Annotated in this window: 70 protein-coding genes, 2 rRNA genes and 1 other annotated feature (2 of these 73 running past the window's edge); all 72 genes read right to left on the bottom strand. The window is 42.0% G+C overall.

The window, feature by feature from the left end; genetic code table 11:
• Positions 1–428, bottom strand: the 5' portion of a protein-coding gene (gene cwlD / locus EHS13_RS01310) for an N-acetylmuramoyl-L-alanine amidase CwlD (RefSeq protein ID WP_155698616.1). Its footprint begins 328 nt before the window's first position; the window shows 428 of its 756 coding nt (coding positions 1–428); it begins with the start codon at positions 426–428; the stop codon falls past the left edge of the window.
• 72 nt (positions 429–500) lie between these two features.
• Complete coding sequence (gene sat / locus EHS13_RS01305) at positions 501–1682, bottom strand: sulfate adenylyltransferase (RefSeq protein WP_155698614.1); 1182 nt, start codon at positions 1680–1682, stop codon at positions 501–503.
• A gap of 33 nt (positions 1683–1715) precedes the next feature.
• Positions 1716–2408 (bottom strand): phosphoadenylyl-sulfate reductase, encoded by a 693-nt coding sequence (locus tag EHS13_RS01300; RefSeq protein ID WP_155698612.1) that lies wholly within the window; start codon positions 2406–2408, stop codon positions 1716–1718.
• A gap of 168 nt (positions 2409–2576) precedes the next feature.
• Entirely contained in the window at positions 2577–2969 is a 393-nt protein-coding gene (gene rpsI / locus EHS13_RS01295) for a 30S ribosomal protein S9 (protein WP_155698610.1), read from the bottom strand.
• A gap of 20 nt (positions 2970–2989) precedes the next feature.
• Positions 2990–3427 (bottom strand): 50S ribosomal protein L13, encoded by a 438-nt coding sequence (gene rplM / locus EHS13_RS01290; protein WP_155698608.1) that lies wholly within the window; start codon positions 3425–3427, stop codon positions 2990–2992.
• A 115-nt stretch (positions 3428–3542) separates the two neighbouring features.
• Positions 3543–4313 carry a tRNA pseudouridine(38-40) synthase TruA gene (gene truA / locus EHS13_RS01285; protein ID WP_227013743.1) on the bottom strand — a complete coding sequence of 257 codons (771 nt, stop codon included), beginning with the start codon at positions 4311–4313 and terminating at the stop codon, positions 3543–3545.
• Positions 4314–4415: 102 nt separating this feature from the next.
• Positions 4416–4784 carry a 50S ribosomal protein L17 gene (gene rplQ / locus EHS13_RS01280; protein WP_155698606.1) on the bottom strand — a complete coding sequence of 123 codons (369 nt, stop codon included), beginning with the start codon at positions 4782–4784 and terminating at the stop codon, positions 4416–4418.
• 26 nt (positions 4785–4810) lie between these two features.
• Positions 4811–5755, bottom strand: coding sequence for a DNA-directed RNA polymerase subunit alpha (locus tag EHS13_RS01275; protein WP_155698604.1), 945 nt, complete (start codon positions 5753–5755; stop codon positions 4811–4813).
• A gap of 128 nt (positions 5756–5883) precedes the next feature.
• Positions 5884–6279 (bottom strand): 30S ribosomal protein S11, encoded by a 396-nt coding sequence (gene rpsK, locus EHS13_RS01270; protein ID WP_155698602.1) that lies wholly within the window; start codon positions 6277–6279, stop codon positions 5884–5886.
• 18 nt (positions 6280–6297) lie between these two features.
• A complete protein-coding gene (rpsM, locus tag EHS13_RS01265; RefSeq protein ID WP_155698600.1) occupies positions 6298–6666 on the bottom strand; it encodes a 30S ribosomal protein S13 in 369 nt (122 codons plus the stop codon).
• A gap of 15 nt (positions 6667–6681) precedes the next feature.
• Positions 6682–6795 carry a 50S ribosomal protein L36 gene (gene rpmJ / locus EHS13_RS01260; protein WP_155698598.1) on the bottom strand — a complete coding sequence of 38 codons (114 nt, stop codon included), beginning with the start codon at positions 6793–6795 and terminating at the stop codon, positions 6682–6684.
• Positions 6796–6855: 60 nt separating this feature from the next.
• Positions 6856–7074, bottom strand: a complete 219-nt coding sequence (gene infA, locus EHS13_RS01255; protein ID WP_144936581.1) for a translation initiation factor IF-1 — start codon at positions 7072–7074, stop codon at positions 6856–6858.
• A gap of 2 nt (positions 7075–7076) precedes the next feature.
• The gene (locus EHS13_RS01250) at positions 7077–7388 is read right to left on the bottom strand and encodes a KOW domain-containing RNA-binding protein (RefSeq protein WP_155698596.1); all 312 of its coding nucleotides are present in this window, start codon (positions 7386–7388) and stop codon (positions 7077–7079) included.
• A gap of 10 nt (positions 7389–7398) precedes the next feature.
• Complete coding sequence (gene map / locus EHS13_RS01245; protein WP_155698595.1) at positions 7399–8151, bottom strand: type I methionyl aminopeptidase; 753 nt, start codon at positions 8149–8151, stop codon at positions 7399–7401.
• Complete coding sequence (locus EHS13_RS01240; RefSeq protein WP_155698593.1) at positions 8151–8801, bottom strand: adenylate kinase; 651 nt, start codon at positions 8799–8801, stop codon at positions 8151–8153. The genes map and EHS13_RS01240 overlap by 1 nt, the downstream gene beginning before the upstream one ends.
• A gap of 61 nt (positions 8802–8862) precedes the next feature.
• The gene (secY, locus tag EHS13_RS01235) at positions 8863–10161 is read right to left on the bottom strand and encodes a preprotein translocase subunit SecY (protein WP_155698591.1); all 1299 of its coding nucleotides are present in this window, start codon (positions 10159–10161) and stop codon (positions 8863–8865) included.
• Positions 10161–10601 (bottom strand): 50S ribosomal protein L15, encoded by a 441-nt coding sequence (rplO, locus tag EHS13_RS01230; RefSeq protein ID WP_155698589.1) that lies wholly within the window; start codon positions 10599–10601, stop codon positions 10161–10163. The genes secY and rplO overlap by 1 nt, the downstream gene beginning before the upstream one ends.
• Positions 10602–10638: 37 nt before the next feature.
• Entirely contained in the window at positions 10639–10827 is a 189-nt protein-coding gene (rpmD, locus tag EHS13_RS01225; RefSeq protein ID WP_155698587.1) for a 50S ribosomal protein L30, read from the bottom strand.
• A gap of 12 nt (positions 10828–10839) precedes the next feature.
• The gene (rpsE, locus tag EHS13_RS01220; protein WP_155698586.1) at positions 10840–11337 is read right to left on the bottom strand and encodes a 30S ribosomal protein S5; all 498 of its coding nucleotides are present in this window, start codon (positions 11335–11337) and stop codon (positions 10840–10842) included.
• Positions 11338–11369: 32 nt separating this feature from the next.
• On the bottom strand, positions 11370–11738 hold the full coding sequence (rplR, locus tag EHS13_RS01215) for a 50S ribosomal protein L18 (RefSeq protein WP_155698584.1): 369 nt from the start codon (positions 11736–11738) through the stop codon (positions 11370–11372).
• 51 nt (positions 11739–11789) lie between these two features.
• Positions 11790–12332: a 50S ribosomal protein L6 gene (gene rplF, locus EHS13_RS01210; protein ID WP_155698582.1), complete on the bottom strand. Its 543-nt coding sequence runs from the start codon at positions 12330–12332 to the stop codon at positions 11790–11792.
• A 31-nt stretch (positions 12333–12363) separates the two neighbouring features.
• Positions 12364–12762 (bottom strand): 30S ribosomal protein S8, encoded by a 399-nt coding sequence (gene rpsH / locus EHS13_RS01205; protein ID WP_155698581.1) that lies wholly within the window; start codon positions 12760–12762, stop codon positions 12364–12366.
• 30 nt (positions 12763–12792) lie between these two features.
• Positions 12793–12978, bottom strand: coding sequence for a type Z 30S ribosomal protein S14 (locus EHS13_RS01200; RefSeq protein ID WP_155698580.1), 186 nt, complete (start codon positions 12976–12978; stop codon positions 12793–12795).
• Between the two features lie 34 nt (positions 12979–13012).
• Positions 13013–13555 carry a 50S ribosomal protein L5 gene (rplE, locus tag EHS13_RS01195; protein WP_155698579.1) on the bottom strand — a complete coding sequence of 181 codons (543 nt, stop codon included), beginning with the start codon at positions 13553–13555 and terminating at the stop codon, positions 13013–13015.
• A 27-nt stretch (positions 13556–13582) separates the two neighbouring features.
• A complete protein-coding gene (rplX, locus tag EHS13_RS01190) occupies positions 13583–13936 on the bottom strand; it encodes a 50S ribosomal protein L24 (protein WP_227013742.1) in 354 nt (117 codons plus the stop codon).
• A gap of 45 nt (positions 13937–13981) precedes the next feature.
• Positions 13982–14350, bottom strand: a complete 369-nt coding sequence (gene rplN / locus EHS13_RS01185; protein WP_155698578.1) for a 50S ribosomal protein L14 — start codon at positions 14348–14350, stop codon at positions 13982–13984.
• Between the two features lie 50 nt (positions 14351–14400).
• Positions 14401–14664, bottom strand: coding sequence for a 30S ribosomal protein S17 (rpsQ, locus tag EHS13_RS01180; RefSeq protein WP_155698577.1), 264 nt, complete (start codon positions 14662–14664; stop codon positions 14401–14403).
• A gap of 35 nt (positions 14665–14699) precedes the next feature.
• Positions 14700–14903: a 50S ribosomal protein L29 gene (gene rpmC / locus EHS13_RS01175; protein WP_155698576.1), complete on the bottom strand. Its 204-nt coding sequence runs from the start codon at positions 14901–14903 to the stop codon at positions 14700–14702.
• Complete coding sequence (gene rplP, locus EHS13_RS01170) at positions 14893–15327, bottom strand: 50S ribosomal protein L16 (RefSeq protein WP_155698575.1); 435 nt, start codon at positions 15325–15327, stop codon at positions 14893–14895. The genes rpmC and rplP overlap by 11 nt, the downstream gene beginning before the upstream one ends.
• Before the next feature lie 2 nt (positions 15328–15329).
• A complete protein-coding gene (gene rpsC / locus EHS13_RS01165; protein WP_155698574.1) occupies positions 15330–15998 on the bottom strand; it encodes a 30S ribosomal protein S3 in 669 nt (222 codons plus the stop codon).
• 13 nt (positions 15999–16011) lie between these two features.
• Complete coding sequence (rplV, locus tag EHS13_RS01160; protein ID WP_155698572.1) at positions 16012–16347, bottom strand: 50S ribosomal protein L22; 336 nt, start codon at positions 16345–16347, stop codon at positions 16012–16014.
• Between the two features lie 40 nt (positions 16348–16387).
• A complete protein-coding gene (gene rpsS, locus EHS13_RS01155; RefSeq protein ID WP_155698571.1) occupies positions 16388–16681 on the bottom strand; it encodes a 30S ribosomal protein S19 in 294 nt (97 codons plus the stop codon).
• Positions 16682–16720: 39 nt separating this feature from the next.
• Positions 16721–17551, bottom strand: coding sequence for a 50S ribosomal protein L2 (gene rplB / locus EHS13_RS01150; RefSeq protein WP_155698569.1), 831 nt, complete (start codon positions 17549–17551; stop codon positions 16721–16723).
• 30 nt (positions 17552–17581) lie between these two features.
• Positions 17582–17878 carry a 50S ribosomal protein L23 gene (gene rplW / locus EHS13_RS01145; protein WP_155698567.1) on the bottom strand — a complete coding sequence of 99 codons (297 nt, stop codon included), beginning with the start codon at positions 17876–17878 and terminating at the stop codon, positions 17582–17584.
• Positions 17878–18501, bottom strand: coding sequence for a 50S ribosomal protein L4 (rplD, locus tag EHS13_RS01140; RefSeq protein WP_155698566.1), 624 nt, complete (start codon positions 18499–18501; stop codon positions 17878–17880). The genes rplW and rplD overlap by 1 nt, the downstream gene beginning before the upstream one ends.
• Positions 18502–18524: 23 nt before the next feature.
• On the bottom strand, positions 18525–19151 hold the full coding sequence (rplC, locus tag EHS13_RS01135; RefSeq protein ID WP_155698565.1) for a 50S ribosomal protein L3: 627 nt from the start codon (positions 19149–19151) through the stop codon (positions 18525–18527).
• 33 nt (positions 19152–19184) lie between these two features.
• Positions 19185–19493, bottom strand: coding sequence for a 30S ribosomal protein S10 (rpsJ, locus tag EHS13_RS01130; protein ID WP_155698563.1), 309 nt, complete (start codon positions 19491–19493; stop codon positions 19185–19187).
• A 942-nt stretch (positions 19494–20435) separates the two neighbouring features.
• Positions 20436–21626 (bottom strand): elongation factor Tu, encoded by a 1191-nt coding sequence (tuf, locus tag EHS13_RS01125; protein ID WP_155698562.1) that lies wholly within the window; start codon positions 21624–21626, stop codon positions 20436–20438.
• A 31-nt stretch (positions 21627–21657) separates the two neighbouring features.
• Positions 21658–23733 carry an elongation factor G gene (gene fusA, locus EHS13_RS01120; RefSeq protein ID WP_155698560.1) on the bottom strand — a complete coding sequence of 692 codons (2076 nt, stop codon included), beginning with the start codon at positions 23731–23733 and terminating at the stop codon, positions 21658–21660.
• Between the two features lie 30 nt (positions 23734–23763).
• Positions 23764–24234, bottom strand: a complete 471-nt coding sequence (gene rpsG / locus EHS13_RS01115; RefSeq protein ID WP_155698558.1) for a 30S ribosomal protein S7 — start codon at positions 24232–24234, stop codon at positions 23764–23766.
• Between the two features lie 45 nt (positions 24235–24279).
• On the bottom strand, positions 24280–24699 hold the full coding sequence (gene rpsL, locus EHS13_RS01110) for a 30S ribosomal protein S12 (RefSeq protein ID WP_155698557.1): 420 nt from the start codon (positions 24697–24699) through the stop codon (positions 24280–24282).
• Between the two features lie 161 nt (positions 24700–24860).
• Positions 24861–25112 (bottom strand): ribosomal L7Ae/L30e/S12e/Gadd45 family protein, encoded by a 252-nt coding sequence (locus EHS13_RS01105; protein ID WP_155698555.1) that lies wholly within the window; start codon positions 25110–25112, stop codon positions 24861–24863.
• Positions 25113–25323: 211 nt separating this feature from the next.
• Positions 25324–28968, bottom strand: a complete 3645-nt coding sequence (rpoC, locus tag EHS13_RS01100) for a DNA-directed RNA polymerase subunit beta' (protein WP_155698553.1) — start codon at positions 28966–28968, stop codon at positions 25324–25326.
• A gap of 43 nt (positions 28969–29011) precedes the next feature.
• Entirely contained in the window at positions 29012–32545 is a 3534-nt protein-coding gene (gene rpoB, locus EHS13_RS01095; protein ID WP_155698551.1) for a DNA-directed RNA polymerase subunit beta, read from the bottom strand.
• A 233-nt stretch (positions 32546–32778) separates the two neighbouring features.
• Complete coding sequence (locus tag EHS13_RS01090) at positions 32779–33381, bottom strand: class I SAM-dependent methyltransferase (RefSeq protein WP_155698549.1); 603 nt, start codon at positions 33379–33381, stop codon at positions 32779–32781.
• A gap of 114 nt (positions 33382–33495) precedes the next feature.
• Positions 33496–33864, bottom strand: a complete 369-nt coding sequence (rplL, locus tag EHS13_RS01085) for a 50S ribosomal protein L7/L12 (protein WP_405083545.1) — start codon at positions 33862–33864, stop codon at positions 33496–33498.
• Between the two features lie 65 nt (positions 33865–33929).
• A complete protein-coding gene (rplJ, locus tag EHS13_RS01080) occupies positions 33930–34433 on the bottom strand; it encodes a 50S ribosomal protein L10 (protein ID WP_155698547.1) in 504 nt (167 codons plus the stop codon).
• 16 nt (positions 34434–34449) lie between these two features.
• Positions 34450–34633: a sequence feature (ribosomal protein L10 leader region), on the bottom strand.
• A 46-nt stretch (positions 34634–34679) separates the two neighbouring features.
• The gene (rplA, locus tag EHS13_RS01075; RefSeq protein WP_155698545.1) at positions 34680–35372 is read right to left on the bottom strand and encodes a 50S ribosomal protein L1; all 693 of its coding nucleotides are present in this window, start codon (positions 35370–35372) and stop codon (positions 34680–34682) included.
• 52 nt (positions 35373–35424) lie between these two features.
• Positions 35425–35850, bottom strand: a complete 426-nt coding sequence (gene rplK, locus EHS13_RS01070) for a 50S ribosomal protein L11 (protein ID WP_155698543.1) — start codon at positions 35848–35850, stop codon at positions 35425–35427.
• Between the two features lie 78 nt (positions 35851–35928).
• Positions 35929–36462 (bottom strand): transcription termination/antitermination protein NusG, encoded by a 534-nt coding sequence (gene nusG, locus EHS13_RS01065; RefSeq protein WP_155705182.1) that lies wholly within the window; start codon positions 36460–36462, stop codon positions 35929–35931.
• Between the two features lie 33 nt (positions 36463–36495).
• Positions 36496–36708: a preprotein translocase subunit SecE gene (gene secE, locus EHS13_RS01060; RefSeq protein ID WP_155698541.1), complete on the bottom strand. Its 213-nt coding sequence runs from the start codon at positions 36706–36708 to the stop codon at positions 36496–36498.
• A 17-nt stretch (positions 36709–36725) separates the two neighbouring features.
• Positions 36726–36875 carry a 50S ribosomal protein L33 gene (gene rpmG / locus EHS13_RS01055; RefSeq protein ID WP_155698539.1) on the bottom strand — a complete coding sequence of 50 codons (150 nt, stop codon included), beginning with the start codon at positions 36873–36875 and terminating at the stop codon, positions 36726–36728.
• 186 nt (positions 36876–37061) lie between these two features.
• Positions 37062–37343: a hypothetical protein gene (locus EHS13_RS01050; RefSeq protein ID WP_155698537.1), complete on the bottom strand. Its 282-nt coding sequence runs from the start codon at positions 37341–37343 to the stop codon at positions 37062–37064.
• Positions 37344–37520: 177 nt separating this feature from the next.
• Positions 37521–38171: an RNA polymerase sporulation sigma factor SigH gene (gene sigH, locus EHS13_RS01045; protein WP_155698535.1), complete on the bottom strand. Its 651-nt coding sequence runs from the start codon at positions 38169–38171 to the stop codon at positions 37521–37523.
• A 102-nt stretch (positions 38172–38273) separates the two neighbouring features.
• Positions 38274–38786, bottom strand: a complete 513-nt coding sequence (locus EHS13_RS01040; protein WP_155698533.1) for an NYN domain-containing protein — start codon at positions 38784–38786, stop codon at positions 38274–38276.
• Positions 38787–38799: 13 nt separating this feature from the next.
• Positions 38800–39558 (bottom strand): 23S rRNA (guanosine(2251)-2'-O)-methyltransferase RlmB, encoded by a 759-nt coding sequence (gene rlmB / locus EHS13_RS01035; RefSeq protein ID WP_155698531.1) that lies wholly within the window; start codon positions 39556–39558, stop codon positions 38800–38802.
• A gap of 3 nt (positions 39559–39561) precedes the next feature.
• Positions 39562–39969: a Mini-ribonuclease 3 gene (locus tag EHS13_RS01030; protein WP_155698529.1), complete on the bottom strand. Its 408-nt coding sequence runs from the start codon at positions 39967–39969 to the stop codon at positions 39562–39564.
• A 9-nt stretch (positions 39970–39978) separates the two neighbouring features.
• Positions 39979–41388, bottom strand: a complete 1410-nt coding sequence (gene cysS / locus EHS13_RS01025; protein WP_155698527.1) for a cysteine--tRNA ligase — start codon at positions 41386–41388, stop codon at positions 39979–39981.
• A 1-nt stretch (position 41389) separates the two neighbouring features.
• Positions 41390–42058: a serine O-acetyltransferase gene (gene cysE / locus EHS13_RS01020; protein WP_155698525.1), complete on the bottom strand. Its 669-nt coding sequence runs from the start codon at positions 42056–42058 to the stop codon at positions 41390–41392.
• A gap of 403 nt (positions 42059–42461) precedes the next feature.
• Positions 42462–43919 (bottom strand): glutamate--tRNA ligase, encoded by a 1458-nt coding sequence (gene gltX / locus EHS13_RS01015; protein ID WP_155698524.1) that lies wholly within the window; start codon positions 43917–43919, stop codon positions 42462–42464.
• A 47-nt stretch (positions 43920–43966) separates the two neighbouring features.
• Positions 43967–44449 (bottom strand): 2-C-methyl-D-erythritol 2,4-cyclodiphosphate synthase, encoded by a 483-nt coding sequence (gene ispF, locus EHS13_RS01010; protein ID WP_155698522.1) that lies wholly within the window; start codon positions 44447–44449, stop codon positions 43967–43969.
• Positions 44449–45153: a 2-C-methyl-D-erythritol 4-phosphate cytidylyltransferase gene (gene ispD / locus EHS13_RS01005; RefSeq protein ID WP_155698521.1), complete on the bottom strand. Its 705-nt coding sequence runs from the start codon at positions 45151–45153 to the stop codon at positions 44449–44451. Before ispD ends, ispF begins: the two co-directional genes overlap by 1 nt.
• A gap of 53 nt (positions 45154–45206) precedes the next feature.
• Positions 45207–46262: a PIN/TRAM domain-containing protein gene (locus EHS13_RS01000; protein ID WP_155698519.1), complete on the bottom strand. Its 1056-nt coding sequence runs from the start codon at positions 46260–46262 to the stop codon at positions 45207–45209.
• Positions 46263–46442: 180 nt separating this feature from the next.
• Positions 46443–47186: a CDP-diacylglycerol--serine O-phosphatidyltransferase gene (pssA, locus tag EHS13_RS00995; protein ID WP_155698517.1), complete on the bottom strand. Its 744-nt coding sequence runs from the start codon at positions 47184–47186 to the stop codon at positions 46443–46445.
• Between the two features lie 95 nt (positions 47187–47281).
• Entirely contained in the window at positions 47282–48361 is a 1080-nt protein-coding gene (gene disA / locus EHS13_RS00990; RefSeq protein WP_155698515.1) for a DNA integrity scanning diadenylate cyclase DisA, read from the bottom strand.
• A gap of 21 nt (positions 48362–48382) precedes the next feature.
• The gene (gene radA / locus EHS13_RS00985) at positions 48383–49756 is read right to left on the bottom strand and encodes a DNA repair protein RadA (RefSeq protein WP_155698513.1); all 1374 of its coding nucleotides are present in this window, start codon (positions 49754–49756) and stop codon (positions 48383–48385) included.
• Between the two features lie 146 nt (positions 49757–49902).
• Entirely contained in the window at positions 49903–52368 is a 2466-nt protein-coding gene (locus EHS13_RS00980; RefSeq protein ID WP_155698511.1) for an ATP-dependent Clp protease ATP-binding subunit, read from the bottom strand.
• A 32-nt stretch (positions 52369–52400) separates the two neighbouring features.
• Positions 52401–53459 (bottom strand): protein-arginine kinase McsB, encoded by a 1059-nt coding sequence (locus EHS13_RS00975; protein ID WP_155698509.1) that lies wholly within the window; start codon positions 53457–53459, stop codon positions 52401–52403.
• Between the two features lie 61 nt (positions 53460–53520).
• Positions 53521–54039 (bottom strand): protein-arginine kinase activator protein McsA, encoded by a 519-nt coding sequence (locus tag EHS13_RS00970; RefSeq protein WP_155698507.1) that lies wholly within the window; start codon positions 54037–54039, stop codon positions 53521–53523.
• A 38-nt stretch (positions 54040–54077) separates the two neighbouring features.
• The gene (locus EHS13_RS00965) at positions 54078–54539 is read right to left on the bottom strand and encodes a CtsR family transcriptional regulator (protein WP_155705181.1); all 462 of its coding nucleotides are present in this window, start codon (positions 54537–54539) and stop codon (positions 54078–54080) included.
• 237 nt (positions 54540–54776) lie between these two features.
• Positions 54777–54893 (bottom strand): 5S ribosomal RNA (gene rrf / locus EHS13_RS00960).
• Positions 54894–55002: 109 nt separating this feature from the next.
• Positions 55003–56880, bottom strand: a 23S ribosomal RNA gene (locus EHS13_RS00955); it runs 1048 nt beyond the window's last position.

Below are 56880 nucleotides of genomic sequence, written 5' to 3'. Positions count from 1 at the left end.
ATGCTGATGAATAAATCGGATTTGTTCTGTGTTACATATTGCACTCTTTGCTTTAAATCTTCCGACTTTCTGCGACTATACCCTTTAGTGTTAACATTAGCTAAATCTTTGTCCTCTTCTCTGGTCATGACAACTGCTGCACCTGCTTGTTGCAAATAATCTCTCAAGTAAAAAGTAATACCTAAATTGATATTCTTTTCGACTAAGCCTTCTCTGCTCTCTGCCCCTCCATCTAACCCGCCGTGCCCGGCATCTAGAGCAATAACCTTACCGGACAATGGCATGGTCCAATACGTCCATGTTTTCGTTGCAGGCAGCTCATAAGTCAAAATAAAAACAGCCATCAAAGCGAGCCATGCTGATAATGCAATTTTTAAACCACCTTGAAAAGTCATCCACACGACAACCCGTTTCCTCATTCTACGCATAAAAAATCCACCTTTGCTCCACTAGATTCTTTAAAATCTATATGGAAAAAGGTGGACAAATATACCCAAAACTTATATCCCGGAAGAGATAAGTTGTTCTGTAATGCCTTCAATCAAGACTTGTGCGACTTCTGGGCGAGTAAACTCTACAGGCGGGCATTTACCATCACGCAGTAATGCACGTACTTTAGTACCCGATAAATGAAGATGCTCACTTGAATCATGGGGACATGTTTTACTGGAAGCCATATTGCCACAGCGTGTGCAGTAGAAACTATGTTCAAAGAATAATGGAGTAATACCTAGCTCTTCGGCAGTAAAGTTGCTAAAGATATGCTGAGCGTCATACGTTCCATAATAATCACCAACACCAGCATGATCTCTTCCCACGATAAAGTGAGTACATCCATAATTCTTGCGAACCATAGCATGGAAAATCGCTTCACGAGGTCCTGCATATCTCATTGCCGCTGGAAAAACACCTAGAAAAGCACGATCCTTAGGATAATAATTTTCTAAAAGTACTAAATAGCTGCGCATCCGCACATCTGCAGAGATATCATCCGATTTAGTTTCTCCAACAAGTGGATTCAAAAAGAGGCCATCCACGATTTCCATAGCACTTTTTTGAATGTACTCATGTGCACGATGAACTGGATTTCTAGTTTGAAAACCAACAACCGTTTTCCAACCTTTTTCGCTGAAGATCTCTCTTGTACGAATAGGATCAAAATAAAAGTCTTCAAATTTTACAGGCTTTGGACGGTTCAATACTTGCAGGGTTCCTCCAATATAAGTGGAAGGTCTCGATAATAGCTTCTGTACTCCTGGATGAGCCTCATCATTGGTTCTAAAAACTTGTACAGCTTCTTTTTGTTGATCAATTTGATAGATGCTTTGAACATCCATTATTGCATAGATAACTTCATCCGTTTCACCAACTAAAGCAATTTGTTGATTCAAAGCGAAGGTTTTTAAAGTTTCATCATCTACTGCAAACGTAATGGGGATACTCCATACAGTTCCATTAACTAATCTCATTGTGTCTACCACAGAGTTGTAATCAGCTTCTTGCATAAAACCATTTAAAGGAGAGAATGCTCCCACAGCGATTAAATCAATATCCGAAATGGTCCAAGTATTAACCGAAACCTTAACCAAATCTGCTGCTTTATCCAAGAGATGCTGTCTGGCTTCACCGGTTACAAGTAGATTTACTAGCTCACCGCCATGTGCTTGTATCTTATGTGTCATAATGTACTCCTCCGTGTGTCCTAGGTAATGTTATTATTTGTGAAGTCCGCATTCCGTCTTTTCATTACCTGCCCAACGTCCTGCTCTTGGATCTTCCCCTGGCATTACTTGTTTTGTACAATATTCGCAACCGATACTTGGAAAATTTTGATCATGAAGTGGATTATAAATGAGTTCGTGTTCACGAATATAGTTCCAAACATCTTCTGAAGTCCAACTAGCAAGTGGATTAAATTTAATAAGTCCGAATTTTACATCATATTCAACTTTTTTGGAATTTGCTCTTGTTGGTGCTTGATCACGACGAATCCCTGTAATCCAAGCATCATATTTTCCTAAGATTTCGGTTAAAGGATCCACCTTGCGAATTCCGCAGCACTGATTCGGATTGGACTTCCATAGCTCTTCACCAAATTCAATAGCTTGAGCTTCTGGTGTTAGCTTGGGACTAACCCGCACAAACTTTGTCCCGTAGTGCGCTTCCAACCGATCACGAGTTTCATAAGTTTCTTTAAAGTGGAAATCTGTATCCAAATAGAAGATATCTGATTTTGGAGATATTTTTTGCAGCATATCTACTAAAACGACATCTTCTGCTCCAAAGCTGCAGGCCAGAGTTATATTAGGAAATTTCTCAACCGCCCATGCGATTACTGCTTCTGCTGATTCATGCTCAAACTGTTCGGCACCTGCAGTAACCAATGCTTCTTTTTCAAATAAATTCATGGTGTTTACCTCCCTAAAGTTTTGTGTTAGCAAAACTAACTTTGTAAGCATAATACGAGTTTTGTGTTAGCAAAACTAGCTTCGTCAGCATATTCACGTAACTAAATTTTAAAAAGAAACCTTTCCCGCTTGAGTGCAGAAAAGGTTCCGTAGTCGTACGAGTATAAATTAACGTTTCGAGAATTGAGGAGCACGACGAGCAGCTTTCAAACCGTATTTTTTACGTTCTTTCATACGCGGATCCCGAGTTAAGAATCCAGCCTTTTTCAAAGAACCACGGTATTCAAGATCAACTTTTAGCAAAGCACGTGAAATACCGTGACGAATTGCGCCAGCTTGACCCGTTGTTCCACCACCATGAGCAATAACGATAATATCGTATTTACCGATAGTTTCAGTTAAGTTCAATGGTTGCTTAACAATAAGCTTTAAAGTTTCTAAGCAGAAATAATCATCTAATTCGCGTTTGTTGATTACGATTCGTCCTTCACCCGGTATAAGGCGCACACGTGCTACCGAATGCTTACGACGACCCGTTCCATAGTATTGCACTTGAGCCATGAAACTGTCCTCCTTCTAAATTATACGTGTAGTTCCCAAACTTCAGGTTGTTGTGCTTGGTGCGGGTGTTCTGTTCCTGCATATACTTTAAGCTTCGTTTTCATGCCGTCCCCAAGACGAGTCTTAGGCAACATGCCGTGAATAGCGAATTCAAGTACGCGCTCAGGCTTAGTTTTAAGCATATCCTGTGCAGAAGTTACTTTTAAACCACCTTGATACATGGAATGCTTGTAGTACATTTTATTTTGTAGTTTCTTTCCAGTTAAGTGAACCTTCTCGGCATTAATAATGATCACGAAATCTCCTGTGTCAACGTGAGGCGTAAATTGCGGTTTATGCTTACCGCGAATAATAGCTGCCGCTTCACTTGCTAACCGACCTAGAGTCTTTCCTTCAGCATCAATAATGTACCATTTGCGCTCAACTTCATTAGGTTTAGCCATATATGTGGTACGCATTTGTTAATCCTCCTAAACGATCATAAAATAGCCATCATTAACATCTTATAACCCGGGGCTGTGGGTAGCCAGTTATAAAGACCGAATATTATCATACTATATTCTAGAGCACATATCAATAGCTAACTTCCCACAAAGTTAAGCCATGTGCCATTGCAGTTGGTCCCGCCTTATTACGATCACCCGAAAGCAAAATTTGGTTCATCTCAACACCACTTCGTTTTCCTTGCCCAATCTGCAGCAGCGTCCCTACAATGATTCGCACCATGTTATAGAGGAAGCCGTTACCAGTAATATAAATATGGATCACACCTGCTTGACCATCTCCACTAGACGGCTCTGCAATAAATTCCATTGTTGCTTCATAAATGGTCCGCACGTGTGATCCTACCGGTGTTCTTGCTGAGCAAAAGGCTGAAAAGTCATGCTCACCTACTAGATGAGATAAACCATTTTGCATCTCGCTTAAATCTAACCGCGTTGGATGGTGAAAACGAGTGTGGCGATAAAAGACATCCGGTATTTTGCTGCGTTGAATCGTATAGCGGTAAGTCTTACGTTTAGCGTGATGTCTCGAGTGAAAATTCAGAGGAGCTTCACTTGCCTTATGAACAACAATATCCCGCGGAAGCCGAGTGTTGACGGCAAAGCACCAGCGATCAATGGGAATGATACATTCCGTCAAAAAATTAATCACTTGTGCTTTTGCATGTACACCAGCATCGGTTCTACCAGATGATATCACCTTTACACGTTCGCCTGTTAGCACATAAATGGCTCGTTCTAACTCTTGCTGCACGGTATGGTCACGTGGTTGGATTTGAAAGCCGCAATAAGCGGTACCATCATAACTAACAACCATCATAATATTACGTACAATACTCATCTTAACACCTACTGCCTAAACATAAATTATGCGATCAAAGATGAACGTTAAAAAAGGGCAATAACTGAACCCTACGATTCGGTTCGCCCTTCTTTATCCGTTTTATGCACGGTCTACAAGCTCCAGATATACCATAGGGGCTGAATCTCCACGACGAGGTCCTAGTTTCAAGATACGTGTGTAACCACCAGCGCGTTCTGCATAGCGAGGTGCTAATTCAGAAAACAGCTTTTGGATAGCATCTTGATCTTCAGTAACTTGCTCGCGACGTACAAAAGCAGCTGCTTGACGACGTGCATGCAAATCGCCACGTTTAGCTAATGTAATTAGCTTTTCTGCTATTGAACGCAATTCTTTCGCTTTAGCCTCTGTTGTTTGAATACGCTCTTGTATGAATAAGTCGGTAACCAAATCGCGAAATAATGCTTTGCGACCGCTGGAATCACGACCTAGCTTTTTATAAATTGCCATGATGTAACCTCCTTCTGCTTTAAATACTAATCTTCCGCGCGAAGTCCCAATCCCAATTCTTCCAGCTTCTCTTGAACTTCTTCCAAAGATTTACGACCCAGGTTACGTACCTTCATCATATCTTCTTCTGTTTTCGTGATTAGCTCTTGAACGGTGTTGATTCCTGCACGTTTAAGACAATTATACGAACGTACGGAAAGATCCAATTCTTCAATTGTCATTTCCAATACTTTTTCCTTCTTGTCTTCTTCTTTTTCAACCATGATTTCTGCATCTTTCGCTTCATCCGTTAATCCAACGAACAAGTTCAAGTGCTCTGTAAGAATTTTAGCACCAAGGCTAACGGATTCTTCAGGACGTATGCTTCCATCAGTCCATACTTCCATAGTCAACTTATCATAGTTGGTAACTTGACCCACACGTGTATTTTCTACGCTGTAGTTCACACGAGTGATTGGCGTGTAGATGGAATCAATTGGAATAACTCCAATGGGTTGATCTTCACGTTTATTCTTATCAGACTGTACATAACCGCGACCTCTGCTTGCAAAAATACGCATATGCAAACGAGCATCTGGGGAAAGTGTGGCAATGTGAAGCTCAGGATTGAGGATTTCAACATCGCTATCAGCACGAATGTCGCCAGCAGTAATTCTACCGTCGCCTTCAGCATCAATTTCAAGCACTTTTTCTTCATCTGAATGAATTTTCAACGAAAGCCCTTTGAGATTAAGGATGATTTCTGTTACATCCTCCATAACGCCAGGTACAGTTGAAAACTCATGCAATACGCCATCGATCTGTACGGAATTTACTGCTGCCCCGGGCAATGATGAAAGTAGAATTCTGCGTAAGGAGTTTCCGAGTGTAGTGCCATAGCCACGTTCAAGTGGCTCTACAACGAACTTACCGTAGGTTCCTTCTTCATTTAGTGCTAAGGTTTCTATTTTGGGTTTTTCGATTTCTATCATTCGATGAATCCTCCTCGAAACGTCGTTGCTTCTGGATAACCTGTAAAATTATTAAACCAAGTAGTATGCCTATCCTTCAACATCATTATTCACATGTTATGGATATTTATACCACCCGAGATCCTGAATTAAACACGACGACGCTTAGGTGGACGACAACCATTATGTGGGACTGGAGTCACGTCTTTAATTAAGTTTACTTCAAGTCCTGCAGCTTGTAATGAGCGGATTGCAGCCTCACGACCTGCGCCTGGACCTTTAACCATAACTTCAACAACCTTCATACCATGATCCATTGCAGCTTTAGCAGCTTGTTCAGCAGCCATTTGTGCAGCAAATGGAGTACTTTTACGTGAGCCTTTGAAACCCATGTTACCAGCACTCGCCCAAGAAATCGCATTTCCGTGTGGATCTGTAATCGTTACAATTGTATTGTTGAAAGTGGAACGAATATGAGCTACTCCGGTATCGATATTCTTACGATCACGACGTTTCGTGCGGACAACTTTTTTAGGTTTTGCCATGTGGTTTATCCCCCTTTCTTATTTCTTCTTATTAGCTACTGTACGACGTGGACCTTTACGAGTACGAGCATTTGTTTTGGTACGTTGACCACGAACAGGTAAACCACGACGGTGACGAAGTCCACGGTATGAACCAATTTCGATTAAACGTTTGATGTTCAATGAAATTTCTCTGCGTAGATCGCCTTCCACTTTAACTGTCTTATCAATTGCTTCGCGTATTTTGCTTACTTCATCTTCAGTAAGATCACGTACACGAGTATCTTTGTTTAAACCAGTGCTGCTTATGATATTCTGCGAAGTCGTTTTACCGATCCCGAATATATAAGTCAAAGCAATTTCTACTCGTTTTTCACGAGGTAAGTCTACTCCAGCTATACGAGCCATTGATACTGCACCTCCTTACCCTTGTTTTTGTTTGTGCTTCGGATTTTCGCAAATCACCATTACATTGCCTTTGCGCTTAATGACTTTGCATTTTTCGCACATAGGCTTCACTGACGGCCTTACTTTCATAATGATTAACCTCCTAAGAGTTTCGCTTAAGCGAAACTTTCATCGTAAAGCATGAATAATCTATTTGAAACGGTAGGTTATACGACCTCTAGTTAAATCGTAGGGCGAAAGTTCAACGGTAACTTTATCTCCTGGCAGAATACGAATAAAATGCATTCTTATTTTACCTGAGACATGAGCTAGTATCTTATGACCGTTTTCCAATTCAACTTTAAACATTGCGTTTGGAAGGGGCTCAACGACAGTACCTTCAACTTCAATTACATCTTCTTTGGCCATGCTCATTCTCCTTCCTGTGTTGGTGCTTCCATTTGTTGAGTCTCAACAAACTTGTTCAACGCGTATCTTAATTTTCCATTTGTTACTCGGCCTGTTTCCAATAAGCTATTCACAACTTCTTGGCTAATTACATCCTGTAATTGCAAATGAAGTAGATTCTTCTTTTTGGGCTGGTCAAACTTTCGTTTATCCCCATCCGCTATCCATAAAAACCGTTGATCGACGATTGCAATGATTACCGCATATTTATTGAGATCTCTGCCGCGTAATATCTTAACGATTTGTCCCAGCTGTGGACTAACTGTATCACTCACTGTTCTTCACCTACGCTTCGAGCTTTGTCAGAATCTCATAACCGTCCGCGGTAATAGCAATGGTATGCTCAAAGTGTGAGCATAAGGAACCATCAACTGTAACTACCGTCCAATTGTCTTCAAGCGTTTTAACAAAACGTTCTCCAACATTGACCATAGGTTCAATAGCTAGTACCATACCTTGCTTTAATCGCGGTCCACGTTCAGGAAGTCCGTAATTGGGAATTTGGGGTTCCTCATGAAGATCCGCCCCTATTCCATGACCAACGTATTCTCTTACGACAGAAAAACCTTCATCTTCAATACATTTCTGAATAGCATAGGAAATTGTAAACAAACGCACATCTGGTTTCGCTAGTTCTAATCCCGCATATAAGGATTTTTCAGTAACTTCCAACAGCTTAAGAGCTGTTTCCGATACTTTCCCAACGGGATAAGTCCATGCCGAATCACCATGATACCCTTGATATTGTGCTCCGATATCGATACTGATGATGTCGCCTTCGTTAAGCTTTCTGTGACCGGGTATTCCATGTACTAATTCATCGTTGACAGAAGCACAAATACTGCCAGGAAAACCATTATAGCCTTTGAACGATGGAATTGCGCCCTGGCTATGAATATAATCTTCAGCGATTTGATCTAATTCCTTCGTAGTTATGCCAGGTTGAATTGACTTAGCTAACAAGCGATGCGTTTCCGCAACAATGCGACCTGCTTTCCGCATCAACTTCAATTCAGTCTCCGACTTACAAATGATCATCAGGACTGTCCTCGCAAAAGGGTATTGATTTCTGCAGTAACCGCATTGATCTCTTGTTCACCGTTAACCTGACGCAAAATTTTCTGATTGTCATAATACTCAAGAAGCGGAGCTGTCTTGGACAAATACTCATCTAACCGCGTTCCAACCTTCTCTTCTGTATCATCAGAACGTTGATACAGCTCACCTGCACATTTATCACATACAAGCTCTTGCTGAGGAGGATTGAAAATTACGTGATAAGTAGCGCCACATGACTTGCAGATTCTTCTTCCTGTTAAACGGGCTAAGAGTAAATTACGATCTACGCTTAAGTTAATGACATAATCAATCTTTTTACTCATTGTTCCCAAAATTTCATCCAAAGCTTGCGCTTGTGAAATCGTTCTTGGAAATCCATCCAACAAGAAGCCATTCTGGCAATCTTGATCTTGAATTCTTTCCCGCACGATACCGATAGTAATTTCATCCGGGACCAATAAACCTTGATCCACAAACTTCTTTGCTTCGATACCGAGCGGAGTACCAAGACGCATCGCTAGACGAAATGCATCGCCTGTTGAAATGTGAGGTATGGCAAACTCGTTCACTATTTGTTCGGCTTGTGTCCCTTTACCTGCACCAGGAGGACCCATAAAAATTACATTCATTCGTGTGACCTCCTCCGAAGTGGATCGGCTGAGCTTACCCAGGTTAAACCGGTTCGCTTCATTATTTATTGATGAACCCTTTGTAATGGCGTTTGATTAATTGGCTCTCAATTTGCTTCATAGTTTCCAAGCCAACTCCGATTACGATAAGCAACGAGGTACCCCCGATACGTACTTGTGCCGGTAAATTAGCTAAAGCTCCAAAGATCATAGGCAAAATTGAAACAGCTGCCAAGAATATTGCGCCAGATAAAGTAATACGTGTCATCACTCTGGTTAAATAAACTTGCGTCGTTTTACCAGGACGAATACCCGGAATATATCCACCGTTTTTCTTCATTTGATCTGCCATTTGAACAGGATTAATCTGAACAAATGTGTAGAAATACGTAAAACCAATGATAAGGATTACGTAGAAGACCATACCAAGCGGTGCTGTGTAAACCAAGTTTTTAATGATCCAATCTGCTACGACATTTCCAGACCAGAATTGTGCGATGGTAGAAGGAAACATCAAGAGTGATAAAGCGAAAATTACGGGAATAACACCAGCTGCATTCACTTTTAAAGGAATGTGTGTGGATTGTCCACCGTACATTTTACGTCCTACAACACGTTTTGCGTATTGAACAGGAATCTTACGAATTCCTTGTTGAACAAAAATTACACCTGCAATAATAACAACGATCGCAATTAGTATCAAGATCAGTTTAATAATGTTCAAGAATAAAGCATCCCCGGCATCTACAAAAAGTTCTTGATAAATCACATTAATGTTCGTTGTAATTCCAGCAACAATCCCAGCAAAGATGATAATCGATATACCATTTCCGATACCATGCTCTGTGATTTGTTCACCTAACCACATTAGGAAAGACGTACCTGCGGTCAAGATAATAGCTATTAAAGCGTAAGTTGTAAAGTTTGGATTAATTACCAAACCGCTGTAAATATTGTTAAAGCCAATAGCTAATCCGAAAGCTTGAATTAAGCCCAATATTACCGTTCCATATCTTGTGATTTGAGCAAGTTTTTTTCTGCCTACATCGCCTTCTTTAGCCCATTGTGCAAACCGTGGAATAACATCCATGGAAAGTAACTGCACGATAATTGAAGAAGTAATGTATGGCATAATCCCCATCGCGAAGATGGAAAATCTATGCAATGCTCCACCCGAGAATGTATTTAATAACCCGAATACGTCAACACCTGATTGATCCTCAACTTTAAGCATATCAATATTGATGTTTGGCACTGGTATAAAGGAACCAATTCTGTATACAATCAGAATGACTAATGTAAATATAATTCTTCTTCTAAGATCTTCTACCTTAAAGATGTTGGCTAGGGTATTAAACATTAAATCACCTCGGTTTTACCGCCGGCAGCCTGAATTTTATCCACCGCAGATTGGGAGAACTTATTAGCTTTTACTGTAAGTTGAACAGTAAGCTCGCCATTGCCTAAAATCTTAATTCCACTTTTTGAATTTTTGACAATACCGTATTCCATCAAAACTTCCGGTGTGACTTCTGTTCCAGTTGTGAAATTGTTAAGCACGTCTAAGTTGACTACTGCGTATTCCTTGCGATTAAGATTATTAAACCCGCGTTTAGGCAATCTACGGAATAAAGGGTTTTGACCCCCTTCAAATCCAGGACGAACGCCACCACCAGAACGAGCTTTTTGACCTTTATGCCCGCTACCTGCTGTTTTACCAGTACCGCTACCAATACCGCGACCGACACGTTTCTTAACGTGACGTGATCCTGGTGCTGGAGCTAGTTCATGTAACTTCATCGTTGTGCACCTCCTTGTAAAATTTCTGGAGCTCTATTTATTCTTCGAATGCTTTAACTTCAACCAAATGACTAACTTTATTGATCATTCCACGAATCGCAACGTTATCTAGTTGAACAGCACTGGAATTCAATTTCTTTAATCCCAAGGTTCTTACAGTTACACGTTGTGTTTCAGGGCGTCCAATCAAGCTACGAGTAAGGGTAATCAGTAGTTGTTTTGCCATTGTATTTTCCCCCTAACCTAACAGTTCAGCGACTGTTTTTCCGCGCAGTTTTGCAACTTCTTCCGCTTTTTTCAAGCGTTGTAAGCCTTCCAATGTCGCGTTTACCATGTTAATGGAGTTCGAGGATCCTAAAGATTTTGTCAAAATATCGCCGACTCCAGCTAATTCCAATACTGCACGAACAGGTCCGCCAGCAATAACTCCAGTACCTTGTGATGCCGGTTTAAGTAGAACTCTTCCTGCACCAAATTTACCAACCACTAAATGGGGTATTGTTGTTTTCACAATCGGCACGTGGATTAAGTTTTTCTTAGCATCTTCGATACCTTTTTTGATGGCATCTCCAACTTCGCCTGCTTTACCAATTCCTGCACCAACCCAGCCATTGCCGTCACCGACAACTACTAGTGCGCTGAAACTAAAACGACGACCGCCTTTAACAACTTTAGCAACACGGTTAATGTGAACCGTTTTATCTTTTAAGTCTAATGTATTGGGATCTACACGCAAGTTTTTTACCTCCTTATTGAATAGAGTGTGAACTAGAATTCTAGTCCAGCTTCGCGCGCTGCGTCAGCTAATGCTTGAACACGTCCGTGGTATAAATACCCGCCGCGATCAAATACAACTTTCACAACACCTTGTTCTTTTGCACGTTGGGCAATTAATGCTCCAACTTGACGAGCTGCATCAATATTGCCACCGTTAGTAACGGCTTCTCCCAAAGTCTTATCCAATGTGGAAGCAGCAACGATTGTTACGCCTTTTATATCATCAATAATTTGAGCATACATATGCTTCGATGAACGGAAAATATTCAAACGAGGACGTAAAGTCGTTCCTTCGATTTTCTTACGTACACGAAGATGTCTCTTCAAACGTGATGCGTTTTTATCGCTTTTTGTAATCATGAGGATGTTCACTCCCTTCATATCTTCTAAGAAACCCTTAGAATGCCGATCTTACTTCTTCTTACCAGCTTTACCTTCTTTACGAAGAATGCGTTCGCCTTCATATTTAATCCCTTTACCTTTATAAGGCTCGGGCTCACGTACGGAGCGAATTTTAGCTGCTGTTGCACCGATAAGTTCTTTATCGATACCTCTAACTGTAATTTTTGTATTTGTTGGAACATCGAATTCGATACCTGATTCAGGTAGAATTTCAACGGGATGTGAGTAACCTACGTTAAGCACTAATTTATCCCCGTTTTTGTTAGCACGGTAACCAACGCCAACCAATTCCAAATTTTTTGTAAATCCGTCAGTTACTCCGATTACCATGTTAGCTACCACACTGCGGGTAGTTCCGTGTAAAGAGCGGTGTAACTTATTGTCGGAAGGACGAGTTACGTTAATTACGTTTTCTTCCAAAGCAACGATCATATCTTTATGCAATTCACGGGACAAAACACCTTTAGGTCCTTTTACCGTGATTCTTGTGTCTTCAAAAGATACATTTACTCCTGCTGGTACAGTGATTGGTTTACGACCAATTCGAGACATGTGTACACCTCCATTCGATTGCCTTGATCAATTACCAAATGTAGCAGATAACTTCTCCGCCTGATTTAGCTTGACGAGCTTCTTTATCAGTCATTACTCCACTTGAGGTAGAGATAATCGCTAAACCTAGACCGCCTAGTACACGAGGAACCTCTTGACTCTTCGTATATACGCGCAAGCCTGGTTTGCTAATTCTTTTTAAGCCGGAAATTACACGTTCATTGTTAGGACCGTATTTAAGAAACAAGCGGATAATCCCGTGTTTGTTATCTTGAACATATTCAGCATCACGAATGAAGCCTTCTTTTTTCAAAATTTCAGCAATTTCCTTTTTGATTGTGGAAGCTGGAATTTCTACGGTTTCTTTACGAACAACATTAGCGTTGCGTATGCGTGTAAGCATATCTGCAATCGGATCTGACATTACCATATTGCGAACCTCCTTCCCGAAGTGGGTTTATTACCAGCTTGCTTTTTTAACGCCAGGAATCTGGCCAGCATGAGCTAATTCACGAAAACATATTCTGCAAATTTTAAACTTTTGTAAAACGGAATGCGGGCGACCGCAACGTCCACAACGTGTGTACGCTTGAACCGCAAATTTCGGTTTACGTTGTTGTTTGACTATCATCGAAGTTTTTGCCACTTATTTTCCACCTCCGAATGCTATAAGTTGTTGTTTACTTAACAAAGGGCATTCCCATTTGAGTTAGCAACTCGCGCGATTCTTCATCCGTTTTTGCAGTCGTTACAATAACGATGTCCATTCCACGGATTTTATCCACTTTATCATACTCAATTTCCGGAAAAATCAATTGCTCTTTCAAACCAAGTGTATAGTTTCCACGGCCATCAAACGCTTTGTTTGAAACACCATGAAAATCACGTACGCGAGGTAAAGCAACATTGAATAATTTATCCAAGAAATGGTACATGCGTTCACCGCGTAATGTTACTTTAGTTCCGATCGGCATACCTTCACGAAGCTTGAATCCAGCGATGGATTTTTTGGCTTTCGTTACGATTGGCTTTTGACCAGAGATGGTTTGCAATTCTAAAACTGCTGCATCAAGAATTTTGGAGTTGGAAACTGCATCGCCCACACCCATATTGATTACAACTTTCTCAACTTTAGGAACTTGCATAACCGTTGTATAGTTAAACTTTGTCATTAAACCTGGTGTAATTTCGTTTAAGAACCGATCTTTTAATCTTGCTGCCATAATTCATGTACCTCCTTCCGCACTTTATTAATCGATAACTTCGCCTGATTTTTGGGCGATTCGAACTTTATTCCCGTTATCCAATATTTTATAACCTACACGAGTCGGCTTATTGCTCTTCGGATCGATTAACATCACGTTAGATACATGGATTGGGGCTTCTTGATTAATGATTCCGCCTTGCGGGTTTTGCTGTGAAGGCTTAGCATGTTTTTTCATCATGTTAATTCCTTCAACCAAAACGCGATTTTGACGGGGATACGCTGCAATAATACGTCCTTTTTTACCTTTATCTTTACCGGTAATAACGAACACTGTATCGTCTTTTTTGACGTGCAGCTTGTGATTATGAGATTCTAACTTCTTCTTTTGCTTTGGCATTTTTCGATTACACCTCCCAAGTGGCGGTTTACATTGACGCTGAAATTAAATAACTTCAGGCGCTAGAGAAATAATTTTCATAAAATCACGATCACGCAATTCACGAGCTACAGGTCCAAAAATACGAGTTCCACGTGGGCTTTTGTCATCTTTAACTATAACTGCTGCATTTTCATCAAATGCGATATGTGAACCGTCTTTACGACGAGCACCACGTTTTGTACGGACGATAACGGCTTTAACTACATCACCTTTTTTGACAACGCCACCTGGTGTTGCTTCTTTAACGGCGCAGATAATTAAATCACCAATATGACCTACACGACGACCTGTGCCGCCAAGGACACGAATACACATTAATTTCTTGGCACCGGAATTATCGGCAACTGCTAATCTACTAAATGGTTGGATCATTCGAGTTTCCTCCTTTCGGACTTGTTCCTATAGTACCTGCTGCTTATCTCTTAAAGGACGATAGCTGCTTCAACGATTTCAACCAATCTCCACCGCTTATCCTTCGATATCGGACGAGTTTCCATTATCTTAACAACGTCGCCGATTTTAGCAGCATTGTTTTCGTCATGGGCTTTAAACTTTTTAGTAACCTTAATTCTCTTGTGGTACAAGTCATGATTCTTATATGTTTCGATTGCAACAACGATGGTTTTCTCCATTTTGTTACTCACTACTTTACCAACTTGTACTTTACGATCATTGCGTTCTTCCATTGAAAGTCCTCCTCTTCTCTAAAATCAAGACCCGATTAGCCGATCCCAAGTTCTCTTTCACGCAAAATAGTTTTTGCACGAGCAATCTCTTTGCGTACATCGCGAATTTGAGACGGGTTATCCAATTGACCTGTAGCCAACTGAAAACGGAGGTTAAAGAGTTCATCTTTAAATCCGGCAATTTTTTGTTCAAGTTCAACACTTGTTAAGTTGCGAAATTCACCAGCACTAGCCTTCATTTGCTTCACCGCCTACTTCTTCACGTTTCACGAATTTTGTTTTGATCGGCAATTTATGTGCCGCAAGACGCATTGCTTCACGTGCTATTTCTTCTGTTACCCCAGCTAGTTCAAAAAGAATTTTGCCCGGTTTAACAACTGCAACCCACTTCTCAACGTTACCTTTACCACTACCCATACGTACTTCAAGTGGCTTTTGCGTAACTGGCTTTGAAGGGAAAATTTTAATCCAAACTTTACCGCCACGTTTGATGTAACGAGTCATAGCAATACGTGCTGCTTCAATTTGTCTGTTGGTTACCCATGCTGGTTCTACAGCTTGCAAACCGAATTCGCCGAATGCTACTTCTGTACCGCCTTTAGCGCGACCTTTCATATTACCACGGAATTCTTTACGATGTTTTACACGTTTAGGTACTAACATGATTAGTTCCCTCCTTCCTCAATGACTGCAGCTTTCTTCTTAACAGTTGGAAGAACTTCCCCGCGATAAATCCATACTTTTACGCCAATAAGACCGTATGTGGTATGCGCTTCAGCTGTTCCATAATCGATATCCGCACGAAGTGTATGAAGTGGCACTGTACCTTCGCTGTAGCCTTCGCTACGAGCAATTTCAGCTCCGCCCAAACGTCCGCTAACGGCAGTTTTGATACCTTTTGCTCCAGATCTCATAGTTCTTTGCAATGCTTGCTTCATGGCACGACGGAATGATACGCGACGCTCCAATTGTTGAGCAATGCTTTCTGCAACTAGTACAGCAACAAGATCAGGATATTTAATTTCAGAAATATTGATATGCACTTTTTTATTAGAAAAGCTTGCGATGTGGTTACGAATAACTTCAACCTCTGCGCCGCCTTTACCGATAACCATACCAGGCTTAGCTGTATGAATCGTAACGTTAACACGATTAGATGCACGTTCGATTTCAACATGTGAAAGAGCAGAATCTTTAAGTTTCTTTTTTAAGTATTCACGAATTTTGACGTCTTCAAGCAATAAATCGCCGTAATCTTTACCAGCAAACCATTTAGACTCCCAATCCCGAATAACTCCAATTCTAAATCCTATCGGATGTACCTTTTGACCCACGTGTAATCCCTCCTTATTTTTCAGTTACCACTAGTGTAATGTGGCTAGTACGTTTATGAATATTACTCGCACGACCCATGGCACGTGGACGGAATCTTTTGATGATTGGTCCGTGACCTACAAAAATTGTACTGATCACTAATTTGTTCGGGTCAAGCGAAAAGTTATGTTCCGCATTCGCAATCGCGGAATTAAGTATCTTTTCGATGATTGGCGATGCTGATCTAGGTGTGTGACGCAATATTGCGATTGCTTCACCAACTGCTTTACCACGAATCAAATCAATCACTAGCTGTACTTTCCGAGGAGCGATGCGAATATGTTTCCCATGCGCTGTTGCTTCTTGCATTGTAGAACCTCCTCTCAAACGTTTCATTTAAAATCGGATTTTAACGTTTACCGGTTTTCTTATCATCATCGGAATGCCCTTTATACGTACGTGTAGGAGCAAACTCACCTAATTTATGTCCAACCATATCTTCTGTTACCCATACCGGTACATGCTTTCTACCATCATAAACAGCAAATGTGTGACCGATAAACTGTGGAAAAATTGTAGAACGGCGTGACCAAGTTTTGATAACAGCTTTTTTCTGGCCTGTACCGGCATTTGGACCCAACGCTTCAACTTTCTTCATTAAGTAATCATCCACAAAAGGTCCTTTTTTTAAGCTACGTCCCATTTGTAATCCTCCCTTCGTCCGAGCTGATTAACTTGCGAATTATTTAGTGCGACGACGTACAATGTACTTGTCAGACGCTTTAGTTTTCTTACGCGTTTTGTAACCAAGAGTAGGCTTGCCCCAAGGTGACATTGGAGATTTACGACCAATTGGAGCACGACCTTCACCACCACCATGCGGGTGATCATTAGGATTCATTACTACCCCACGAACTTCAGGACGTTGACCTTTCCAACGGTTACGACCAGCTTTACCAATGTTAATCAATTCATGATCTTCGTTTCCTACAGATCCAATTGTAGCACGGCAAACCTTTAAGACTTTGCGAACTTCACCTGAAGTTAAACGAACCGTTACATACTGTTCTTCTTTACCTAACAATTGAGCTGAAGTACCTGCTGAACGAACTAATTGTCCGCCTTTGCCTGGTTTCAATTCAATGTTATGAATTACAGTACCGACCGGGATGTTCTCAAGCGCCATTGCATTACCAATCTTGATATCTGAACCTGGTCCAGATACGATCACGTCATCAACCTTTTGACCTTTAGCAGCGATGATGTAAGCTTTCTCACCATCAGCATAATGGATCAATGCGATATTAGCGGAACGGTTTGGATCATATTCGATTGTAGCAACGCGACCTGGTATACCATCTTTGGTCCGCTTAAAATCGATAATTCTGTATTTACGCTTATGACCGCCACCACGGTGACGTGTAGTGATTTTACCTTGGTTGTTACGACCCGCTTGTTTAAACAAAGGAGCTAGTAACGATTTCTCTGGTGTGTCTGTTGTAATTTCTTCAAAAGTAGACACGGACATCTGACGTCTAGACGGGGATGTCGGTTTATATTTTTTAATTGGCATGTGGATTCCTCCTTACTTCATAGAATGATACTAAACGTTCACGTTTTCGAAGAATTCTAATTCTTTGCTTTCTTTGCTTAACGTTACGATTGCTTTCTTCCATTCGGATGTATATCCTGAATGTTTGCCATAACGCTTAGGCTTAGCCGGCATTCTTAAAGTGTTTACATTAGTAACCTTAACTTTAAAAATGGATTCGATGGCTTGTTTGATTTCCGTTTTATTGCTACGAAGATCTACTTCAAACACATATTTCTTCATCGACATTAAATCGCTTGTACGCTCAGTAATTACAGGGCGTTTGATAATATCACGAGGATCTTTCATTATGCGAATACCTCCTCTACCTTGCTAACCGCATCTTTAGTGATGATCAATTTATCATACACCAAAACGTCAAGCACGTTTATGCCGTCCGCGGTAACAAATTTAACTCCAGGAATGTTACGGGATGATAAAACGACATTAGCATCGAAGCTGCTTGTCACGATAAGCGCCTTAGTGTCGACTTTAAGATTCTTCAATACTGCTACAAATGCACTAGTCTTCGGTTGGTCAAACGATAATTGATCCAATACGATGATTTCATTAGCAATTACTTTAGAAGATAAAGCGGATTTGATTGCTATACGACGAACTTTTTTCGGTAATTTGTAGCCATAACTGCGCGGAGTCGGTCCAAAAACGATACCGCCGCCTCTCCATTGTGGCGAACGAATACTACCTTGACGCGCACGGCCTGTACCCTTTTGTTTCCACGGTTTGCGTCCACCGCCTCTAACTTCAGAGCGACCTTTTACTTTGTGCGTGCCTTGACGTTGTGAAGCTTGTTGCATTACAACTGCGTCATGCAGCACGTATTTGTTGGGTTCAATTCCAAAAACGGAATCGGCTAATTCGATTTCTCCAACTTGTGCTCCACTAACATTAAAAACTGCTACTTTTGGCATTAGTAATCCTCCTTCCTGCTAACTTACTTTTTAACTGTTGATTTTAAGCTTACGTAACTATTGTTAGGACCTGGAATGGATCCTTTAACTAAAATAACATTACGCTCTAAATCGATTCTAACGATTTGTAGGTTTTGCAAGGTAACTGTTTCATGCCCCATATGTCCCGGAAGTTTCTTACCCTTAGGAACTTTATTAGCTTGAATGGAACCCATCGAACCTGGACCACGGTGATAACGCGAACCATGCGCCATAGGACCTCTAGATGTATTGTGACGCTTGATTGTTCCTTGAAAACCTTTACCCTTGGAAGTGCCAGTCACATCAACAAATTCGCCTGCGCTAAACAGATCAGCCTTAACTTCTTGGCCTATTGTATAATCTGTCAACGTAATACCGCGAAATTCTTTAATGTAGCGCTTAGGGGTTGCTCCAGCTTTCTTAGCATGGCCCAACTCAGGTTTAATTGCATTTTTTTCTTTTTTGTCACTGAAACCAAGTTGAATTGCTTCGTAGCCATCATTCTCCAAATCCTTCACTTGTAAAACGATACAAGGACCTGCTTCAATAACAGTTACCGGCAATACCAAACCCTCAGGAGTAAAAACTTGAGTCATACCTATTTTCTTACCTAAGATACCTTTTGTCATGTTGACACCTCTTTTCTTTTACATTTCCGAATATTATAGTTTAATCTCAATGTCGACGCCAGACGGTAAATCTAAACGCATTAATGCGTCTACCGTTTGCGGCGTTGGGTTGACAATATCGATTAAACGCTTATGAGTGCGCATTTCGAATTGTTCCCGTGAATCCTTGTATTTGTGCACTGCGCGTAGTACTGTGATAATTTGCTTTTCCGTAGGTAACGGAATCGGCCCGGAAACACTTGCACCGGAACGTTTTGCAGTATCAACAATTTTCTCAGCAGATGCATCAAGAATTCTATGATCGTATGCCTTCAAACGGATACGAATCTTTTGCTTTGCCATATAAGTCCCTCCTTCTATCGCCCAATTTAGTATCGGACATACTCCGTGAAAATTCTCCAACCACATCCCCTATGGCAAAGGGGCCGTGTGTGTCGGCAACCTCTCACATCATCACAACGTCACAGACCAACGTTCACTATTATACGAAATATCAAAATAAAAAGCAAGAAGAAGTTTTCAATTAGTTTGGAGCACAGGCAGGTGGGGAAATACTGATTAAAATGATGAGTTTCAGTACGTGATAGATGCGTCTTCCAGCCACTCTTGAAATTGCATTCTTATTTATTGGAATAAAACAAATGGTAAGAATGCAATATTCAAGCAGTGTGAGCTTGCTACCGCAAACTCCTGATGTCACCCGTAAACTTTCCAGACACACCCATCACTCCCTTACACCATTCATTAATCAGTCTGTACTAAATTCAAGAGCTACAACCAGCTAAGAAACTTTGTTTTTCATTTGGCTTCTTCTATATATAGTAGAAACGCGATCTGTACCGCCTCATTTCTGTATTTTAGAAAGCAACGAGCTTGTTTGTTTATTACTGAGCTGCTTGATTTTAATTACTTTAAGCCTTTTTATAATTCAGGCACTGCGTGCTGAATTTCTCTTTCTTACCCACTTCATTTTTTTGAAGTGTGTGTATGTATTAAAACAATCAAGTTTAGCGAATATATAAAGTGCTGAAAGGGAGTGAGGGGTGTGCTATGGAGAGTTTACGTGGTGACTTTGAATAACGTGTTTCAACCATTTGTTCTATCTAATAGAAGAAACACGTTTTCAACTGATCCCGAAAAGCATACCCCTTACGCACCGCGGCTTCACTTTATCAAGTGTTCTGCGCAGCTTGTTTTGCATTTTTACCATACTCCAAATAAATGAGCCCTCATCCATTGCTGAATGAGAGCTCACTATGTTAGCTAATTGCTTAGCTGTAATAATTATTTTTGGATTGAAGCAACAGCTCCAGCTCCAACAGTACGGCCACCTTCACGAATAGCGAAGCGAGTTCCATCTTCGATAGCGATTGGGTTGATTAGCTCAACAGTAACAGTGATGTTATCACCAGGCATAACCATTTCAGTACCTTCTGGAAGTGTAATAACTCCAGTTACGTCTGTTGTACGGAAGTAGAACTGTGGACGGTAACCGGAAAAGAATGGTTTGTGACGTCCGCCTTCTTCTTTAGTCAAAACGTAAATTTGTGCTGTAAAGTTAGTGTGTGGTTTAACTGAACCGGGCTTAGCCAAAACTTGACCGCGCTCGATATCTTTACGATCGACACCACGTAGAAGTGCTCCGATGTTATCCCCAGCTTGAGCGGAGTCTAACAACTTTCTGAACATTTCAACACCAGTAACGATTGATTTCTTAGTTTCTTCGTGAATACCAACGATTTCGATTTCTTCGCCGATTTTAACTTTCCCACGTTCAACGCGTCCTGTAGCAACTGTTCCACGACCCGTGATTGAGAAAACATCCTCAACCGGCATCAAGAAAGGCTTATCTGTATCACGTTCTGGGTTAGGGATAAAAGCTTCGATTTGTTCGAACAATTCGATGATTTTGTCAGCCCAAGCACCTTCAGGGTTTTGCAAAGCTTCACGAGCTGAACCACGAATGATTGGAGTATCGTCGCCTGGGAATTCTTGAGCTGTCAAAAGATCACGAATTTCCATTTCAACTAATTCTAACAATTCTTCGTCTTCAACAGTGTCGCATTTGTTCATGAAAACAACGATGTAAGGTACGCCAACTTGACGGGACAATAGAATGTGCTCACGTGTTTGTGGCATAGGGCCATCAGCAGCGGAAACAACAAGAATTGCGCCATCCATTTGAGCAGCACCAGTGATCATGTTCTTAACATAATCGGCATGTCCAGGACAGTCAACGTGTGCATAGTGACGAACTGGAGTTTCATATTCAACATGAGCTGTTGAAATTGTGATTCCGCGTTCGCGTTCTTCTGGAGCCTTATCGATTTGGTCAAATGCTACAGCAGCACCACCGTATCTTTTTGCTAATACATTTGTAATTGCAGCTGTAAGAGTTGTTTTACCATGATCGACGTGACCAATTGTACCGATATTAATATGCGGTTTATTACGTTCGAATTTTGCTTTTGCCATGAGAATAATCCTCCTTAATATAATTTATATTTTATGCGCCTTTATGTTTTGCAATAATTTCTTCTGCAACGTTTTTAGGCACTTCTTCATAATGAGATAGTTCCATTGAGAATGTTCCGCGACCTTGAGTACGGGAACGCAATGTTGTGGAATAACCAAACATTTCTGCCAAAGGCACCTTAGCTCTTACGATACGAGTTCCGTGACGTTCGTCCATACCTTCGATACGTCCGCGACGGGAGCTCAAATCTCCAATAACATCGCCCATGTAATCTTCTGGTACGTTAACTTCCACTTTGAAAATCGGTTCAAGCAAGCAAGGATTACATTTCTCTTTAGCTGCTTTCAATGCCATTGATCCAGCAATTTTAAACGCCATTTCGTTGGAATCGACATCATGGTAGGATCCATCAAACAATGTAGCTTTGATATCTACTAACGGGAAGCCCGCTACAACACCAGTCTTCAATGCTTCTTCGATACCAGCTCCGACAGGTGCTACGTATTCACGAGGAACCGATCCACCCACAGTTTTGTTCTCGAATAGGAAACCTTCACCTGGTTCACGAGGGGAAAACTCAACCCATACATGACCATATTGTCCACGACCACCGGATTGACGAACAAACTTACCTTCAACCTTAGCAGATGTACGGAATGTTTCTCTGTATGCAACCTGAGGTTTACCAACATTAGCTTCTACTTTGAATTCGCGCATCATACGGTCAACAATGATTTCAAGGTGAAGCTCACCCATCCCAGAAATAATCGTTTGATTCGTTTCTTCATCTGTATGTGTTCTAAAGGTTGGATCTTCTTCAGCAAGCTTAGACAAGGCAAGACCCATTTTATCTTGGTCTACTTTTGTTTTTGGCTCAATTGCAACGGAGATAACGGGATCTGGAAAATTCATTTTTTCAAGGATAACAGGTTCTTTTTCATCACATAAAGTATCGCCAGTAGTCGTATCCTTCAAACCAACAGCTGCGGCAATATCCCCTGAATATACAATAGAGATTTCTTGACGATTGTTAGCATGCATTTGTAGAATACGTCCAATTCTTTCACGTTTACCTTTTGTTGAATTCAGAACATACGAGCCTGATGCTAATGTACCGGAATATACGCGGAAAAACGTAAGTCTTCCAACAAAAGGATCCGTCATAATTTTGAAAGCAAGTGATGAAAACGGCTGTGAATCATCCGATTTACGAGTAGTTTCTGAACCATCTTCTAGCAAGCCTTTAATGTCAGGGACATCAATTGGTGCTGGAAGGAAGTCTACAACAGCATCCAACAAAAGCTGAACACCTTTATTCTTATAAGAAGAACCGCAAAGTACAGGAACAATTTTAACTTCGCATGTACCTTTACGCAAAGCTGCTTTTAATTCAGGCAAAGTAATTTCTTCGCCTTCAAGATACTTCATTGTTAGATCTTCATCTAACTCTGCTACCTTTTCAAACAATTCAAGACGCAATGCAGCTGCTCTTTCCTTGTACTCATCTGGAATTTCAATAGTTTCGATATTGTTTCCTTTATCGTCCTTGTATAGATAAGCACAGTTTTCGATAAGGTCAATAATTCCAACGAAATCATTCTCAGTACCGATTGGAAATTGTATAGCTACTGCGTTTGAACGCAATCTGTCTCTAATCTGGTCAATCGTGCCTTGAAAATCAGCTCCGATAATATCCATCTTATTAACGTAACAAAGACGAGGTACGTTGTAACGATCCGCTTGACGCCAAACTGTTTCTGATTGTGGTTCAACGCCGCCTTTGGCGTCAAACACACACACTGCCCCATCCAATACACGAAGTGAACGTTCAACTTCAACTGTGAAGTCTACGTGTCCAGGAGTATCGATAATATTAATACGGTGACCTTTCCACTGAGCCGTTGTTGCAGCGGATGTAATCGTAATTCCGCGCTCTTGCTCTTGTTCCATCCAGTCCATCGTTGCTGCACCTTCGTGCACTTCACCGATTTTGTGTGTAATCCCTGTATAGAACAAAATACGTTCGGTTGTGGTTGTTTTACCAGCATCAATATGCGCCATAATCCCGATGTTACGTGTATCTTTTAAGGAGAACTCTCTAGCCATGTTTATGTCTCCTTTCGAATAATATATATTCTACCAGCGATAATGAGCGAAAGCTTTATTAGCTTCAGCCATTTTGTGTGTATCTTCACGTTTCTTAACAGCAGCTCCAGTGCTATTGCTAGCATCTAGAATCTCAGCTGCAAGACGTTCTTCCATGGTTTTTTCTCCGCGCAAACGCGAATAGTGAACCAACCAACGCAATCCTAATGCTGTACGACGCTCTGGTTTTACTTCGATCGGCACTTGATAGTTTGCTCCGCCTACACGACGTGCTTTAACTTCTAGTACTGGCATGATGTTCTTAATTGCTTGTTCGAAAACTTCCATTGGATCTTTACCTGAACGCTCTTGAATTGACTTGAACGCATCATATAAAATAGTTTGAGCAGTTCCTCTTTTTCCATCAATCATAATACGGTTGATCAAACGAGTAACTAACTTGCTGCTATATATCGGATCCGGTAATACATCTCTACGGGTAACGGGACCTTTACGTGGCATTGTTATCCCCCTTTCTTGTGCGTTTAATTCATATTAGTGTAACTATTATTTCTTAACTTTCGGACGCTTAGTACCGTACTTGGAACGGGATTGCTTACGGTTATTCACCCCAGCTGTATCCAATGCTCCACGGACGATATGATAACGTACCCCTGGTAAATCTTTAATTCTTCCACCACGAACAAGAACAACACTATGCTCTTGAAGGTTATGACCAATTCCCGGAATATATGCAGTAACTTCAACACGGTTTGTTAAACGAACACGGGCATATTTACGCAATGCTGAGTTTGGTTTTTTTGGTGTCATTGTTCCTACACGTGTACAAACACCACGTTTTTGAGGAGCGCTTATTGAAGTCTCTTCACGGTTCAAGGCGTTGAAGCCTTTTTGCAACGCTGGAGATTTGGACTTATAAACTTTTGCTTGACGTCCTTTGCGAACCAGTTGATTAATTGTTGGCATTTCGCTTCCTCCTTCCTCTAATTATTCAGAAACACTCTCTTTAACAAGCCCACAGATCCAGGTGGTTCGTAAATGAACAAAGGAAAAGTTTTTGTCTCAGGATGAACCTCATGATTATATTGATCCTCATGCTGTTTATCCTAAGACAAAAACATAGAATGTCATTCATTCACAACAGCAGCAATAGCCGCACCAACTTCTATTCCACACGCTTTTCCAAGCAATTTCATGGAATCGACGTAAGTGACTTGTACGCCCATCTTTTTGCAAAGAGCAATTACTTTAGTTGTAACTCGTGGATCTGCATCCTTAGCTACAAAAACTTCTTGAGCTTTCCCAGCCTCAATCATTTTAGTTGCCTGTTTAGTACCTATACTTATTTTATCGGCCTGTTTCACCTTTTCATAAGGCAATTAAACAACCTCCAAGGATCAGGTGTAAAAAATACGATTTTGGCACACTTTGATATATTATCACTTCGAAATTGCTCTGTCAAGGATAAATGGCTCCGCCAATCTTCCAAAAGAAGGTGGCGGCATTTACCCAGAAATATAATGCTAGAATTTTATGGAGCTTATTCTTTCTTATATTTCTTAAAACCAAGCATCAATCTATGTTAACAATTTACTTAGCGCTTACTACAACTTCGCCATCATTTTCAATGGTTTCGTCTGTCAGGGCACTGTTAGCAAGGGCGATTTCGTTCGGGTTGGTTAAACGAATGTTGCGATATCTCGCCATACCCGTACCAGCCGGAATTAACTTACCAATGATAACATTTTCCTTCAAGCCCAACAATTGATCGACTTTTCCTTTTATCGCTGCATCCGTAAGAACTCTTGTTGTTTCTTGGAATGATGCTGCGGATAAGAAGGAATCCGTTTCTAATGAGGCTTTAGTAATACCAAGAAGCACTGGCTTAGCAACTGCTGGCTCTTCACCGGCGTACAAAGCTGTTTTATTAGCTGCTTCATATTCATGAATATCAACGAAAGCACCCGGTAATAGGGTAGTATTCCCTGCATCCACGATTCGAATCTTACGAAGCATTTGACGAATCATAACCTCAATGTGCTTATCATTAATTTCAACACCTTGGTTACGATAAACGCGTTGTACTTCTTGAAGAATGTAATTCTGTACTCCACGAATACCTTTAATCCGCAGCATGTCCTTAGGATCGATAGAACCGTCTGTTAACTCATCTCCGGCTTCTACTTGTTGTCCTTTGGTTACACGAATTCTGGATCCGTAAGTTACTGCATAGATCTTAGCTTCTGCTTCGCCTTGAACTTCGATTTCTCGACGATCCTTAGCTTCGCGGATTTCTTTAATCACGCCGTCAACTTCTGAGATAATCGCTTGACCTTTTGGATTACGTGCTTCAAATAATTCTTGAATACGCGGCAAACCTTGAGTAATATCGTCTCCTGCCACACCACCGGTATGGAAAGTACGCATAGTCAATTGAGTTCCTGGTTCTCCAATGGATTGAGCCGCAATAATACCAACTGCTTCCCCAATTTCAACGTGTTGACCAGTAGCCAAGTTACGGCCATAACATTTCTTACAAACGCCCCAACGTGCTCTGCAGCTCAATACGGAACGAATTTGCATTTTTTCAATGCCGGCATTAATGATACTATCTGCGATTGAAGCTTCAATTAACTCATTACGGGTAACGAGAACCTCACCCGTTTCCGGATGTTTAATCGTTTCGAATGCGTATCTACCTTCAATACGGTCATATAGATCTTCAATAACTTCTTTACCATCTTGGATCTTAGTAACGGTAAAGCCCTTATCTGTACCACAATCCTCTTCACGTACGATAACATCCTGCGCCACATCAACAAGTCGACGAGTTAGATATCCGGAATCGGCTGTTCTTAGTGCTGTATCCGCCAAACCTTTACGCGCTCCATGAGTGGAAATAAAGTATTCCAAAACGGTTAAGCCTTCGCGGAAGTTAGATTTGATCGGCAATTCAATAATACGACCGGACGGATTGGCCATTAGACCACGCATACCGCCTAGCTGTGTAATTTGAGATTTGTTACCACGTGCTTTAGACTCAACCATCATGTTAATGGAGTTGAACTTCTGCAACGAGTTCATTAGAATCGTTGTAATCTCTTCCTTCGCATCGCTCCAGATACTAATTACGCGATCATAACGCTCTTCGTCGGTGATTAAACCGCGACGGAACTGATTGGTAACTATTCTGACTTTTTCATCAGAATCTTTAATAATTTTGTCCTTCTCTAACGGAACAGTAACATCAGATACAGCAATGGTAATACCCGATTTAGTCGAGTACGTAAAGCCAAGGCCTTTGATATTATCAAGGATCGTTGAAGTTAAGGTTGTTTGGTAACGACGGAAGCACTCTGCAATGATTGAACCCAGATACTCTTTACCAACGGCTAATTTCTCCGTAAAAGCATCGATTCTTTCTTTAATGTTAGCACCTTTTTCGTATACAAAATACTCTTCAGGCGTACCATTAAGCAGATTTGTTTTTGTTGATTCATTGATATACGGGAAATCAGCAGGGAAAATATCGTTAAAGATAATTTTGCCGATTGTCGTTAATAAGATCGCATTCTGTTGTTTTTCATTAAAGCTCGTCTTGTTCAGAACCTTAGCTTGAATCGCAACAACTGCGTGTAAGGATGCACTTCCACGTTGATACAAGGAGAATGCTTCTTTAACTGAAGCCAATATCAAATAGGAACCTTTGGAGGTCTTATCCGCCATTGTTAAGTAGAAGCAGCCTAGAACCATATCCTGTGAAGGTGTTACAACCGGCTTGCCGTCTTTTGGATTCAAAATGTTACCGGATGCCAGCATCAGCAATCTAGCTTCAGCTTGCGCTTCTGCAGAAAGTGGAACGTGGACCGCCATTTGGTCACCATCAAAATCGGCATTGTAAGCTGTACATACCAAAGGATGCAGCTTGATTGCGCGTCCTTCAACTAAAATCGGTTCAAACGCTTGAATCCCTAATCTATGCAACGTTGGTGCACGGTTCAGAAGAACCGGATGCTCGCGAATAACTTCTTCTAGAACGTCCCATACCTCTGGGCTAACACGTTCTACTTTACGTTTTGCGCTTTTAATATTATGGGCTAAGCCTTTATTAACTAGTTCCTTCATAACAAACGGTTTGAAAAGCTCCAAAGCCATTTCTTTAGGAAGTCCACATTGGTACATTTTCAAGCTAGGTCCTACAACGATTACGGAACGTCCTGAATAATCTACCCGTTTACCTAGTAAGTTCTGGCGGAAACGACCTTGCTTACCTTTAAGCATATGACTCAAGGATTTTAACGGTCTGTTACCAGGTCCTGTTACCGGACGGCCACGACGACCATTATCAATCAATGCATCAACAGCTTCTTGCAGCATCCGTTTTTCATTCTGAACAATGATATCCGGAGCTCCTAAATCAAGCAGACGCTTCAAACGGTTGTTACGGTTAATTACACGACGATACAAATCATTCAAGTCAGAAGTCGCAAAACGACCTCCATCTAGCTGTACCATCGGACGTAATTCAGGAGGAATTACAGGAAGTACATCAAGTACCATCCACTCAGGAGCATTCTTGGAATTACGGAAAGCTTCGATAACCTCAAGACGTTTAATCGCACGATTACGACGTTGGCCTTGTGCTGTTTTCAGCTCTTCCTTCAAATGTTCAAGATCCTTAGTGATATCGATGTCTTGCAGCAATTTCTTAACAGCTTCTGCGCCCATTCCAGCAGAAAACGCATAACCATATTTCTCACGGTAGCTGCGATATTCTTTCTCGGACAACAGTTGCTTTTTCTCAAGTGGTGTATCACCAGGATCTGTTACAACATAGGATGCAAAATAGATTACTTCCTCTAATGAACGAGGAGACATATCTAGCGCTAAGCCCATGCGGCTTGGAATCCCTTTGAAGTACCAAATGTGTGATACTGGAGCAGCTAATTCAATATGACCCATGCGCTCGCGACGAACCTTTTGACGGGTTACTTCTACGCCGCAACGATCACAAACTACGCCTTTATAACGAACACGCTTGTATTTACCACAATGACATTCCCAATCCTTGGTTGGTCCAAAAATCTTTTCACAGAACAAGCCTTCTTTTTCCGGCTTTAATGTTCTGTAGTTAATGGTTTCTGGTTTCTTCACTTCGCCGCGCGACCACGAGCGGATCTTTTCTGGCGAAGCCAAACCAATTTTCATATATTCAAAATTGTTCACGTCGATCAAGGAGCAGCCCACCTTAAAAATGTATTTGCCGGCAAAAAATCGTTTACTCCATACCCAATTCTGCGCCCTCTAAATTCAAGTTCAGCTTGTCATTGGCTATTTCATCATCATCTAGATCACGCATCTCGATTTCTTCCTCGGTTGCAGACAAGATTTTTACGTCCATTCCCAAGCTTTGTAGTTCTTTTATTAGAACCTTAAACGATTCAGGCACACCTGGTTCAGGAACGTTCTCGCCTTTAACAATCGATTCGTACGTTTTGACGCGACCTACAACATCATCCGATTTTACGGTCAAAATTTCTTGCAGTGTATAGGCTGCGCCGTAAGCTTCCAATGCCCAAACTTCCATTTCCCCGAAACGTTGACCACCAAATTGAGCTTTACCGCCCAATGGTTGTTGTGTAACAAGAGAGTAAGGACCTGTGGAACGTGCATGGATTTTATCGTCGACCATATGTGCCAGCTTGATCATATACATGACCCCAACCGTAACTTCACGTTCAAACTCTTCACCACTGCGACCATCATAAAGCTTGGTCTTACCACTACGTTGCATACCGGCTTCTTCCATAGTGTCAAATACGTCATTCTCACGAGCTCCATCAAATACAGGAGTAGCGGTATGAATACCTAACAATTTAGCAGCAAAGCCTAGATGCACTTCAAGTACTTGACCAATGTTCATACGAGAAGGAACACCTAGTGGATTCAAGACAACTTCAACTGCAGTACCATCCGGTAGGAACGGCATATCTTCCTCAGGTAAGATTCGGGCAATAACCCCTTTATTACCATGACGTCCTGCCATTTTATCCCCTTCGGATATTTTCCGCTTTTGGGCAATATAAACACGTACGAGTTGATTAACACCCGGTGGAAGCTCATCCCCATTCTCACGGGTAAAGACCTTAACGTCCACAACAATTCCATCGGTACCATGCGGCACGCGAAGTGAAGTGTCTCTAACTTCTCTTGCTTTTTCACCAAAAATCGCATGCAATAAGCGTTCTTCTGCTGTTAATTCGGTAACTCCCTTAGGGGTTACTTTACCAACTAGAATATCGCCTGCACCAATCTCAGCACCGACCCGGATAATTCCGCGTTCGTCTAAGTTGCGTAATGCATCTTCGCCGACATTCGGGATATCACGTGTGATTTCTTCAGGTCCAAGCTTCGTATCACGGGCTTCGGACTCATACTCTTCAATATGGATAGAGGTATAAACATCCTCTTTAACTAACTTTTCGCTTAGAAGAATCGCATCCTCATAGTTGTAGCCTTCCCATGCCATGAAGGCCACGACAACGTTACGCCCTAATGCTAATTCACCTTGCTCCGTTGAAGGTCCATCAGCCAAGATATCTCCCGTTTTAACGACTTCTCCACGATAGACGAGAGGACGTTGGTTGATACATGTGCCTTGATTTGAACGGATAAACTTATGCAATTTATATTTAACAAGATTTCCGCTAACTAGCTTGCCATCCACTAATTCTTGACGACGAACCGTAATTTCATTAGCCGAAACTCTTTCAACAACACCATCACATTTAGAAACAACACACACGCCTGAATCCTTAGCAGCCTTATGCTCCATCCCTGTCCCAACTAAAGGGGAACGCGGAATAAGTAAAGGTACGGCTTGACGCTGCATGTTTGATCCCATTAGAGCACGGTTGGAGTCATCATTCTCAAGGAAAGGAATCAGCGCTGTTGCTACAGATACAACTTGCTTAGGTGAAACATCCATATAATCGACACGATCCCGCGGTACATAAAGATTATCCCCTCGGAAACGAACAATGACGGTTTCATTCGCAAATCTATTATCCTCGCCTAGCTCTGCATTTGCTTGAGCAACAATATAGTTGTCTTCTTCGTCAGCTGTTACATAAGAAATTTTCTCAGTTACAACTCCTGTTTTAGGATCAACCCAACGGTAAGGTGCTTCAATAAAACCATATTCATTGATACGAGCAAAAGTGGACAAGGAGTTAATCAACCCAATGTTCGGACCTTCGGGAGTTTCAATTGGACACATACGACCATAGTGAGAGTAATGAACGTCACGCACTTCAAACCCTGCGCGTTCACGCGTCAAACCACCGGGCCCTAGGGCAGATAGACGACGCTTATGCGTCAGCTCAGCCAAAGGATTCGTCTGATCCATAAATTGAGACAATTGTGAGCTTCCGAAGAACTCTTTAATTGAAGCAATAACTGGACGTATATTAATCAAGGCCTGTGGAGTGATAACATTAGCATCTTGAATCGACATACGCTCACGAACAACCCGTTCCATACGGGATAAACCGATACGGAATTGATTCTGTAGAAGCTCCCCAACTGAACGAAGACGTCGATTACCTAAGTGATCAATATCATCCGTAGATCCAATACCATGCAATAGATTAATGAAATAATTAATCGATGAAATGATATCTGCAGGTGTGATATTCTTCACGCCTTTATCAATCGTTCCATTTGCAATAACCTTAATTACTTTACCTTCTTCAATTGGTGAATATACATCAATGGCTTGCATAGGGATTTTATCCGTTTCCGTTACGCCACCATGTACGATATATTGCTTAAAGCCCACACCTTTTTCCAAGTGAGGCAAAATTTCATCCAAAAGACGACGATCCAAGGATTGTCCTGCTTCTGCAATAATTTCACCTGTTTCGGGATCGAACAAAGTTTCTGCTAATCTCTGATTAAACAAACGGTTTTTAATATGCAGTTTTTTGTTGATTTTGTAACGACCAACATTGGCAAGATCATAACGTTTAGGGTCAAAAAAGCGTGCAACAAGTAGACTTCTTGCATTGTCTAATGTTGGCGGCTCACCTGGACGCAATCTTTCATAGATTTCAATCAATGCTTTGTCTGTCGAATCCGTGTTATCTTTATCAAGCGTATTACGAATATACTCATCATCACCAAGCAAATCGATAATTTCAGCATCTGTTCCAAAGCCCAATGCGCGCAATAAAACAGTGACAGGAATCTTACGCGTACGATCAATACGAACATAAATAATGTCCTTCGCATCTGTTTCCAATTCAAGCCAAGCACCCCGATTAGGGATGACTGTTGCTGTGTAATTTTTCTTACCATTTTTATCGATTTTTGTGCTAAAATAAACGCTAGGAGAACGAACTAGCTGACTAACGATAACACGTTCTGCACCATTAATAATGAATGTGCCTGTATCGGTCATAATAGGGAAATCACCCATGAAAACTTCTTGCTCTTTCACTTCACCGGTTTCTTTATTAAATAAACGTACTTTGACTCGCAATGGCGCAGCATAAGTAACGTCACGTTCTTTGGAGTCATCCACCGTATACTTGGGATCGCCCAAGCTATAATCAATGAATTCTAAAACTAAATTCCCTGTGAAGTCTTGAATCGGAGAAATATCCTGGAACATTTCGCGCAATCCTTCTTCCAAAAACCATTCATATGATTTTTGTTGAATTTCGATCAGGTTAGGAATATCCAGCACTTCACGAATCCGTGCATAACTCCTGCGTTTACGTCGTCCGAATTGAACAATATGTCCCGCCAACTGTAATCCACCCCTCAAGTCTACTCAAACTTACCTAATAACCTTCTGAAAGCAAAAAATACCATAATCTTCCACCCCGCAGATTAGCATAAAAATTTTAACACTATGCATGAGCTGTTAAAATTCTCTTTCTGACCCCTCGAAAAAAAAGACTTGACATTTTAGCTAACTAAAGACATATATCCCATCTTAATACTGACATTTTATAACTATACCACACTGGAAAAATGAAGTCAATTTATTTTTGTAGCTTTAAAAATTCGATAGCCCTTGTCTTTTGTTACTTCTATGACGTTTCCAAACAACGTTTCAAGCTTGGCAAATGCAGATGGAGCACCTTGTTTTTTCTGAATAACTACCCACAACTGGCCTCCAGGAACAAGTGCTGCATAAGCTTGAACAAATATTTCATGTACAATCGTTTTACCAGCGCGAATCGGCGGATTCGTCAGAATACAATTAAATGTTTGGTCCACTACCTGAGCCAGCAAATCACTTTGCAGGACTGTCACATTATTCACTCCATTCCGCTTAGCGTTATCACGACTGAGAAGAACCGCTCGTTCATTAATATCAACCATTGTCACTCGACCTTGATCCGCAAGCAGCGCCGCACTAATTCCAATGGGTCCGTACCCACAACCAACATCGAGCACGGAATCCTTCCTATTCATACTCATAGTCTCAATGAGCAGCTTACTTCCAAAATCAATTTCCTTTTTAGAAAATACACCTGCATCCGTAATAAAGGTAAAATCCTTGCCTCTAAGGTTAACTTGGATCTGATTGAGCTCATGCGCCGTCGTAGGTTTAGCCGAATAATAATGCTCCGTCATTGAACCGACCTCCCGTTCGATGAAAATAAAAAAACAACCCTTTGAAGTATTGGGCAGTTAACAAGAAGAATCTTGTTAACAAAGCCTGATGCCTCAGAGGGTTGCGAGTTTAAACTATTTGATTTCGATGGAAGCTCCAGCTTCTGTAAGCTTAGCTTTGATTGCTTCTGCATCTTCTTTAGATACTTTTTCTTTAACTGCTTTTGGTGCTCCGTCAACTAGATCTTTTGCTTCTTTCAAACCAAGACCAGTGATTTCACGAACCGCTTTGATAACGTTGATTTTAGCTTGACCAGCTGAAGTCAAGATAACATCAAATTCGGATTGTTCTTCTTCTTCAACTGCTGCAACTGCGCCGCCAGCTGCTGCTGGTGCTGCTGCTGTTACGCCAAACTCTTCTTCAATTGCTTTAACCAAATCGTTTAACTCCAAAATTGTTTTCCCTTTGATTGCTTCTAGAATTTCTGCATTAGTAATACTCATGGTTAAACCTCCATTGTTATCATTAGTTTATTTTTTAGTGCGAGTTTGATACGAATTGAATAAAATTAAGCTTGTGCTTCTTTTTGTTCAGCAACTGCTTTAACAGCAAGTGCGAAATTACGCACAGGCGCTTGCAATACGCTAAGCAACATAGAAAGCATTCCATCGCGAGATGGCAAGTCTGCCAATGCTTTAATTTGATCCGGTCCAACAACTTTACCTTCAACAATTGCGCCTTTTAGATTCAATTTATCATTCTTCTTAGCGAAGTCTGACAAAATCTTAGCTGGAGCGACAACATCACTTTTACTAAAAGCAATAGCTGTTGGTCCTGTTAAGTAAGCATCCAAATCGGTTAGATTTGCGTCAGCAGTTGCACGTCTTGCCAATGTGTTCTTGATAACTTGAAATTCGATCCCAGCATCACGAAGAGCTTTACGAAGATTCGTAACTTGAGTAGAATTCAACCCACGGTAATCAGCAACAATGGAACAAGAGCTTTCACGAAACTTAGTGGTCACTTCTGATACAAGCAAGGATTTTTCTCCTTGAATTTTTGCATTACCCATCTTTACACCTCCTGTTTGTACAAATAGAAAAGCCTTCGTAGACTATACGAAGGCAGGATACTTCCGATATCTCAATAAAGAAATCCGAATCTATATCACAAACCTCGGCGGGATATTAAGCTTCTTACAGGTAACGAGCAATAATTGCTTGTTAAGCGTATAAGAGCACCTGCTGTCTACGGTAGCATATTCAACTTAAAAACCTCATTTAAGATACCATGCATCTGACAAGAAGTCAAATGGTAATTATCTAAATGATGTTAAACTCAACGTTACGCTTGGACCCATTGTTGAAGAAATAGCTGCATTCTTCAAGTATACGCCTTTGGCTGCAGCTGGTTTCGATCTAATCAAAGCCTCGATCAGTGCGCGTAAGTTTTCATTAAGCTTAGTATCGTCAAAAGAAATTTTGCCGATTGGCGCATGAATTTGTCCAGCTTTATCAAGGCGGTACTCAATCTTACCAGCCTTAATTTCTTGAACTGCTTTCGTTACGTCAAAAGTAACTGTGCCGGCTTTCGGGTTTGGCATTAAACCTTTACCACCGAGAATACGACCCAATTTACCTACTTCACTCATCATATCAGGTGTAGCTACGCAAACATCAAAATCAGACCAGCCTTGTTGAATCTTAATGATCATATCTTGATCACCAACAAAGTCAGCACCCGCTGCTTCTGCTTCTTTGATTTTTTCGCCTTTTGCAAAAACTAAAACGCGTTTAGTTTTCCCTGTTCCGTGTGGCAATACTACCACTCCGCGAACTGCTTGATCTTGTTTCTTGGAATCAACTCCCAAGCGTACAGCAACTTCTACAGTTTCATCAAACTTCGCTGTAGATGCTTTTTTAACTAAAACAACAGCATCCATTGGCTCATATAGAGCTTCTTGGTCTACTAATTTAAGCGCTTCATTGTACTTCTTACCATGCTTTGCCATTCTTTTTCCTCCTTCGTGGTTTTAGCGGATTACCCTCCCACTGACGTGCGGGTTAGTCTACGATTGTAATTCCCATGCTGCGAGCTGTACCTTCAACCATACTCATTGCAGCTTCAATAGATGCAGCGTTTAGATCGGGCATTTTTTGCTCAGCGATTTCACGTACTTTATCACGTTTCACTGTAGCGACTTTCTTCTTGTTCGGTTCGCCTGAACCCTTAGCAATTCCTGCAACTACACGAAGCAATACTGCTGCTGGTGGAGTTTTGCAAATAAATGTAAAGGACCGATCTTCAAAAACCGAGATTTCTACAGGGATAATTAAACCCACTTGATCTGCTGTACGCGCATTAAATTCCTTACAGAACATCATAATGTTCACGCCTGCTTGACCCAATGCTGGACCGATCGGTGGTGCTGGATTTGCCTTACCTGCATTAACCTGTAATTTAACTACTTTAATAACCTTTTTTGCCATGCGAGACACCTCCTTGCAAGTAGTGTGGTCTAACGGGGCTAGCCCCTCCCACCTTTGGAAACCATTAAAACGTCTAGCTTATAATTTTTCCACTTGAGTAAAATCTAGCTCAACTGGGGTTTCTCTTCCAAACATGTTAACAAGAACTCTAAGCTTGCTCTTGTCAGCCAAAATTTCCTCAACCGATCCGACAAAGTTGGCAAAAGGACCTTCTTTGACACGAACGACTTCCTTTAATTCAAAGTCAATCTTCGGCTTCGGTTCTTCCATACCCATATGTTTAAGGATGGACTCCACTTCTTCCGGCAATAGCGCCGTAGGCTTTGACCCGGATCCTGTAGAACCTACAAATCCAGTTACCCCCGGTGTATTACGCACGACATACCAAGAGTCATCCGTTTGAACCATTTCGACTAGTACATATCCCGGGTAAACTTTACGCATGACGATTTTCTTCTTACCGTCTTTGTTTACAAGCTCTTCTTCCATAGGAACAAGAACACGGAATATCTTATCCAGCATATTCATGGATTCCACACGTTTTTCTAAATTGGCTTTGACTTTGTTCTCATACCCAGAATAGGTATGAACTACATACCATCTTTTTTCCATATCCGCTGCTGATAATTTAGTTTGGTTTTCCATTTATTTGGTAACCAATCTGACTATCTCAGAGATTATAGTGTCGAGTATGGCGAAATAGATTGTAACGAAAATAACTACTGACACAACAACAATTGTGTAGCTGGTTAATTCCTTACGGTTTGGCCACTTTACTTTCTTCAGTTCAGCCCAGCTGTCACCGAAAAAAGAGAAAGAGGTGCTAAAATTATCCTTCAATTTACCTAAAAACGCCATCTCTACACCTCCACAAACTACCTAGTCTCGCGATGAATGGAATGTTCATTGCAAAACTTGCAATACTTCTTCTTCTCCATGCGGTCCGGATTGTTTCGCTTATTCTTGTTAGAGACATAGTTTCTTTGCTTACAATTCAAACATGCTAATGTAATAATAACCCGCATAGTTACACCCCCTAAGTCGACCTCTGAAATTAAAGAACCCTGACTTGTCTTCTCAGGAAATGAACCGACAATTTAGAGTTACCTAAGACACTTTATCACAATGGCATTTGCATGTCAAGATAAAGTATGCTCTACCTAATGCATTATACGCCCTCTTCTAGTAACAATTTGGAAGAGGGCGTATTCTTATAGTCCCGTATATCGAATTGTAGGATCCCATACTGTTGCATCGGCGGTAATGCTTCCTTTTTTGTTAACGATAAAATAGATGTAATCATTTGCTGCAACAGGTATGGAAATATCGTGAGATATTCCTGTAAAATCGTTATAGTTGATCGCTTTCCATCCGCTGCTCGGCCAAACCTGTTTACGTTCCGTTCCACTGAATTTCCCGAAGCAACAACAGCGCCCTGTGGAACAAGTACTATCAGCATGCTTATCAATAATAATAAGGATACTGCCAAACATTTAAATCCTCTTTTCACAACATTTCCTCCTTTATTCGGTATATTGAAAGTGCTAACGCAATCAATGATACCACTACTTCAAAAGAAGAAAATGGAGAATTCCCAGATATCAAATTGTAAAATTCATTGAATTCTACGAAAAAAACAATAAAAAAGCATCCCCTTTGTTAGCGGGATACTATATGATAAGGTCTCTTACTTCCAAATAACGTTCTAGTTTTCGTTTCACTCGCTGCAATGCGTTATCTATCGATTTAACATGCCTGTCCAAATCAACGGCAATTTCCTGATAGGATCTACCATCTAGGTAATGCATCAAAACTCTTCGCTCTAGCTCGCTCAGAATTTCCCCCATTTTATCTTCAAGTCCACTAAATTCTTCTTGATTAATAATCAATTCCTCTGGATCTGTTACCTTAGTTCCACAAATAACATCAAGCAAAGTGCGGTCTGAATCTTCATCATAAATGGGTTTGTCCAAGGAAACGTAAGAATTTAAAGGAATATGCTTCTGACGTGTTGCTGTCTTAATCGCTGTAATAATCTGACGAGTGATGCATAGCTCCGCAAACGCTTTAAAAGAAGCCAGCTTGTCCCCGCGAAAATCGCGTATCGCTTTATACAAACCGATCATACCCTCTTGCACAATATCCTCACGGTCGGCGCCTATAAGGAAATAAGAGCGAGCTTTTGCCCTTACAAAGTTGCGATATTTGTTGATTAAATACTCCAACGCATCACTATTGCCATCGTGGACAGCCCCAACATTTACTTCGTCGCTATGGAGCTCAAATTCGCCAATTGTTAAATTATTGAGGTGGACACTCACTAAAATCCCTCCGGCCCAGCCTGTAAGGCTACTTCCTGTGTGAACAAAGCTAGGTTCAGTATACATGATGTCGTCAATTATCGTCAACTAGCTGGAAATTAATTAGTGACCTCTACGCCATTTCTCAAACAATTGTTTGAGCTCTTTAGACAAATTATTATCTAGCGAGTTCCTTGTAGGGGATGCGCTCTCACCTATTTTGCGACGTAATTCTTTATCGTTTTCTTTAATCTTTTCGAGTAGCTCACGCGCCGAAAGTCGCAAGGCCCCTTTTCCAAATATCACATTCTGTTCCGTCATATCTGAAGTAGCCACATATACCCGCTTCCTTCTGCCAATCATTTCACTAACCAAGCTTTCAATCAGCTCATCTGCTGTTTCCTTCTCTTTGGTGTAAACTATGCGCAGCTTGCTCATCTCATATTTACCCCCGAGTCCAGGAATATGATAAGCATCAAAGACAAGACACACTTGAATACCTGTAAAAGCTTGATAATCAGCAAGCATGTGAATCAGCTGATCACGCGCCTCTTCCAGATTAATATCCTTTAGTTTAACCAATTGCGGCCACGCACCTATGATGTTATAGCCATCCACAACAAGGAATTCGTTCATGCTTCCACGCTCTTTATTTCTTAATATGCCGCTGGCGGACAGCTTCGTACAAAATGACCGACGCTGCAACTGAGGCATTCAATGAATTAATTTGGCCAAACATCGGGAGCTTAATTAGAAAATCGCATTTTTCTTTAATTAGTCGCCCTATGCCATTGCCTTCATTACCAATAACAATAGCTAGCGGAATGGTCAAATCATTCTGGTATACGGTACTCTTAGCATCACCATCTGCTCCAGCGATCCATACCCCTTTTTTCTTCAAAGCCTCAATAGTTTGCGCAATATTAGTTACTTTCGCGACGGGTACATACTCGATCGCACCGGCTGAGGTTTTGGCAACTGTAGCGGTTAATCCAACCGATCTCCGTTTGGGAATAATTACACCATGTACACCTGTACAATCTGCCGATCTCAGAATCGAGCCTAAATTATGCGGATCTTCGATCTCATCCAAGATGAGAATTAATGGTTCTTGGCCTTTTTCTTTGGCAATCCGCAGGATATCCTCTACTTCTACATAATCATATGCGGCAACTTGAGCAACCACTCCCTGGGTCTGCACCCCTTCGAGCATTTGGTCAATTTTGCGGCGATCTGCGGTTTGCACAAGAATGCCTAGTTCTTTGGCTTCAGCAATAATCGGTCCCGAATAATGCTTTTGTGCGTTATCGGCAATCCATATTTTATTAATCGTCCGGCCGGCTCTCATGGCTTCTAAGATAGGGTGCTTGCCTCCGATATATTCTTCCGAGCTTTTCTGATCTTCCATTCGTTAGCTTCCCCCCGTTACAGTCATCATCATTAAAGTTTGCAGTCTTTCATATTCTTTTTGATAGTACAAGTAACCAATTAAGCATTCAAAAGCTGTGCTATGTCGATATTCCAGAACATCTGCATTTCGCGGGACACTACCTGACTTAGCGTTGCGGCCTCTTTTGACCATATCGATTTCTTCCTCTGTTAACAGCGGCAGCCATTGGGTTAAAGCTTTAGATTGGGCACGCGCTGATACAAATGTAGAAGACTGCTTGTGTAAATGATGGGGACGATGATTCGTTAAGGAAATCATGTATTGCCGAATAAAAACCTCATAAATCGCATCGCCGATATAGGCCAATACCAAGGGATTTAGATGCTTCGGTTCTTTAGCAGGAGGAAAAGAGAATAGGTTCCAGTCCATAGTATTCACTCACTTCCGCCGCCAGCGAATGCCTTGAGGTGTATCTTCAAGCACAATCCCTTTTTCTACGAGCAGGTCTCTGATCTCATCCGCCAGCTTCCAATTCTTAGTTGCTCTTGCTTCAACACGCTGTTCCATTAAACGCTCGATTTCTTCATCCAAAAGATTGGACTTGGGTTCTTCTAGTATACCCAATACAGCGTCCATCGTTTTAAATTGCTCTAATATAAGGTTTAATGTAGCTGCTGTCACATTGGTTTGTTGTAAATATTGATTGGTTTCATTCACCAGGTCGAACATAGCAGTTACCGCATCCGCAGTATTGAAGTCATCATCCATTTTTTGCATAAAATAATCTAGTGTCGCACGGATAGCAGTTTCAAACTTAAGCTCTGCAGCTGCATCCGTTGCTTTTGATTCCAGATCATTCTGCAATCTATGCTGTACATTAGCTACACAATTATTTAACCGCTCTAAGCTGCTTTGCGCCTGTTGGATCAAGTCGTCACTGTAGCTTAACGGATTCCGGTAATGCGCCGATAACACGAAAAAACGAATGACATGTGAACCGACATTTTTCAACAAATCACGTACATTGAAGCCATTGCCGAGCGATTTGGACATTTTCTGATCGTTGATGTTGATATAGCCGTTGTGCATCCAATAATTGGCCATGGGTTGACCGCTCAGGGACTCGGTTTGGGCAATTTCACATTCATGATGCGGGAACTGCAAATCCTGCCCTCCACCATGGATGTCAATCGTCGTTCCGAGATACTTCTTAACCAAAGCTGAGCATTCAATATGCCAGCCTGGCCTGCCTTCTCCCCAAGGACTAGACCAAGAAATTTCGTTTGGCTTCGCTTTTTTCCAAAGCACAAAATCCTGAGGCTGCTCCTTGCGCTCATCCACCTCTACACGAATCCCAAATTGCAGTTCATCTAAGTTTTGTCGAGAAAGCTTCCCATATTCAGCAAATTTATCTGTTCGAAAATAAACATCTCCGCCGCTTTCATAAGCGAGGTCCTTAGCAACAAGCTCAGCAATAAATGCCACAATTTCATCCATATTATCCGTTACACGCGGATGAATCGCTTCATGAATACCTAATCCTTTGCTATCTTCCAAAAAGGCAGTAATAAATTGTTCACCAACAGCTGAAACATCCGTATTTAATTGCTCTGCTTTGCGAATCATTTTATCGTCTACATCGGTAATGTTCACTACATAGGTCACATCATAACCCAAGATGGTCAAATAACGTCTTGCCACATCAAAAAATATCGAAGGTCTGGCATTCCCGATATGAATATAGTCGTACACCGTCGGGCCGCAAACATACATTTTGACTTTACCTGGCTCTATAGATTGAAACGTGTCTTTCTTACGCGTTAAAGTATTATAAATTTTAAGTGTCATCCTAAGCTGTTCCTCCATGTTCTCGTTTAAGTAGCTTATCTTGCGCTTCTATTTGCTGCTTCAGTGCATCTATTTGCAGCTGCAGCTGTTTGCATAAGTCCATTACAGGATCTACATTTTTATCTTGATCCAAACGGCCCGTTACTCGCACACCATTGCGTTTGACGATCTTGCCTGGAATCCCGACTACCGTTGAGTTCGATGGCACTTCAATAAGCACTACAGAATTAGCGCCAATTCGTGAATTATCACCGACCGTAAAGGAGCCTACCACCTTAGCCCCTGCAGAGATCACAACATTATTACCAATTGTAGGATGGCGCTTTTCACCTTTTTCTTTGCCGGTTCCTCCTAAGGTGACCCCTTGATATAGCAGAACATCATCCCCAATTACGCACGTTTCACCGATGACAACACCCATCCCATGATCAATGAAAAAGCGTTGCCCAATTCGAGCTCCAGGGTGAATCTCAATTCCTGTTACAAAGCGGCTGCATTGAGAGATAAAGCGGGCTAAGGTATAAAGCTTTCTCAGATATAACCAATGAGCTATACGATGCGACCAAATAGCATGCAGTCCTGAGTAAGTAAACAATACTTCAAATATACCGCGGGCTGCTGGGTCATTATCAAATACCGCTTTTATATCCGATCGAATCTTTGCAAACATGTTCATTCCCCTTTTTCTGCTAACAGGTAACAATCTCCCCATTAACAGTATCGCTCAATAAACACAAAAAGCCCCCGCAGCAATTATGCTGCAGAGGCGTAAATTACGCGGTTCCACTCTGCTTGACACCCAATAGAAAGGTAGTCTCTTGAAAGCTGATATCGGGAGCAACCCGGTTCAAGCCATGAATAAACACTCATGGTTAGATCTGCTCACAGATGCATTTCCGCACAAGGGGAGTAGATATTTCACAGCCGAGCTGCAGATACAGTTAACGTGCAATTCATGCCCGTACCTTGTCGCAGTCGAATATCCTCTCTGGAAAACCCTTCTTGTATCGTACTTGTCTGATCATCGCGTTCTTTAATAAGATTATGGATTATAGTATACCGAATAAGTTGATCTATGACAATATTTTCTGTAGGCGAGCGATGACTTTATTTTTCCCGAGCAGGAATAAGGAAGCATTTAAATCTGGACCATGTGCATGACCCGTCAATGCGACACGAATCGACATAAACAAAGGTTTGCCTTTAAAGCCAGTTTCCGCTTGGACCTGCTTCATCATCACTTGGACTGCGCTTGCTTCCAAAATTTCGATCTGTTCCACCTGTGCAAGAAAGCTTTTTAAGATAATCGGCACATATTCTTCGGTTAATAATGCCTGCGCTTCTTCATCTAAATGTAACTCTTCAGCGAAAAACACCTCGGAGTGCTCTACGATCTCTGCTGCAGCCTTAAGTTTATCGCGATTCAAGGCAACTAGCGCCGTGATCCACTCGAGTAAAGCAGCATCTACTTCTGTCGGAACAAGACCCGCTTTTTGCAAGTGCGGAATGCAAAGATCTACCAATTCAGGCAGCTCAAGCGCCTTGATATAGTGGCCGTTGATATGGCTGAGCTTGTTCGTATCGAATACAGCAGGGCTTTTGGAAAGACGGCTGGCTGTGAAAATTCCGATTAATTCCTCACGGGAGAAAATCTCTTGTTCGCCAACTGGAGACCAGCCTAGTAAGACGATAAAGTTAAACAATGCTTCCGGTAAATAACCCAAATCATCATATTGAGAAATAAATTGCACAATGGATTCATCGCGCTTACTAAGCTTTTTATGGTGCTCGTTGACAATAAGTGTCATATGCCCAAAAATAGGCGGCTCCCAGCCAAGCGCTTCATAGATCATCAGCTGCCGCGGTGTATTAGAAATATGATCCTCCCCGCGTAAAACGTGAGAGATCTTCATTAATTCATCATCAATAACTACAGCAAAATTGTATGTTGGAATACCGTCTTTTTTGACAATGACAAAATCGCCAATCCCATCGCCTTCAAAAGAAATCGTTCCTTTAACCATGTCATCGAAAGTATAGGTTTGGCCTGCCTTTACACGGAAACGCACGCTTGGTTTGCGCCCTTCCGCTTCAAAAGCAAGCTGCTGCTCTGTAGTCAGGTTGCTATGTTTGCCTGCATAATGAGGGGTTTCGCCACGAGCCGTTTGCTCTTCCCGCTCCAGCTCCAATTCCTCTTCCGTACAGTAACACTTATAAGCTAGATTTTGCTCTATAAGCTGCTGCCAATATTTATTGTAAATCTCGATTCGCTCTGTTTGTCTATAAGGACCGTATGGACCTCCAACGTCAATGCTTTCATCCCAGTCGATACCGAGCCAACGTAAATATTTAAGCTGACTTTCTTCGCCGCCCTCCACATTGCGTTTCACATCTGTATCTTCTATACGAATGATGAATTTACCGTTTAAATTACGTGCAAATAAATAATTAAATAAGGCTGTTCTGGCATTGCCTATATGAAGATGTCCGGTTGGACTGGGTGCATAACGTACACGTACTTCTTTAGTCATTTTGATATCCCCTTTAGTTTCCTACTGTAAATCGTTAATTCCATCGATCATAGCATATTCTTAACTAGACAAACAACCGCTTGCGCCGCAATACCTTCTCCACGGCCGGTAAACCCCAGCTTCTCGGTTGTTGTTGCTTTCACATTCACTTGTGAGGCTTCGGCCCCTAGAGCTTTGGCAATTACTTCGACCATTTGCGGAATATAGGGAGCCATCTTTGGCTGTTGGGCAATGATCGTTGCATCTAAATTGCCCAAACGATAACCTCGTTCAATAGCAAAATTCCAAACATGCAGCAGTAATTTCAAGCTGTCCGCATCTTTAAAGTCAGGATCCGTATCTGGAAAATGCTTGCCGATATCCCCCATTGCTAATGCGCCTAATATTGCATCACTTATAGTATGGAGCAGCACATCTGCATCGGAATGCCCTAACAGCCCTAGTTCAAAAGGAATATCCACACCACCGATGATACATTTACGCCCTGCTACTAATTGATGCACATCAAAGCCTTGTCCAATCCGAATCATTATTTATTCTCCCCTTTATCTCGCTGAATGCTGAACTCTGCCCATGTTAAATCCTCTGGTGTCGTAATTTTTATATTGGTATAGCTGCCTTCGACAATAGCCACTTTGCTTCCCAATCGTTCCAGCAGCATAGCATCATCTGTGCCTATAAATTCGTCTGCCTCAGCCTGCTCATGCGCATTTATTAAATCCCCAAGCCGAAAAGCCTGTGGGGTTTGGATCGCCCACAAGCTCCGCCGATTCGGCGTTGATTCAATATATCCAGCATAATCTACTACTTTAATGGTATCTTTGACTGGAACTGCCAGTACGGCTGCTCCCTCTTGAATGGCTTGCTGCCAGCAGGCTAAGACATCACGCCTTGTAACAAAAGGGCGTACTCCATCGTGGACCAATACCCAATTGGTATCAAGCGGTAAGGCGCGAAGACCTTTTAGAACGGAAGCTTGCCGCTCGCTGCCACCGCTAAGAATCTGGCTAACTTTAGTAAGCTTGTATTGCTCTGTATATTGCTCACAGCGACTTTCATCACCTGCACCGATAACTAAAACGATACTGGATACCTCAGCTATATTCTGAAAAACCTCTAATGTATGTACAAGAATTGGCTTATGATCCATAAGCAAGTACTGCTTGCTTTCCGTTGATCCCATACGCGAGCCCTTGCCTGCGGCTACTACAACAACTCCGAACTGCTGATTCATCCCTCTAACTCCTGCCCAATATACGATACTATCCTGTTACTATAGTAATCGTTTTATTGCGCTTTTTCCAACAATTTCGGTTTGGCGAAGATCATCCGTCCTGCTGAGGTTTGCAGCACACTGGTTACCATAACCTCCATCGTATGTCCGATATACTCACGGCCGCCTTCCACGACAATCATTGTGCCATCATCCAGATAGGCCACACCCTGTCCATGCTCCTTACCATCTTTAATAACCTGAACGATAATTTCCTCACCCGGCAATACTACGGGCTTGACTGCGTTGGCCAAGTCATTAATGTTAAGCACCGATACCCCTTGAAGTTCACATACCTTATTTAGGTTGAAATCATTAGTGATAACCTTGCCATGCAGCACCTTAGCCAAACGGATAAGCTTGCTATCCACTTCACTAATTTCTTCAAAATCACCTTCATAAATCATCACTTTGACTTCAAGCTCTTTTTGAATTTTGTTCAAAATGTCGAGCCCTCTACGCCCGCGATTACGTTTCAGCAGATCTGAAGAATCGGCAATATGCTGCAGTTCTTCTAGAACGAATTCGGGGATAACCAACGTTCCTTCAATAAATCCTGTTTTACAAATATCAGCAATTCTGCCGTCAATAATGACGCTTGTATCTAAAATCTTGTGCTCTTCATATAGCGGCCTCTCATTTTCAGTGCTCTTGCTTGCTTGAAATAAGGTCATAAATGAAGATACATCTTCTCTGCGCGAGTAGCCTAAACGAATTCCAATGCTACCGAGAACTATAGTCATCATCACTGGCAAAACCGCCCCTCCCATGTCTAACCTTCCTAATGACGGAAATAACAAAACTGAGACGAATAAACCAAGAATAAGTCCCACTGTCGCTGCAATTAAATCCGAAATCGGAAAGCTGGCTACCTTTGCCTCCCCTTTATGAATCAGCCATCCACCCAAGCGATCTACCCAAGAGGCAATGACATAAAATAAAAGAGCTCCCAAAAGCATCATCCAAAAAGCTTGTCCTCTAAACTCCACTACACCCAGCAGACCATTCCACTGGAATCCAATAATTCCTCCTAGCATCGCACATAAAAACTTTATCCATTTCTTAAACATGGCTGCACCTCTTTCGTAAGCATGAATTCTTTACAATTATGAACATAAACTTGGGATACTAAACCTCCAAAACAGATGAATCCAATAGGATTGGAGAAAAAAATAAGCATTTATTCCCTAATGTAGGGGAATAAATGCTTTTTATTGGGATGTATTAAGTTTTGATTGTGAAGAAGTTACCTAAAGTTGAGAATCAGAGCGAGCGGCTTCTTTGGCTTCTCGGCTTCTTTTTCTAAGTGGGCGGAACAGCCGCTCAACGTTTTTTTTTAGCCCATAGAGCGCGTAGATAACTAAAGGTATGAAAATCATTTTAGATAAGGAGCTCGGGAATTGGATGGCTAATACAACAGCAGCTATGACAATAATCGGTGTTATCCAAATAGCTGCCTTAGGAATTCCTGATCTTTTGAAATTTGGATATTTAACTCGGCTGACCATCAAGAAGGATAACAGCAATGTGCTGATCAATAGAACATAGGGAGATAATTCTTTAGAGAATAAAGCTAGTGTTGCTAATATTCCACCTGCTGCAGGAATCGGAAGCCCAATGAAATAGCCAGGTGTTCCCGCAACTACATTAAACCTAGCTAAACGCAAAGCTCCGCAAATTGGGAAAATCGCTGTTACAATCCAAGTGGTTGGTTCATTAATCGACACTGCATCTTTAAAAGCAACAACGTACATGATGAAGGCTGGAGCTACACCAAACGAAATCACGTCAGAAAGCGAATCCAATTCTTTGCCAAACTCACTTTGGGCATTTAAAGCTCTTGCTACTCTGCCATCCAAGCCATCCATTAACATCGCTATAATGACAAACATTGCCGCTAATGGCGGATTTTCATTAAACACCAAGATAATAGCAACAATTCCCAAGAAAAGGTTACCTATGGTAAACATATTGGGAACAGAATTTCTGATCATCAGTTAACCACCTTGTTTCATTCTTACTGCATACGGACAACTTGTTAAATCTTGCCTGTTAGCAGTATAACACTAATCGTTAAATTATATTAAAATTAGATATGTCTGTCAATGAACATCTGATCTTTTATTCGCGTCAGTCCTTCTTTAATTGCACGTGCTCGGACTTCGCCAATCCCATCTACCTCATCTAATTCCTTGATAGATGCTGCTAATATAGGCTTCAAATGCTTGAAGTTTTCAACTAAATTCGCAATGATAATTGCTGGTAACCTTGGAATTTTATTCAATACCCGAAAGCCTCTTGGAGCTACAATCTCCTCTAAGCTTGCGTTTGTTGAAGGGAAACCGAGCAAACGAACAATCACTTGATAATCCAAGAGTTCTTCGGTACTCAATCGCTTCATGGCTACTTTCATTTCTTTAACTTTCTCTTCACTCGAATCGCGACAATAATCCTTCAGCAATAGTAAAGCATCATGCTCTGTTTTGGCAACCAGCTCATCTAATTGCATACGGATCAATCGACCTTCGGTTCCAAGCTCGATGATATAACGATTGATTTCCAATTTAATTCTTAGCACCATTTCCACACGTCGCAGTGTTACGGCAACATCATGTAGAGTGACCAATTCTTCGAATTCCAATGCACTTAAATTAGTCATGACTTGATCGAGCACGACTTTATATTTTTCCAGCGTCTGTATCGCTTGATTGGCTTTGGTTAAAATAACGGCTAAATCCTTCAAGGAATAGCGTAAATTGCCCTGATATAAAGTAATCACGTTGCGGCGCTGTGAAATCGAGATAACCAAATTCCCTGTTTGTTTAGCTACCCGCTCCGCAGTTCGATGGCGAATTCCCGTTTCGATAGAGCTGATGGCAGAATCAGGGATTAATTGTGTGTTCGCATAAAGGATCCGTTTCACATCATCGCTGAGAATAATCGCTCCGTCCATTTTGGCAAGCTCATACAAATAGTTGGGCGAAAATTCACAATTTATCGAGAATCCTCCGTCAACAATCCCCATCACTTCGGGATTATAGCCAACAACTATCAATGCGCCGGTTTTAGCACGAAGTACATTCTCTAACCCATCACGAAATGCCGTGCCTGGCGCTACCATGGGTAACAAATCATAAATGACATCTTGCTTGCTATCCTCTTTAACCATATCTACCCCCCTCTACTAAGGTTATTCACGAAATGCTACTTTTAGTGCCTCTGCTACAGTCTGAACTCCGATTACTTCGATACCTGACGGCGGTGTCCAACCCTTTAAGCTTTTTTCTGGCATGATTACGCGCTTGAATCCGAGCTTGTGTGCTTCCTTCACTCTTTGATCGACTCGCGATACCCCTCTCACTTCGCCTGTAAGCCCAATTTCACCGAAGACCACATCATAGGGCTGTGTGGGTTGGTCGCGAAAGCTTGAGGCAATACTGACGGCAACAGCGAGGTCTACAGCAGGCTCATCCAGCTTAACTCCACCAGCTAAATTGATATAGGCATCCTGATTTTGCAGAAAGAAACCAATCCGTTTTTCTAAAACGGCAATTATTAACGACAATCGATTGTGTTCAATACCCGTCGACATTCTTCGCGGCGATGGAAAGTTGGTCGCACAGACAAGCGCTTGCAGTTCAACCAGTACAGGTCTCGTACCTTCCATGCTTGCTACAACTATTGATCCAGCCACACCTAAAGGACGCTCTGAGAGGAATAGCTCGGATGGATTATTAACTTCTCTAAGCCCATCCTCGGTCATTTCAAAAATCCCAATTTCATTCGTCGAACCAAAGCGATTTTTGACAGCCCGCAACAGGCGATAAGTATGATGGCGTTCCCCTTCAAAATAGAGCACACAATCCACCATATGCTCCAGCATTCGCGGCCCAGCAATAGCGCCATCTTTGGTAACGTGCCCCACCAATACTGTGGCAATCCCCTTCACCTTAGCAATACGCATAAAATGAGAGGTGCATTCACGTACCTGTGAAACACTTCCTGGCGCAGAAGCGATGGTTGGATGGTACACGGTTTGAATTGAATCAATGACCAAAAATTGCGGCTGTACTTGTTCGATCGCTTCCATTATAAACTCGAGGTTCGTCTCACAAAGCACATAAAGTAAAGGAGAGAGCGCATTTAATCGCTCTGCGCGAATTTTCGTTTGTTTGGCAGATTCTTCCCCCGAAATATATAAAACCTTTAGCCCTTTTTGTGTAAGCTCATGAGAGGTTTGCAATAAAAGCGTTGATTTCCCAATCCCCGGATCTCCACCAACTAAAATCAACGAGCCAGGCACTACACCTCCGCCGAGCACTCGATTCAATTCTAAGTTATTCGTTACAATCCGTTGATCGCTGACACTTTCAATATCCAGAATCGAAATCGCTTTTTCCTGGGAGCGTAAAAACGGTGTATTCATTCCCTGTGTCTTGACTTCTGTAGTCTCCAGCTCTTCGACAAAGCTATTCCAAGCCTGGCAGCTCGTGCACTTCCCTAACCATTTAGCGGACTCAAACCCGCATTCCTGACAAAAAAACTTTGTTTTTACCTTTGCCATCTGTTTTCTCCTAATGATACTAATTGTATTCAAGTTTACCACTTTGGCGGAGGGGTGAAAAGCCCATCTAGCGATTCAGCAAAAAAATAAAAGCTACTCCTAACCACGTTAAGGTGGTCGGGAATAGCTTTTTTATGGGAAGAAGATTATTTCTTTGCAACTACTTCTTTAGTGTCCTTGGTATTCGCCAAGTTGTTAAGCACAACTAGCTCGCCATCTTTCACTTCAAAAGTAAGGGAGTCACCTTTGGCAATGTTACCTTTTAGCAGCTCTTCAGAAAGATGATCCTCAATATGCTTCTGAATCGCTCTGCGAAGCGGACGTGCTCCGTATGTTGGATCAAAGCCTGCATTAGCTAGGAATTTCTTCGCTTCATCGCTTAATGAGAAATCAATATCTTGCTCTTTCAGACGAAGGCGTAAGTCTTCAGCCATCAAACTTACAATCTTTAGAATATGCTCTTCATCCAAGGAATGGAAGACAATGGATTCATCTATCCGATTTAAAAACTCGGGACGGAAGCTTTTCTTCAACTCGGCAAGGACTTTTTCCTTCATATTCGTGTAATCTTTTCCACCATCTTGAGCGGCCGTGAAACCCAATGAAGAATTCTTCTTAATCATCTCGGCTCCAACATTAGAGGTCATGATAATTAAAGTATTGCGGAAATCGACAGTACGGCCTTTGGAATCGGTTAAGCGTCCATCCTCCAACACTTGCAATAGAATATTGAAAACCTCTGGATGGGCTTTTTCAATCTCATCCAACAAGACTACAGAATACGGCTTGCGACGAACCTTCTCGGTTAATTGTCCGCCTTCTTCATAGCCAACATAACCTGGAGGCGCTCCAACCAAACGTGAAGTGGAATGCTTCTCCATGTACTCGGACATATCAATTCGAATTACAGCATTCTCATCACCAAACATCGCTCCAGCTAATGCTCTAGCCAGCTCTGTTTTACCAACGCCTGTTGGGCCTAAGAAGATAAAGGATCCCATTGGACGTCTTGGGTCTTTAAGACCTGCACGTGCACGGCGAATTGCGCGACTAACTGATTTAACAGCTTCGTCTTGACCAATGACTCTTTCATGAAGAATCGACTCCATTTTTAGCAAGCGCTCCGTTTCTTCTTCCTTCAACTGACTGACTGGAATTCCTGTCCAGCTTGCAACAATTTGCGCGATATCCTCAGGCGTGACCTCAGAATCTGTTCTGCCTTGCTTTTCTTTCCACTCATTCTTCGTAATATCCAGCTCTTCACGAAGCTTTTGCTCATTGTCACGTAATGCAGCTGCTTTTTCAAACTCTTGGCTTTGCACAGCAGAATCTTTTTCCTTACGGACATCTTCTAGCTTGCTTTCCATTTGCTTCAAGGAAGGTGGTACTGTATAAGAACGCAAACGTACTTTCGAGCCAGCTTCATCAATTAAATCAATCGCTTTGTCTGGTAAGAAACGATCTGTAATGTAGCGATCGGATAGCTTAACAGCTTCATAGATAGCTGCATCTGTGATTTTCACACGGTGATGGGCTTCATAGCGGTCACGTAGTCCGAACAAAATTTGGACTGCTTCGTCTTTAGTAGGCTCATCAACCTGAATCGGTTGAAAACGTCTTTCCAAAGCGGCATCTTTTTCAATATATTTACGGTATTCATCTAATGTAGTCGCACCAATACATTGTAATTCACCACGTGCTAATGCTGGTTTTAGAATATTAGAAGCGTCAATGGCACCTTCTGCACCGCCTGCACCAATTAAAGTGTGCAATTCATCGATGAATAGAATGATATTCCCTGCAGTCCGGATCTCATCCATAATCTTCTTCAAACGATCTTCAAATTCTCCACGATATTTAGTACCAGCTACCACAGAGCCCATATCCAGCGTCATAACTCTCTTGTCGCGCAAGGTTTCTGGAATTTCATTGTTAATAATCTTCTGAGCTAGCCCTTCAGCAACCGCTGTTTTACCAACACCAGGCTCGCCGATCAATACAGGATTGTTCTTAGTACGACGACTTAGGACCTGAATCACGCGCTCAATTTCTTTACTGCGTCCAATAACGGGATCCAAATGGCCTTCTTTAGCAAAAGCTGTTAAATCGCGTGCTAGACCATCCAGAGTAGGCGTATTAACGTTGGCTGGACTGCCGTGGTGAGAAGAGACCACTTCACTGCTTCCCAACAATTGCAAAACCTGTTGACGTGCTTTATTTAAAGAAACACCTAAATTATTAAGTACTCTTGCCGCTACACCTTCGCCTTCGCGAATTAAACCAAGCAGAATATGCTCTGTGCCTACGTACGTATGTCCCAGTTTACGGGCTTCGTCCATGGAAAGCTCAATAACCTTCTTAGCACGGGGAGTGTAAGCAATATTAGTCGGCTGCTCCTGGCCTCTGCCAATCAAAGACTCGACTTCATCCTGAATTTTCTCTAAACCGAGGTTTAAGGCGATTAAGGCTTTTGCAGCAATTCCTTCGCTTTCACGAATCAATCCCAATAAAATATGCTCTGTACCGATATTATTATGACCAAGACGGACCGCTTCTTCTTGTGCTAAAGCAAGCACCTTTTGTGCTCGTTCCGTGAATCTACCAAACATCATAAGAATGCACCTCCATGAATTAGTATACCATATTACTTAGCGAATTGAGCGCGTATCATTTCGGCGCGTCTGATATCTCTTTCCTCGGCTGATAGCTTATGCCCCGCATCCTGTTGAAGGAATCCGGGCTGTGTCATAACAAGCATTTCATTGAGAACACTGCTGGAAACATTCGGTATCATCTCGAGGTCGACCCCTAATCTAACATCCGAAAGTCTTTGTGCAGCTTCCTTAGAATCCATAATAACAGCATGTGACAATATTCCAAAGGAACGACTGACTCTATCATTGATCCAATGCTTGGATTCCGAAAGAAGCTTCTGTCTTGCCGCTCTTTCGTGCTCAATAATTTGTCTTACCACACTATATAAATTATCAATAATTTCTTCTTCCGATTGGCCCAGAGTGATCTGGTTCGAAATTTGAAATAAATTGCCTATAGCCTCGCTGCCTTCACCATAAAGCCCTCTAACAGCTAAACCAACTTGTGTGATCGCTGATAAAATACGATTGATTTGCTGGGTAAGCACCAAAGCTGGTAGATGAAGCATGACTGAAGCACGAATCCCTGTCCCTACATTGGTTGGACAACTCGTTAGATAACCTCTTTTTTCGTCAAAGGCGTATTCCAATTGATTCTCAAATACATCATCAATTTGATTAGCCATATCCCACGCTTCCCTAATCTGAAAGCCTGGACTCATGCATTGAATTCGCAAATGATCTTCTTCATTTATCATAATACTGATCGATTCATTTTCGTTCAGCATCACAGCTCCATTACGTGAATCGTTGGCTAGCGATGGGCTGATTAAATGCTTTTCCACCAGCACCATTTTCTCAAGTTCCTTCATATCCGATAGGTGAATGAATTCAAAGTGGCTGATCGTTTCCAGCTCCTCATTCCGCGAAGCTTCCTCTACTTGATCCAACACTTCCTTGGATTGCTGATTGGTTGCAAGCATCGGAAAGGAAAAAGGCCGCAGGTTACGAGCAATTCGAATTCGGCTGCTTATGACAATATCGGAATCCGGACCCTCGCGTTTCATCCAATCACTTAATGCATTATCCGTAAAACGGCCTAATGTCATGGCAACACCTCCTCTAGAATTTAAAAAATGAATTTCATAGCGTGTAAGTCGAGAAACTACGCTAGAGCTCAATGAGCTTCTTCTCTAATTCACGAATTTGATCTCTCACTGTTGCCGCATGCTCAAATTCTTCATTTTCTATACGATCAAGCAGTTCTTTCTTAAGGAGCTCGATTTCTCTTTTATATTGTATAAGTCCACCGGAGCGTTTAGGCACTTTACCAACATGACCTATATTTCCATGTACTCTTTTGATTAATGGATCCAAACGGTCAGAAAAATGAGTATAACAGGAGCTACAGCCAAATCTGCCTAATTTACTGAATTGTGCATACGTTAAACCACATTGCTCACAACGCAGGGGTACTGTTTTAACACCTAATCCCTTAGCTATACTTGGATCAAAAGCTAGAAGCCCCGATAACAAGTTATGGATTGAGAACCCATTTGGTGTGCCCGGAATCATCTCGCCTTTCTCGCGAGCACAAGCTTCACATATATGGAATTCCGTCTTTTCTCCGTTTACAATCTTCGTAAAATGTAAGGTGGAAGGTCTCTTTTCACATTCCTGACAAAGCATTGGTCTCAATCCCCCCAATCGTTCATTAAGCCAAATTATTACTTACTAAGTAAAGCAGTTAGCATAACCTTTAACAAGCTGGCACGAAATTCATCGCGAAAAGGAAGCTTAAATAGCAGAACATCACGCGATAAGGCTGCTTGAATCAGCTTTGCCTCCCGAAGGGTAATATATTCCCCTTCTTTCAATTGATATAACAAACCTTCCGATGTTGTTTGATCGATATGTCCACCTATAGTGCAAGAGATATGATCAAAAATCGAGCCGTGTGAAGTTAACTCCACCTGTTGAATCCGGATGTAGCCACCACCGCCGCGTTTGCTTTCCACGATATAACCCTTCTCAAACGTAAACCGCGTGCTAATCACGTAGTTAATTTGTGACGGAACACATTGAAACTGATCGGCTAAATCATTCCGCTGGATTTCGATAATCCCAAGCGGGCTTTGCAGCAATATCTGCTTAAGATACTGCTCGATCACTTCAGAAGCATTTCGCATCAATTTCATCCCCCAATTCCAGAACAAATTGACTTTGACTTTCTTTGACCTTAACTACATTATAGCACTAATTTTTAATTTGCCAAGTGCTTTGTCGAACCAATCTGAGTTTACTAATTCTCATCCTTATTTATTCCCATTATAGACAGATAATATCGCTTTATATAGGAAGAATCAAATGGCAGCAGATAACGAAAAAAAGCCTTCTGGGAATAAACCCAAAAGGCTTTTTGTTTTGCTTGGCAACGTCCTACTCTCCCAGAACCCTGCGGTTCAAGTACCCTTGGCGCTGGAGGGCTTAACGGTCGTGTTCGAGATGGGAACGCGTGGTTCCCCTCCGCCATCATTACCAAACGCGGTGCAATTCAAGGATTATTCCCTGAAAACTAGAAACGAAGCAAAAAGTTGTGAAACATCCAGGTAACACACTGCTTCTTATACATGACTGCATAAGAAGTCTTATTGGGGTAAGCCCTCGACCGATTAGTATTTGTCAGCTCCATACATTGCTGCACTTCCACCTCAAACCTATCAACCTCGTGGTCTACAAGGGGTCTTACATACTGGGAAATCTCATCTTGAGGGGGGCTTCACGCTTAGATGCTTTCAGCGCTTATCCCGTCCGTTCTTGGCTACCCAGCGATGCTCCTGGCGGAACAACTGGTACACCAGCGGAACGTCCATCCCGGTCCTCTCGTACTAAGGACAGCTCCTCTCAAATTTCCTGCGCCCACGACAGATAGGGACCGAACTGTCTCACGACGTTCTGAACCCAGCTCGCGTACCGCTTTAATGGGCGAACAGCCCAACCCTTGGGACCTACTTCAGCCCCAGGATGCGATGAGCCGACATCGAGGTGCCAAACCTCCCCGTCGATGTGGACTCTTGGGGGAGATAAGCCTGTTATCCCCAGGGTAGCTTTTATCCGTTGAGCGATGGCCCTTCCATTCGGAACCACCGGATCACTAAGCCCGACTTTCGTCCCTGCTCGACTTGTTGGTCTCGCAGTCAAGCTCCCTTATGCCTTTGCACTCTTCGAATGATTTCCAACCATTCTGAGGGAACCTTGGGGCGCCTCCGTTACACTTTAGGAGGCGACCGCCCCAGTCAAACTGTCCACCTAACACGGTCCCTTGCCCCGGTTCAGGGGCATAGGTTAGAACCTAGGTAGGATCAGGGTGGTATCCCAACGTCACCTCCACACAAGCTGGCGCTCATGTCTCAAAGGTTCCCACCTATCCTGTACAGATCATACCCAAATTCAATATTAAGTTACAGTAAAGCTCCATGGGGTCTTTCCGTCTTGTCGCGGGTAACCTGCATCTTCACAGGTATTAAAATTTCACCGGATCTCTCGTTGAGACAGCGCCCAAGTCGTTACGCCATTCGTGCGGGTCAGAATTTACCTGACAAGGAATTTCGCTACCTTAGGACCGTTATAGTTACGGCCGCCGTTTACTGGGGCTTCAATTCATAGCTTCGCCTTGCGGCTTACCACTCCTCTTAACCTTCCAGCACCGGGCAGGCGTCAGCCCGTATACTTCGCCTTACGGCTTCGCACAGACCTGTGTTTTTGCTAAACAGTCGCTTGGGCCTTTTCACTGCGGCCCCCTCGGGCTATTCACCCTACCGAGGCACCTCTTCTCCCGAAGTTACGAGGTCATTTTGCCGAGTTCCTTAACGAGAGTTGTTCCGCGCGCCTTAGAATACTCTTCTCGCCCACCTGTGTCGGTTTGCGGTACGGGCACCTTCTCCCTGGCTAGAGGCTTTTCTTGGCAGCTTGAGTACATGATCTTCGGTACTGTAATTTTCCCTCCGCATCACAGCCTAGCCTAACAAAGTGCGGATTTGCCTACACTTTAGCCTCACTGCTTGCACAGACACTTCCATCCGTCTGCATCTTTCCCCTTCTGCGTCACCCCATTGCTCATAACGGTTCACGGTGGTACTGGAATTTCAACCAGTTGTCCATCCACTACGCCTTTCGGCCTCGCGTTAGGTCCCGACTTACCCTGAGAGGACGAGCCTTCCTCAGGAACCCTTAGGCTTTCGGCGGACAAGATTCTCACTTGTCTTTTCGTTACTTATACCGGCATTCTCACTTGTCTACTCTCCAGCGCTCCTTACGGTACACCTTCTCAGCATAGACAACGCTCCCCTACCAAACAACACCATAAGTGTTGAGTCCATAGCTTCGGTGGCGTGTTTAGCCCCGTTACATTTTCGGCGCAGAGTCACTCGACCAGTGAGCTATTACGCACTCTTTCAATGGTGGCTGCTTCTAAGCCAACATCCTGGTTGTCTTTGCAACTCCACATCCTTTCCCACTTAACACACACTT

The sequence above is a fragment of the Paenibacillus psychroresistens genome (genome assembly GCF_009728935.1).
GTDB lineage: Bacteria > Bacillota > Bacilli > Paenibacillales > NBRC-103111 > Paenibacillus_AC > Paenibacillus_AC psychroresistens.
This window is presented reverse-complemented; position numbering and strand designations above follow the sequence as displayed.

Excerpts from the sequence above, each read along its gene's own strand:
- EHS13_RS01275 (WP_155698604.1), bottom strand. The coding sequence starts at position 5,755 with ATGATAGAAATCGAAAAACCCAAAATAGAAACCTTAGCACTAAATGAA.
- secY (WP_155698591.1), bottom strand. The coding sequence starts at position 10,161 with ATGTTTAATACCCTAGCCAACATCTTTAAGGTAGAAGATCTTAGAAGA.
- nusG (WP_155705182.1), bottom strand. The coding sequence starts at position 36,462 with ATGGAAAAAAGATGGTATGTAGTTCATACCTATTCTGGGTATGAGAAC.
- rplN (WP_155698578.1), bottom strand. The coding sequence starts at position 14,350 with ATGATCCAACCATTTAGTAGATTAGCAGTTGCCGATAATTCCGGTGCC.
- rlmB (WP_155698531.1), bottom strand. The coding sequence starts at position 39,558 with ATGGAAGATCAGAAAAGCTCGGAAGAATATATCGGAGGCAAGCACCCT.
- truA (WP_227013743.1), bottom strand. The coding sequence starts at position 4,313 with ATGAGTATTGTACGTAATATTATGATGGTTGTTAGTTATGATGGTACC.
- rpsJ (WP_155698563.1), bottom strand. The coding sequence starts at position 19,493 with ATGGCAAAGCAAAAGATTCGTATCCGTTTGAAGGCATACGATCATAGA.
- rplA (WP_155698545.1), bottom strand. The coding sequence starts at position 35,372 with ATGGCAAAGCATGGTAAGAAGTACAATGAAGCGCTTAAATTAGTAGAC.
- rplX (WP_227013742.1), bottom strand. The coding sequence starts at position 13,936 with ATGCCAAAGCAAAAGAAGAAGTTAGAATCTCATAATCACAAGCTGCAC.
- rpsM (WP_155698600.1), bottom strand. The coding sequence starts at position 6,666 with ATGGCTCGTATAGCTGGAGTAGACTTACCTCGTGAAAAACGAGTAGAA.
- rplK (WP_155698543.1), bottom strand. The coding sequence starts at position 35,850 with ATGGCAAAAAAGGTTATTAAAGTAGTTAAATTACAGGTTAATGCAGGT.
- EHS13_RS01300 (WP_155698612.1), bottom strand. The coding sequence starts at position 2,408 with ATGAATTTATTTGAAAAAGAAGCATTGGTTACTGCAGGTGCCGAACAG.
- ispF (WP_155698522.1), bottom strand. The coding sequence starts at position 44,449 with ATGATTCGGATTGGACAAGGCTTTGATGTGCATCAATTAGTAGCAGGG.
- rpsG (WP_155698558.1), bottom strand. The coding sequence starts at position 24,234 with ATGCCACGTAAAGGTCCCGTTACCCGTAGAGATGTATTACCGGATCCG.
- rplB (WP_155698569.1), bottom strand. The coding sequence starts at position 17,551 with ATGCCAATTAAAAAATATAAACCGACATCCCCGTCTAGACGTCAGATG.
- ispD (WP_155698521.1), bottom strand. The coding sequence starts at position 45,153 with ATGAATCAGCAGTTCGGAGTTGTTGTAGTAGCCGCAGGCAAGGGCTCG.
- rpsS (WP_155698571.1), bottom strand. The coding sequence starts at position 16,681 with ATGGGACGTAGCTTAAAAAAAGGACCTTTTGTGGATGATTACTTAATG.
- sat (WP_155698614.1), bottom strand. The coding sequence starts at position 1,682 with ATGACACATAAGATACAAGCACATGGCGGTGAGCTAGTAAATCTACTT.
- rpsK (WP_155698602.1), bottom strand. The coding sequence starts at position 6,279 with ATGGCAAAACCTAAAAAAGTTGTCCGCACGAAACGTCGTGATCGTAAG.
- cysS (WP_155698527.1), bottom strand. The coding sequence starts at position 41,388 with ATGACACTTAAAATTTATAATACTTTAACGCGTAAGAAAGACACGTTT.
- infA (WP_144936581.1), bottom strand. The coding sequence starts at position 7,074 with ATGGCCAAAGAAGATGTAATTGAAGTTGAAGGTACTGTCGTTGAGCCC.
- rplJ (WP_155698547.1), bottom strand. The coding sequence starts at position 34,433 with ATGGGTAATGCAAAAATTCAAGGAGAAAAATCCTTGCTTGTATCAGAA.
- rplL (WP_405083545.1), bottom strand. The coding sequence starts at position 33,864 with ATGAGTATTACTAATGCAGAAATTCTAGAAGCAATCAAAGGGAAAACA.
- EHS13_RS01240 (WP_155698593.1), bottom strand. The coding sequence starts at position 8,801 with ATGAATGTAATTTTTATGGGTCCTCCTGGTGCAGGTAAAGGGACACAA.
- EHS13_RS00970 (WP_155698507.1), bottom strand. The coding sequence starts at position 54,039 with ATGCTTTGTCAGGAATGTGAAAAGAGACCTTCCACCTTACATTTTACG.
- pssA (WP_155698517.1), bottom strand. The coding sequence starts at position 47,186 with ATGATCAGAAATTCTGTTCCCAATATGTTTACCATAGGTAACCTTTTC.
- EHS13_RS01090 (WP_155698549.1), bottom strand. The coding sequence starts at position 33,381 with ATGACGGAGCATTATTATTCGGCTAAACCTACGACGGCGCATGAGCTC.
- rplC (WP_155698565.1), bottom strand. The coding sequence starts at position 19,151 with ATGACAAAAGGTATCTTAGGTAAGAAAATAGGTATGACTCAAGTTTTT.
- rpmG (WP_155698539.1), bottom strand. The coding sequence starts at position 36,875 with ATGCGGGTTATTATTACATTAGCATGTTTGAATTGTAAGCAAAGAAAC.
- EHS13_RS01030 (WP_155698529.1), bottom strand. The coding sequence starts at position 39,969 with ATGGACTGGAACCTATTCTCTTTTCCTCCTGCTAAAGAACCGAAGCAT.
- rpsQ (WP_155698577.1), bottom strand. The coding sequence starts at position 14,664 with ATGGAAGAACGCAATGATCGTAAAGTACAAGTTGGTAAAGTAGTGAGT.
- rpsI (WP_155698610.1), bottom strand. The coding sequence starts at position 2,969 with ATGGCTCAAGTGCAATACTATGGAACGGGTCGTCGTAAGCATTCGGTA.
- rpmD (WP_155698587.1), bottom strand. The coding sequence starts at position 10,827 with ATGGCAAAACAACTACTGATTACCCTTACTCGTAGCTTGATTGGACGC.
- rplE (WP_155698579.1), bottom strand. The coding sequence starts at position 13,555 with ATGGCAGCAAGATTAAAAGATCGGTTCTTAAACGAAATTACACCAGGT.
- EHS13_RS01000 (WP_155698519.1), bottom strand. The coding sequence starts at position 46,262 with ATGTTTAAGAAATGGATAAAGTTTTTATGTGCGATGCTAGGAGGAATT.
- map (WP_155698595.1), bottom strand. The coding sequence starts at position 8,151 with ATGATCATTTGTAAGTCGGAGACTGAATTGAAGTTGATGCGGAAAGCA.
- rplO (WP_155698589.1), bottom strand. The coding sequence starts at position 10,601 with ATGAAGTTACATGAACTAGCTCCAGCACCAGGATCACGTCACGTTAAG.
- rplW (WP_155698567.1), bottom strand. The coding sequence starts at position 17,878 with ATGAAAGATCCTCGTGATATTATCAAACGCCCTGTAATTACTGAGCGT.
- gltX (WP_155698524.1), bottom strand. The coding sequence starts at position 43,919 with ATGACTAAAGAAGTACGTGTACGTTATGCACCCAGTCCAACCGGACAT.
- rpsL (WP_155698557.1), bottom strand. The coding sequence starts at position 24,699 with ATGCCAACAATTAATCAACTGGTTCGCAAAGGACGTCAAGCAAAAGTT.
- rplF (WP_155698582.1), bottom strand. The coding sequence starts at position 12,332 with ATGTCTCGAATTGGTCGTAAACCAATCACTGTACCAGCAGGAGTAAAT.
- rpmC (WP_155698576.1), bottom strand. The coding sequence starts at position 14,903 with ATGAAGGCTAGTGCTGGTGAATTTCGCAACTTAACAAGTGTTGAACTT.
- EHS13_RS00965 (WP_155705181.1), bottom strand. The coding sequence starts at position 54,539 with ATGCGAAATGCTTCTGAAGTGATCGAGCAGTATCTTAAGCAGATATTG.
- rplP (WP_155698575.1), bottom strand. The coding sequence starts at position 15,327 with ATGTTAGTACCTAAACGTGTAAAACATCGTAAAGAATTCCGTGGTAAT.
- rplR (WP_155698584.1), bottom strand. The coding sequence starts at position 11,738 with ATGATTACAAAAAGCGATAAAAACGCATCACGTTTGAAGAGACATCTT.
- rplV (WP_155698572.1), bottom strand. The coding sequence starts at position 16,347 with ATGCAAGAAGCAACAGCGCATGGGAAACATATTCGCATCGCTCCTCGG.
- EHS13_RS01040 (WP_155698533.1), bottom strand. The coding sequence starts at position 38,786 with ATGAACGAATTCCTTGTTGTGGATGGCTATAACATCATAGGTGCGTGG.
- fusA (WP_155698560.1), bottom strand. The coding sequence starts at position 23,733 with ATGGCTAGAGAGTTCTCCTTAAAAGATACACGTAACATCGGGATTATG.
- rplM (WP_155698608.1), bottom strand. The coding sequence starts at position 3,427 with ATGCGTACCACATATATGGCTAAACCTAATGAAGTTGAGCGCAAATGG.
- disA (WP_155698515.1), bottom strand. The coding sequence starts at position 48,361 with ATGGTTAAAGAGGATAGCAAGCAAGATGTCATTTATGATTTGTTACCC.
- rplD (WP_155698566.1), bottom strand. The coding sequence starts at position 18,501 with ATGCCAAAAGTAGCAGTTTTTAATGTTAGTGGAGCACAAGTTGGAGAA.
- radA (WP_155698513.1), bottom strand. The coding sequence starts at position 49,756 with ATGGCAAAGGTAAAAACAAAGTTTTTTTGTCAGGAATGCGGGTTTGAG.
- EHS13_RS01050 (WP_155698537.1), bottom strand. The coding sequence starts at position 37,343 with ATGTTTGGCAGTATCCTTATTATTATTGATAAGCATGCTGATAGTACT.
- rpsH (WP_155698581.1), bottom strand. The coding sequence starts at position 12,762 with ATGGTAATGTCAGATCCGATTGCAGATATGCTTACACGCATACGCAAC.
- tuf (WP_155698562.1), bottom strand. The coding sequence starts at position 21,626 with ATGGCAAAAGCAAAATTCGAACGTAATAAACCGCATATTAATATCGGT.
- cysE (WP_155698525.1), bottom strand. The coding sequence starts at position 42,058 with ATGTTTGCAAAGATTCGATCGGATATAAAAGCGGTATTTGATAATGAC.
- EHS13_RS00975 (WP_155698509.1), bottom strand. The coding sequence starts at position 53,459 with ATGACATTAGGCCGTTTTACGGATAATGCATTAAGTGATTGGATGAAA.
- rpmJ (WP_155698598.1), bottom strand. The coding sequence starts at position 6,795 with ATGAAAGTAAGGCCGTCAGTGAAGCCTATGTGCGAAAAATGCAAAGTC.
- EHS13_RS00980 (WP_155698511.1), bottom strand. The coding sequence starts at position 52,368 with ATGATGTTTGGTAGATTCACGGAACGAGCACAAAAGGTGCTTGCTTTA.
- rplQ (WP_155698606.1), bottom strand. The coding sequence starts at position 4,784 with ATGGCAATTTATAAAAAGCTAGGTCGTGATTCCAGCGGTCGCAAAGCA.
- secE (WP_155698541.1), bottom strand. The coding sequence starts at position 36,708 with ATGGCGTTTTTAGGTAAATTGAAGGATAATTTTAGCACCTCTTTCTCT.